This window comes from Mesorhizobium sp. M0954 (assembly GCF_040319155.1).
In the GTDB taxonomy this organism is placed as follows: domain Bacteria; phylum Pseudomonadota; class Alphaproteobacteria; order Rhizobiales; family Rhizobiaceae; genus Mesorhizobium.
In genome coordinates this window covers 1-57,671 of sequence record NZ_JAMYNR010000034.1, presented here as the reverse complement: position 1 = coordinate 57,671, position 57,671 = coordinate 1, and the positions used below count along the sequence as shown (strand labels likewise).

Here is a 57,671-nt window from a genome sequence, read left to right as displayed (position 1 = left end):
TCAGTCCACGACCTAGCAGGCTTCTCTGATTGGGCTCGTTGAGGTCAAGCTCCTCCTGATATGCGTGGCTGAAACGCGAAACGATTTGTCCGCATCAAACCCGCCGCTTCGCGGCGGCGGTCGCGCCATCGCCGACATCTGCCGAAAATTGAAATCCCCATAGCCACTTCGCATATCTTCCGATCGGTACTTATTTGACGGTCGAAAACTCAAAACGATCGAAACGGAAGACTGCCGTATACTCGTTGCGTCGCTCCGGCGTCCCGGCAGGATTGCGGAAGATCGCGCCGCAGGTTGTCTGATCTTTCGGAATGGCGTCGCACAGGAAGTTCTGCTGCACCCAACTAGTTCCTTTATCTATCCACGCGCCTCCCCCGCGCAGGTCACGACCAAGAATGAGCGACCTGATCTCCGAACCGGTAAGCCGGTCCTTCGCATCCCGATCGACCTCTTCCGGCAACTCCGGCAAACCGGCCTTGTCCAGGCCGTCCAGCAGACGCCCGATGTCAGCCGGGTTCTTGAACACAAAATACCGCTGCGTGACCAGCTGATTTGCCCCTCCATCCTTTCGCTCCAACATGACGTCCCTTAGCCTGTCACTATAGGCCGCGACCTGGTCACTGCGCCCGAGATGTGCGTAGGCCGAAACCAACACCTGCAGGCCGTAGAATTTCGGCCATGGATCAGGCGATTGGAGATCGATCTTTTCAAGGTAGTCGACAGCTTCCTCGAAACGACCCTGGCCAAATGCAGCCAGCCCAGCCTGGTAGTGCCGATGGTCATTGTCGCCTGGGTCGACACGGTTGGCCGCGACGAGATAGTCGCGCGCCTCGTTCGGCCTGCCATTGAAATTCAGGGCCTCCGCTAGCCCGACATAGTTCAGGGGATCGCTCGGGTCGAGCGCTACTGCCTTGAACATCACCGCGACTGCCTCGTCGGACCGATGCTCGCGAACCTGCAAACTGGCGACGAGCTGATAGTAGGGCGGCGAAGGATGCTTGGCCGCCTCCCCCAGGTACTTGTAGGCGTTATACAGCGCACCGATATCCGAAACGGTTAAAGCTTTGATCCGCGGCCCGTCCATGTCCCAATAGGCCCACGCGAGCGAGGCTGCCGCTGCGCCGAAATCGGGATCGAGTTCCAGCGCCTGCTGGAAAAAGCTCACCGCCTGCGCAAACTCGTCTGGAGTATTGCGACGATTGTAGATTTCCATGCCCTGGAGGTAAGCTTCGTAGGCTGCAGGATTGCGCGTGCCGCCCGCGACATCTGCCTTGCCTTGGACGCTCACGAGACGGAGCTTGAGCGCGCCTGCGATGCTGACTACGACCTTGTCCTGCAACGCAAATACATCCGTCCACTGGCCGTCGAAACGTTCTGCCCAGAGATGACCGGTGGTCGAGCCGTCGATCAGTTGCGCGTTGATACGCATGTCGTCGCCGACCCGGCGTATCGAGCCCTCCAGAATGTACCGGACACCCAGCGCTGCGGCGACCTCAGCGGGTTTGGTCTCCTTATGCTTGTAGGAGGAAGCCGCGTTTCGCGATACGACGAACAGGCCGGGCACGCGCGCAAGTTCTGTGGTCAGGTCCTCGGTGAAACCGTCAGCCAGATAACCTTGCGCCTTGTCGTCGCTGAGATTGTCAAACGGAAGCACGACGAGGGATGGCCGGGTGTCGGCTTTCGCATTGGCTGTCAGGGCGGCGGGCCGAAGCGGTGGCTCCCACGGTCGCCACCACGCTGCTGCAAGGCCGACTGCGACAACAAGGACCCCAATAGAGACGGCCAAATTACGCCTGAAACGTGCATATCGATTGTCAGCCATGGGCTTTCCCGACACCGCGGGATCGAGCAGCACCCGATATGCATGCACCGGTTCGGCGATATTCTTCAGCTTCTGTTCGCCCATCGGCTCAAAGCCGAAAGACAATTTGTTCTCAACCTCTTTTGCGACCTTTGCCGAGACACAGATGCCGCCAGGTTCCGCTAATTGTTGGAGTCTGGCAGCGACGTTGACGCCCTCGCCATATCGGTCCTCGCCCTCCACAATCACCTCGCCGAGATTGATCCCGATCCTGACGCGAATCCGATGATCCTCGGAAACGGCGGCGTTGCATTCCGCCAGGGTCTGCTGCAACGACACGGCACATTCGACCGCGTCCACGACGCTGCCGAATTCGGCCAGCAGTCCATCGCCCATCAGCTTGAAGATGCGGCCGTGCTGGCGGGCAATCTCAGGCTCGAACAGTTCCTTGCGTCGAGCACGAAGGCGCTCGAATGTGCCGGCCTCGTCGCGTTCCATCTGAGCGGAATAGCCCACAACATCGGCAGCGAGAATGGCGGAAAGCTTACGGTCCATCGATCTGGCCTGTCCCCCATGGAGTATAGACCGGGTCTCACCTAAATGAAACGACCGGCCTCTCCAGCGTCCGTCGTCGGTGTCTCGGGATCATCCTCAATGCTCAACACTCTGACCTCGCACACGCTCGGCGTCGGCATGCCGGCCGCCATCCAGTGGCAGGGCCACAAGGCGGTGGAGCGGCAGGATCTCGCCTTCTTCCACGATCTCTATGCCGGTCAGGTTGCCTCGCGCCTGCCAGCGCGCTGCGGCCCCATTTCGTCAAGGCGACAGTCAAGGTGCGCCGCTACCATGACCGAGCCTATGCAATCCTCCACGGGCCTCGTTGTCTGGGCCGCTACGACCACAATGGAATAGCCGTACATACACAAAAAGCCGCTTGAACCCGCTCGGCGGCCAGCAGAACAAACCAGAAGCAGCGGACAACTCGTGTGCTACCTAAACCGGACAACTTAATTCGCTATCGACAGGCAAAAAGACCTCGGGGTGATTAAGGACGAAGCCCATGTCCGATAGGCCCGCAGCGGGCTTCTCTTCAGAAGAGGTCATTTCGGTCATATCCTAGCGGGGCAGCAGATTGGTGGCGGCGAGATCGATCACCTCATCGCCGCGACCGCTCATCACGGCGCGGATCATCCACAGGCCGAAGCCCTTCATTTCGGCGCTGGTGATCGTGGGCGGCATGGACAGCTCCTGGGTGGCGCTGACGACATCAAGCAGGGCCGGTCCGTCATGGGCCAGAATGTCGGCGACTGCACCGGGCAACTCGCCCGAATCCTCGACGCGGATGGCATGGATGCCCATGGCCCGTGCCATGGCGGCAAAGTCGGGATTATCCAGCGACACACCGGTTTCGAGAAACCCGCCCGCTTTCATTTCCATGGCGACAAAGCCCAGTACGCCATTGTTGAGGATGATGATCTTGACCGGCAGATTCTGCTGGCGCAGCGTGATCAGGTCGCCCATCAGCATCGAGAAGCCACCGTCGCCGGCGAGCGCGACCACCTGGCGGCCGGGCTGCGCCGCCTGGATGCCGATGGCTTGCGGCATGGCATTGGCCATCGAACCATGTGCCAGCGAACCTACCAGCCGGCGCCGGCCATTCATCTCGAGATAGCGGGCCGCCCAGATGGTGGGCGTGCCGACGTCGAAGGTGAACACGGCATCCTCGGCTGCCAGGTCACTGACCACCTTGGTCAGATATTGCGGATGGATCGGCCCGCGCCCTGCGGTGCCCGCGGCCAGATCATCGAGCCCCTTGCGTGAAGCGGCGTAGCGCTTGAGCGATTTATCCAGATGGGCCCGGTCTGTGCGCGCCGGCACATGGGGCAAGAGCGCGGCAATCGTCAGCCCCACATCGCCGACCACGCCGACGTCGAGACGTACCCGGCGCCCCAGGTTCTCGGGTCGAATATCGACCTGGGCTATTTTGCATGTAGACGGCAGGAATTGCTTGTAGGGGAAGTCGGTCCCCAGCATGACCAGCAGGTCGCAATCGTGCATGGCCTCATAGCCCGAGGCAAAGCCGATGAACCCGGTCATTCCCACGTCATGGGGATTGTCGTATTCGACATATTCCTTGCCGCCCAGGGCATGGACGATTGGCGCTTTCAGGGCCTCGGCCAGCGCCATCAGCGGCGCATGGGCGCCGGCACAACCGCGACCGCCGAACAGTGTCACCTTGCGCGCCTCGCCGATCAGTTGCGCCAGCGCATCGATGTCGGCATCGGCGGGGTAAACCTGGGGCAGAGACGGCAGCAGACTTTGCCGGCTGGCGACAGCGCGAGCCGGGGCGTCGCGCAGGGCGACGTCGCCGGGAATGACCACGACGGCAACGCCGCGCATGCCCACGGCAGCGCGAATGGCATTTTCGAGCACATATGGCAGCTGGCTCGGATCAGACACCAGTTCGCAATAGTGGCTGCATTCGGCGAAAAGGTTCTGCGGATGTGTTTCCTGGAAATAGCCGCTACCGATTTCAGCGGTCGGAATCTGCGCCGCGATCGCGAGTACCGGCGTGCGGCTGCGATGGGCATCAAACAGACCATTGATCAGATGCAGATTGCCCGGGCCGCATGACCCCGCACACACTGCGAGTTCCCCGGTAACCTGGGACTCCCCTGCGGAGGCAAAGGCGGCAACCTCTTCATGCCGAACGTGGATCCATTCGATCTCGTCATGGGTCCGCAAGGCATCGGTAAACCCGTTCAGACTGTCGCCAACCACGCCATAGATCCGTTTCACGCCGGCGGCGGCCAGTGTCTCGACCATCAGTTCAGCAACATTCCTGCTCATGGCAAATCGTTCCGGCTCGGTGGCCGCGCATAGCGGCGGCGTGGTGAAAGGTCAGGCCCTCAAGGGGCAGTGGCGCCGGACTGGCCGGCACCACCGTGCAAAGTCAGGCGCGACGGTTGGATTCATAGAGGAACCACACGCGGCGCTCGGTTTCGTCGATCCAAACTTCGATCAGGCTGGTGGTCGCAACATCGTTGTACTCATCGGCAGCACCGTGGCAGGCCCGCAGGATCACGAGCAGCTGCTGGTTGTCGCTGGCCAGTTCGGCCAGCATGTCGCCGGGGGTAACGAAGGCGGCGTCATTGTCGGCAATACGCTGTGTGCGGGCAATCTGGCCGATCGAACGCAGGGTGGTGCCACCGAGCTTGCGGGCCCGCTCAGCGATCACATCGGTCATGGCAAAGATTTGGTCGCCCTGCTCGTCGAGCATCAGGTGATAATCGCGGAAATGTGGCCCAGACATATGCCAATGGAAGTTCTTGGTCTTGAGATAGAGCGCGAACGTATCGGCCAGCAGGCCCGTCAGGGCGGCCGAAATATCATGGCTGGCGTCATTGCCCAGGTCGGTGGGGGTAAGCAGGGGTGCGGTCAGGTTGCTCATGTTGAATTCCTTCTGGTTGGGTAGGCGTTTGAAAGGGGAACGGCGGCTAGATCACGGGGTCGATGGGATTGGTGCGCGGCACGAGGAGCGGGTCGATCTCGGTGAAGGGAAAATGCGGCAACTGGTCTTCCGCAATGCCAAAGGACTGCGCCAGCACGCTGCGCGGAAACACATTGATCAGCGACCGGTAGCCGACGTCCCCGGGCGATACCTGGTCAAAGAAGATCAGGGCGTGGAACGTGCCCGCTCCGATGTTTTCGATGTGGTGGGGATAGGCCGGCGGGATGAAATACACGTCGCCCTGCGTCACCGTGTAGGTATCGATCTTTCCATCCGGATCCAGAATGGTCATGCGGGCGGTGCCCGCCGCGACATAACCCATTTCGGCGGTCTCAGGATGCCAGTGCGGCTCGCGCGCGCCCCGATCGGTTATCCGTACCGAGAACATGGCAATGTCGCGCAGCGCTGGCCAGAGGGCGGCCTTGGTCGTGTGGGCGGTGCCGGCCGGGAAATCGATCTGCGGCGGCGTGGCCTCAACCCTATACTTGTAAGCATTGACATGGCGCGCCTGGCCCTCGACCAGGGTGTGGCCCTGCACAGCAACGATCTCAAGGTCAGCCTGCTGGCGATCAAAGTCCTCGAAGGCAGCGCTGGGCAGGTCATAGGTATTGCCCAGAACCGCATTGCTCATGGCGCCGAAGGCGGCCTTTAGGCCGAAGTCTTCGGGATGTTCATGGGAAAAAGCGAGGACGAACTCGGCAGGTTCGCTGCCGATGTTTTCGATACTGTGCATCGCCCCGCTGGGCACGAAGAACATCTCGCCCTGGCCAACCACAAAACTCTCACGCTGGGCGTGGTTGGCGGCGATGGTGATGAGTGCCTCGCCGCGCAGGCAATAACCCAATTCGTGCGCATTGGCGTGCCAGTGCGGCTCGCGCACCCCGTTTGGAGCCAGGCGCAACCCACGGATCGACAGGCCTCGCATGATCGGCAAATCGCCTGCATCTACATGGGTTATCGAACCCATCGGGCCGTCGAACCGTGGCTGGCCCGATAGTGTTGCAACGTGGCGGCTGGTGCTCTTGGTCATGGTCATCGTCTCATCCCCTGCTGGTTTCAAACCCGATGGCCACAAATTACGGCGGCCCCACTCAGCGCACTATCGGACGCTGGTTTGGCCGGCTCATACGTGCGTATAGGGCGACGGCTTGCGGTCGCTGCGGCTAGGTTCTGGCCAGCTATTTCCGAGCGGGGCGCTGCGCGCGCCCAGGAGCATGTTGATGCTGACCAAGAACGACGCCAGCGCTGCGCAACGCAGCGACACGGGACTATCGGTGATGCTGGCGCTCGTCGCCGGCTATGTCGATGTCTGCACCTTTCTGGCATTCGCGGGCTTCTTCGTCGCCCAGGTGACAGGCAGCTACGTCGTGGCTGGATCAGGCCTCTTCGGCGACGGTGACGGTCTGGGCGTCAAGGTTCTCGCCATCCCCGTTTTCCTCCTCGCTGGCATGGTGACCACCGCCATCGTTCGACTATCCGGACCGCGTCAGCACCTGGCGATGGTCGGCTCGCTCGGCCTTGAGGCCGCGCTCCTGTGCGGCCTCGCCATTGCGAGCCTGCACGACGGCGCGGACCCCATCACGGCCGGGCCGGCCCTGTTTGGTCTGGCGGCGATGGGCATCCAGAGCGCGACCGTGCGGCTGCTGCTCCCCAGATCGGCCTCTACCAATGTCATGACCAGCAATACCACCCAGATGGCGATTGAGCTTGTCGACAGCTGCCGCAGCCGCCGGCCCACAGTCAGGCTGCTGCAGACCGGCAGTGTGATGCTGGGGTTTCTCGCCGGCATCATCGCAGGCGCTCTCGCCCATCGCGTCGCTGGTCTCGCCTGCCTTGGCCTTGCGGCGCTGGCGCTCTGCGCGCTGGTGGCCCGCGAAATTCTTGTGGTCACCGCAAAAACGCGTCCCCACGCCGGAAGCCTATGATATGTCTCGGCCATATGTTCCGGCTGGGGGCACCATGTCACGCTATGCCTTTGTCGCGGCTATCGTTCTGGCCACAGGCATCTTCATCTTGGATACGCTGACACCGCTCAATATCGCCGTCGCCGTGCTCTATGTGGCCGTCGTCCTGCTGTCGCTCAACTTCACCAACCGGCGCGGTACCCTGCTGGTCGGAGCCGGCTGCATGGGCCTGACCATCCTCAGCTTTGCCATTACCCACAGTGCCGATTTCGAGGCCGGCGCCACAGCACGTGGGCTGTTCAGCCTGGCGGCCATCGGCGTCACAACCTTTCTGGCGCTGCGGCTGGCCTCGACCATCACGGTGATCGCCGACAGCGAACAGCGCTATCGCTCGATCTTCCGGGCGGCCGGCGTGGCCATTCTCGAGATGGACTTTTCGCCCCTCAAGGCGCGACTGGATGCCCTGCGGGCCGAAGGCTTCACCAGCGTCGCGGCCATCGCGCGCGAAAGGCCCGATCTAGTTGGCGAGGTCACTGGCCTGATGCGGCTGATCAATGCCAACGACCGGACGCTGACCATGTTCCGCGCCCCCACCCTGGCAGTATTTGCCCAGCGCCTGCCGTCGCTGATTCCGCCCGAGATAGCGCCATCGACCTGGCGATTTCTCGAGGCCATCTGGTCGGAACAATCCAGTTTCGAGACCGAAAGCGTGTTCGATGCCGTCGACGGCAAGCGGCTCAATGTTCTGTATACCGTAGCCATGCCAACAGACCGTCCGGCGCTCGACAGGGTATTGGTCAGCTTCATGGACGTCACAGCCAGGCATCAGGCCGAGAACGATCTGCACCAGGCGCAGGCCGAGCTGGCGCACGTGTCGCGCGTGGCGACCCTGGGCGAATTGACCGTTTCGATTGCCCATGAGGTGAACCAGCCGCTGGCGGGCGTGGTGACCAATGGCGAAGCCGGACTGCGCTGGCTGCGGCGGCCCGAGCCTGATCTTGCCGAGGTTTCCGCCGCCATCGAACGCATGATCGCCGATGCGCGCCGCGCCAGCGAAGTGATCAAGCGTCTGCGCGCGCTCGCCAGCAAAGCCGTGCCACAGGCCGCGCCGGTCGATGTCAACGAGCTGGTGCACGACACGCTGGGAGTGGTGCAGCGCGAGATCGCCGGCCACCAGGTCAGCCTCAAGTTGGCCTTGGCGGACGGGTTGCCACCGGCGTTGGGCGATCGCGTGCAATTGCAGCAGGTGCTGATCAACCTGATCGTCAACGCCATCCAGGCCATGGCCGCGACAGGCACCACCCAGCGCGATCTGACCATCCGTTCGAGACCCACGGACACTGGATTGTCCGTTGAAATCACCGACACCGGCCCGGGGTTCAGCAGCGATGCCGCCGCAAAGCTCTTCACGCCCTTTTTCACCACCAAGGACGAAGGCATGGGCATGGGCTTGCCGATCTGCCGCTCGATCGTGGAGGCCCATGGCGGCACCCTGCGGGCCCACTTGCTTGCAGAGGGCGGCGCTGCGTTCGAGTTCAATCTACCTGCACATACGGAGACACAACCATGACGGCTGTCGCACCCACGGTCTTCGTCGTTGATGATGACGCCTCGCTCCGCGATGCCCTCGATAGCCTGTTCCGCTCGGTGGGCATGCGGGTAGAGCAGTTTGCCTCGCCAAACGACTTCCTGGCACGGGGCCCGGTCATCTCGGAAAGCTGCCTGGTGCTCGATATCCGCCTGCCCGGCGTCAGTGGCCTCGAGTTCCAGACCCAGCTGGCCCAGATGGGCAACGCCATCCCTATCGTGTTCATGACCGGCCATGGCGACGTTCCCATGTCGGTCAAGGCAATGAAAGCGGGCGCCCTCGACTTCCTGACCAAGCCCTTCCGCGATCAGGACATGCTCGATGCAGTTTCGGCGGCCCTAGCGCTTGATCGTGAGCGCCGTGCCGGCGATGCCCAACTGGCCTCCCTCCGGGCGCGCCACGCCACCCTCACCCCGCGCGAGCGCGAGGTGATGGATCTGGTCACCACTGGCCTGATGAACAAGCAGGTCGCCGGCGAACTGGGCGTCAGCGAGATTACCGTCAAGATCCACCGGGGTCATGTCATGGAAAAGATGGCCGCGCGTTCGCTTGCCGAGCTGGTCAAGATGGGCGAGGCCCTGCGCCCGTCAGGGTAGCGCCGACGACACTAAACCTGTGTATGATTGAATTGGTGCCCCGGTGGGCGCATTTGGATGGCATTAGCGCAGCGCGCTCCAGTATGCTGCGCGAGGAATTTCAATGTCACACGTCAAGACCATTGCCATTGTCGACGATGACCCTTCGGTGCGTCAGGCGACATCCAGCCTGATCCGCTCGCTGGGCATGCACGCCACCACCTTTGCCTCGGCAGAGGACTATCTTGCCGCGCTCGGCACGTCCGATGTCAACTGCCTGATAACTGATGTCCAGATGGATGGGATCGGCGGCGTGGAACTATCCCAGATCCTGCGCGACCGGGGCAATGCAACGCCTGTCATCTTCATAACGGCCTTCCCCGACGAGCGTATCCGCGAACGGGTCATGGCCGCCGGCGCCATTGGCTTCCTGGGCAAGCCCTTCGAGGGCCAGATGCTGATCGACTGCATCGAAACCGCCCTTGCGGCGTGAGGTCGGCTTCCCTCTGACGCGTGTTCCACATGCAAAAATGGCCGCCCGACATGGGGCGACCCTTTCTGCGATACTGGCAGCACTTGCCTACCGCTGGCGCAGCGCCCAGGCCATGCCCAGCGCGCTGAGCCCTTGGAAGATCAGGTCCACACTCAGGATGGCGCCCAGAAGCCACAGGCTGACCCCGGGCCATGCCAGAAGGACCGCCAGACCAGCCAAGGCGGTCACCGTTCCCATGGCAGCGAGCGACCAGGAAGGACTGCCCTTGTGTTCAAGCGCGGCCGAGCCGATGCGGGATGCGCCGCCAATCACCAGCAACACGCCGATCAGCAACGTCAACCCGGCACTGGCCAGCAGCGGGTTGGTAAATGCCAAAACGCCCGCGACGGTGTAGAGCACGCCGCCAAACGTCCAAAGGATCTTGGCCTGCCAGCCCGGGGCGGTGAAGGCAAAGCCCACCTGCGCAAGACCGGCAATGATCATCATTGCGGCAATATAGATGATCGAAAAGACGGTTGCGAGCATCAGGCTTGCGCTGGCCAGCAGACCGGCGACGAGCAGGGCCAAGCCCAGCGTAGCCAGCCAGATCCGGCCGTTGCGGGGTTTGTCGGAAACAATGCTGCTGGCGGTTGAGGTGGATATGTCGTCCATTTCATCTCCTGTCTTCAAGGGTTGGAGGGACGGTCTGGTGCAATGCGTACCCGCGATCAGCCCGCGTCGGCGGCGATGAACTCCGCCCCGACATACCGTCCTCTCGATGACTACAAGGATCGCATGGGCACCATCGTGGGGTCTGTCATACGTGTAGGCGGCCCGGACGTGTCTTGGTTTGATTGCCCCATACGCAGGTATGGGTCGCCCGCCGTGGCAGGAGGGTCGCCAGGCCGCAAGGCCTGCCGAGCATCGGTTAGGCCGGACGGCTTTTGACCCATCAAGGGGCAGAAGAGCGGGCAGCCAGCGCGGCATGGATCTGGGCGATTACGGCAGCCCCTTCGCCGACCGCCGCAGCAATGCGCTTGGTGGAGCCTGCCCGCACGTCGCCTATGGCAAACACGCCCGACATGGAGGTCTCCAGCGGCAAACGACCGGCCGGCGGCGGGATGGCAGCCATACCCGCACCCGTCACAATGAACCCGTGGCTGTCCGTTTCGACACAGCCGTCCATCCAGCTAGTGTTGGGATCGGCGCCGATGAACAGGAACAGGTGTCGCAGCGCCAGCCTGCTGTCCTGCCCACTCTTCCGATGGCGCAGGACCACTGCATCGAGCCCGGCGACCTCATCGCCCTCCAGCCCCGACACCTCGGAGCTGGCATGCAGCACCACATTGGGCAGCGATGCGATGCGGTCGATCAGATAGCGCGACATGGTGGCCGTCAGATCGGGCCGGCGGATCACCAGATGCAGCTTTTTCACCCGCGGCGCCAGAAAGGCCACAGCCTGGCCAGCGGAATTGCCGCCGCCAACCAGCGCAATCTCCTCGCCCTCGCACAGCCTGGCTTCAATGGGGGACGCCCAGTAGGCGATGCCGCGCCCCTCAAAGGTCTTGAGATTGGCAAGCGGTGGATGGCGATAGCGCGCCCCGGAGGCCACCACCGTGGTCCGGGCCCGGATGACCGGCCCGTCAGACAACGTCAGGGCGGTCAGGCGCTCATCCGTCAGAGACTTCAGGGCGGTCACCGACTGCGCCAGCGCTATTTTCGTGCCAAATTTGAGCGCCTGGCTGAAGGCGCGCCCGGCCAGCGCCTGGCCGGAAATGCCACTGGGAAAGCCGAGATAGTTTTCGATTCGGGCCGATGCGCCGGCCTGCCCACCAATGGCATTGGCCTCCAGCACGACTACGCTGAGCCCTTCTGACGCGGCATAGACCGCCGCCGCCAGTCCCGAGGGACCAGCACCGATGATGGCTGTGTCATAGACGACGTCCGTGTCGATGGTCGGCGATATGCCGATGCAATGCGCCAGCGCAGCGTCGTCCGGACAGCGCAGCGTGCTGCCGTCGGCGCAGACCACCAGCGGCAGAGTGGCCCCGCCGGGCTGCATCTGCGCAACGAAGGCCCGAGCCCTCTCATCAACTGATACGTCCAGCACGACATGGGGAAAGCCATTGCGGGCCAGAAAGCCACGCAGGCGCACCATGTCCGGACTATTGGGATCACCGATGAGGATCGGTCCCCCGCTGCCGGCGTCGATCAGCGCAGCCCGCCGAAGCATGAACGCACGCATCACCGTTTCGCCAATATCGGCCGAACCGATCACCAGCTCCCGCACCTGCGCCGCCGTCAATAGCACCGCCTGACACCCCTGCGCACCGGCGCGGCCGCCGGCCAGCGTCGGCTGCCCCGTCAGCTGGTTGATTTCCCCGCTGAACTGCCCGGGGCCAAGCGTCTGGATCAGGCGCTCATCGTCGAGGCCCGCATGCGAAAAAATGTCCATCGTGCCGGCGACGATGAACCAGGCAGGCGCGTCTGTCGCGCCCACTGCATAGGCCAGGGCACCTGGCGTCAATGTTGCCGGGGCACCGCCGCTCCCCCGCTCGACCACAGCGAGTTGATCAGCCGTCAGGGTGGGAAAGCGTCGATCCTCAGTGGTCTCGCTGGTAGCCATGGCCCAAACCCTCTTGGCAATAATTCAGTAATAGCGGGGGATTGGCCCCAGCTGCGGCGTCTGGGAAGGCAGATCGATCATCATCTCGTCGACATAGCACCAGCCCCAGCCCTCGGGCGGGTCATAGCCTTCGATGATCGGGTGACCGGTATGGTGGAAATGGGCGGTGGCATGGCGTCCGGGCGACTGATCGCAGCAGCCGACATGGCCGCAGGTGCGACAGATGCGCAGGTGCAGCCAGCGCTGCCCGGTCCTAAGACACTCCTCGCAGCCGCGGCTACCGGGCGTCACCTCGCGTATGGTCTGTACATGCGTGCAATGGCTGGACATGGGAGTCTCTCCTGGGGCCGAAAGAAAGGGGCCACGCAGCGGCTGCGTGGCCCCGGGCGCTGATCAGGCCCTGATGAAGGCGAGCACGTCAGCATTGAATTTTTCGGCCTCGGTTTCGGCCAGACCATGCGGCGCGCCGGGATAGATCTTGAGCTCGGCGCCTTTGACGATCTTGGCCGTCTTGAGGCCGGCCGCTGCAATCGGCACGATCTGGTCAGCATCGCCGTGCACGACCAGCGTGGGCTTGTCGATCTTCTTGAGGTCCTCGGTGTAGTCGACCTCGGAGAATTCGCGGATGCAGTCATACTCGGCCTTGATGCTGCCCTGCATGCCCAGCCGCCAGAAGGTGTCGCGCAGACCCTGGTTGACCTTGGCGTCTTCCTTGTTGAAGCCGTAGAACGGCATCGACAGGTCCTTGAAGAACTGCGACCGGTCGGTGGCCGTTCCCTTGCGGAGTCCGTCGAACGCCTCAATCGGCGTACCCTCGGGATTGGCTTCGGTCTTGAGCATCAAGGGCGGCACGGCACCAACCAGCACCATCTTGGCGACCCGTGCCGTGCCGTGCCGGCCAACGTAATGGGCGATCTCGCCGCCGCCGGTCGAGTGCCCGACCATGATCATGTCCTTGAGATCGAGCGCCTCGATCAGCTCGGCCAGATCGTCGGCATACTGGTCCATGTTGTTGCCGGCCCATGGCTGGCCCGATTTGCCGTGGCCGCGGCGGTCATGGGCGATCACGCGGTAGCCCTGCGAAGCAAAGAACAGCATTTGCGGCGCCCACGCGTCGCCGGCCAGCGGCCAGCCATGCGAGAACAGGATCGGCTGACCCGTGCCCCAGTCGGTGTAGGAAATTGCCGTGCCGTCGGTGACCTGAAAAATGCTCATTTTGCTCTCCACTGTCGCGAACCCGCCGGTGCGGCCGGTTGATAGGGAGAGCATCGGCCAGACGATGATTTGGCACCATTCTACGAGTGGTTCGTGGCATCATACTTGTGTATGCCTGTTGATTTCCGCCGAGAAGTGACCCTGGCTTTCCACTGAGAAGTGACCCGCCTTTTAATTGTGTTCTTGGTCAAATGTGGTGGTCAAGGGTCTGGGTTTCTCCTTCGGTTTTGGCGGCGCATGGGCCGAGCTGTTCTTGAAGCGGAAGCTGTCGTTTCCGGTCTCGAGGATGTGGCAATGATGGGTGAGCCGGTCGAGCAGCGCCGTCGTCATCTTGGCATCGCTGAAGACGCTGGCCCATTCACTGAAGCTGAGATTGATGGTGATGACCACGCTGGTATGCTCGTAAAGCCTGCTGAGCAGGTGGAAGAGCAAGGCGCCGCCTGAGGCACTGAACGGCAGGTAGCCGAGCTCATCGAGGATGACCAGATCACAGTGAGCCAGGCGGCCGGCAATCTGACCAGCTCGCCCCTGCATTTTCTCCTGCTCGAGCGCATTGACCAGCTCGACGGTCGAGAAGAAGCGGACGCGTTTCTGATGATGCTCGATGGCCTGCACCCCGATGGCGGTGGCGACATGGGTCTTGCCGGTACCAGGGCCACCGACCAGAACGATGTCATTGGCTTCCTTGAGGAAGTCGCAGCGATGAAGCTGGCGCACCAGGGTCTCATTGATCTCGCTGCTGGAGAAGTCGAAGCCATTGAGGTCGCGATAGGTCGGGAAGCGGGCGGTCTTGAGCTGGTAGGCTGTCGATCGAACCTCACGCTCCGCCGTCTCGGCCTTGAGCAGTTGCGACAGGATCGGGATGGCAGCCTCGAAGGCCGGAGCACCTTGCTCGGTCAACTCGCCTACGGCCTGGGCCATGCCGTGCATCTTGAGGCTCTTGAGCATGATGATGATCGCGCCGGCGGCGGGGTTATGACGCATGGCGGGCCTCCGAGGCTTTGCGCAGAGCGTCATAGCGCTCGACATTGACCTTTGGCTCATTGGTCAGCATCAGGGCTTGGGGCGCATCGATGGTCGGCGGCGTGATGGCTTTGCCGTCAACCAGGCGGTGCAGCAGGTTCAACACGTGCGTCTTGGTTAGGACGCCTGGAGCGGCTCACTGGCGGAGTCGCCAATGAGGGTTGGAGCGTGCAAGTCGGTGGGTGGTTTGCAGCCGCCCGCCTTGGCACGCGGAGCGACGCTGATCTGGCTTTGGAGACCGGGCTCCTCCAGCACCTCGGAGTATTAACCCGTTGTGGTGCGCGGGATCGATCCGCGCTTGTCCACTGTCCCGGGACTGAGGACGAGACTCGAGGACTGCGGTTGCTAGCGGCATGCCGAGCGGTTGTGGAAACGGTCGACCCACCGCCGAGACCACCAGTTGCAGCCGTGATCGTTGACACTCAGTGTGTACGATGATTAGGTGTCCTCTGTCCGAGGACAGAGGACATGATGAAGAGCCAGGATGTTGTCGTTCTGCTCAAGCTGGCGAGCTTGGAGGACTACTCAAAGGATATCGGTGACGAATCTACGCCGCTCGGGCTAGCCGCGGGCGAGGATCCCTATTCTGTGCGCGGACTCGAGGCAGCCCTCGGAATCAGCAAGACGGAGATCGGCGCTTCGCTCAAGCGCAGCATGGCGGCGGGCCTCGCGATCAAGGACAGGAAGACAGACCGGCCGAAACCGAGCCGGCGCCTTCTCCGCGAGTTCATTGTCCACGGTGTGAAATTCGTCTTTCCGGCGAAACCAGGCGCCATGCAGCGCGGGTTGCCGACGGCATTCGCGGCCCCCGTGCTACGTGAATCCCTGCACAGCGCTGGCAATCTCATCTTCGTTTGGCCCTACGCGCATGCAAAAGAAATGGGTCAGTCGGTCGACCCGCTGTTCAAAAGCGTGCCGGAGGCCTGCGAGAAAGACAGGCGGCTCTACGCCTATCTGGCCCTCATCGACGCGATCCGCGTCGGCAATCAACGCGAAAGCAAGCTCGCCGCCGACCTGCTCGCGCAGAGGCTGGGATGACTGTCCAAGATCAGTTGAAGGCCATGTTGAAGGCCGTCGCCGAGGCACTCGGCGAGGAGTTGCGCGCGCGCCTGGTCTTCGTCGGCGGCTGCACGACCGCGCTCTACATTACTGACCCCATCGTTCTCGAAGGGGTGAGAGCGACCGATGATGTCGACCTTATCGTCGATCTCGCTGGTTTCGCAGAATGGGTCGAGCTGACGGAGCGTTTGCGCGCACGCGGCTTCACCGAGGCGGCTGACGATTCCGTCATCTGCCGTATGAAACTCGGCGAGCTCAAGGTCGACTTCATGCCGGATGACGAGGCGATCCTCGGGTTCAGCAATCGCTGGTACGCAGAGGGGATCGCGACGGCCGTACCAGAACAGCTGGAGGAGGCGCTCGAGATCCGGCGCCTCACGCCGCAGCTGTTTGTCGCGACCAAGTTGGAGGCATACCGCGGACGCGGCCAAGGCGATCTCATCGCCAGCCGCGATGCCGAGGACATTCTGCTTTTGGTCGACGGGCGGGAGGAGATCGTCGAGGAAATCGCAAACGGCGAGCCGGAGATCCGGGCCTACATCGCCGAACAGGTTACCATGCTGCTCGCTGATCCAAACTTCGACCATTTCCTGGAGGGAAACATTCGCGGACCAGTGGGCCGCACCGACATCGTCTACGACCGGCTGGTCGCGATCAGCACGCTGGATCTGGATATGCGCTGACAATTCCAGACTGCAGATTATCCGACACTCAAAACGGGTAGATTGCCCCATCACCACCGCCGAGTCCGACGTTGTCGGCGGCGAATGGAATGGCGAGGTCACGGACGACACAGGCTGCGGGAGGCCACACGGGACGTGATACACGACCTCCACTTTTTGTCACACCAACTAACCGTGCGCTATTCAAACTGACGCGACTGCGGTGTAATCTAGCGTCAATTCGCGGCAACCAAGCTTCAAAATAGAGGGCATATCGCTGCCAACGCTCAGCGCAGAGCGCAGCAGGAGAACCGCGATGAACCAGCAGGCGAACCTAGCCGATAATCTTAAAACTCTATGCGAGCAGCACGGCACCGTATCGGAAGCATGCCGAAAGTTGGGCATCAATCGTCAGCAATTCAATAAGTATCTCGCCGGAACTCACGCGCCGTCGCAGAAGAATCTCCGCTTGATCGCGAATTTCTTCGGATTGAGCGTCGATGTCATGACATACAATCCGCATGACTTTCAATCGCTTGTCGAGGGAAACCACTTCCATCTGTTCAAGCGGATACAAAAATCGCCTAAGATGATGATGTTTATCACGGAAATACTGTCCGCGAATGCGACAGACGCGGCAGATTTTCTTGGGGCCTACGAACGCTACCACTACTCCTCGATCTACAAAGGTCAGATACTCAGGTCAATATTTTATCTCTATTCGAAAGACGGGATATTGATGCATAGCTACGTTGAACGGTTCCCGAACCTCGATGGCTCTAATAAGATTGACTATATTTTCAAATACCACGGATTCAGTTTCTATATTTCCAATCGCCTGTTCTCAATCGATTTCGAGACCATCCAACGTAACGAGATGACATTCAGCAATCTCGCCTCAATCGACCGAAATTCGAAGAAGTTCATGTTCGGGGTAACCAGCGGAATCGCGGCGAGCATGGTGCGACAGCCGGTTGCGCAAAAGGTGGCCATGCATTTTGTGGGAGACCGGAAGACTCGGAAAGGCGACCTGCGCCGTGCCACGGTGCTTTCACCGAGCGACGCTTCGATACCCAAGGAAGTGATCACCTATCTTACATCCGGAACGTCGACGATAGACTCCATTTGAGATTGACCGTCACCGCTCAAGCGAAGTGCGTCAGAGTGCTCAAGTGTCATGCCGCCTGCGAAATTGCGCTGAGCGCTGCTTGCGGGTGAAGTCAGCTGCCGTCGATGCCTGTCAGCCGCGCGCGTCCACGCCAGTTGGTGGGTGCAGATGGTAAGCACCATCGCAGACGTGCCGGAGCCGCATATGTCGAGAACCGTCAATTCCTACATGATGCCGTTCTCGAACGTAGCGCATCTGTCTTTAACGGACAAATTCCGGGCGACGCAACTTGCCGGCTTCAAGGAGCTGTCGCTCATGCCGCGTGACGTCGAGAGACTGATCGAGGGCGGCAAACCGGCATCGGACATCGTCGCGGAGGCCGCGGATCATGGTGTGCGCATCACCCGGCTCGACCCGTTGAACACCTGGCCGCGGATCTGGCGCCCGGATAATATGGACGAGGCCTACATCGCCACAGTTAACACGCCACCGGACCAGTTTTTTCGCCTGACCGACGCGCTCGGCTGCACCCATGCGAGCCTGAACGCCACCTTTCCGTTGAATGCAATGTCGACAGACGAGATCACGGAGCACTATGTGGCGATCTGCGCCCGCGCGGCTGCGCATGGCCTGAAGTGTGATCTCGAATTCATCCCGCTGTGGGGCGTTCCAACGCTGGAAATGGCATGGAATGTCGTCCGTGATTCCGGCGCGTCGAATGGCGGGCTGGTGTTCGACGTGTGGCATTTCGTGCGCGGAGGCTCCGACATTGGGCTCCTCAAGACGATCCCCGGCGACATGATCCATTGCGTGCAGGTCAACGATGGCCCTCTGGCGCTGCCGAAGGGGGTGACGATCAAAGACAATTGCTACGACCGCCAGTTTCCTGGCGACGGTGAATTCCCGAATGCCGAAATCCTGCGAATCCTGGCGGACACAGGCGGCCTCAACCAGGTCGGACCCGAGGTGTTTTCGCCTACGCTCACGTCAATGAGCGTCGAGGACGTGGCGCGCAAGTCTGCGGAATCGACACGAAACGTGCTTCTGGCCGCAGGTCTGGCGGTCTGAGCTTGAGAAAAGGCTCGACGGGTTCGACCCGACGCCACGCCCCACTCACTGACTGGACGAGGTGTTTCGTTGAAACGGCAAGAGCGACCCAATCAGGCTCCAATCTGGCATTCCTTAACAGCGGTGCAAACGATGGCGACGAAAAACTCGGCCATTTGGAAGGAGGATTTGTGACAATTCAAATTTGCGTTGTAGGCCTGGGCAAGATCGCACAGGATCAGCATCTGCCGGTAGCTGCCAAGAACGCTGACTTCAACCTCGCAGCGGTAGTCAGTTCGCGCGGCTCTTACGGAAATGTGAAAACCTTCAAGACTTTTTCGGAACTCGTCGCAAGCGGGATCAAACTCGATGCCGTCACGCTGTGTATGCCTCCGAAACCGCGCTTCGATATCGCACACCGAGCAATCGACGCCGGATTTCACCTTCTTCTCGAGAGGCCGCCGACATCGACAATCGGTGAACTGGAGGCACTGCTGGCCCATGCTGCCGCCCACAAACGCATTGTCTTCACAGCATGGCATTCGCAACACAACGCGGCGGTCGACGAGGCAAAACGCCTCCTTGCTGGTTTGACGGTCCGCCGTCTGCATGTGTCGTGGAAGGAGGACGTCCGCTACTGGCACCCTGGTCAAGAATGGATCTGGGAGCCAGGCGGGTTCGGCGTGTTTGATCCTGGCATCAACGCATTCTCCATCATCTCGAAAATCATGCCGGTTCCGATCCTTGTAGCCGATGCGCTCCTGATGATCCCGTCGAACAAGGCAACACCCATTGCTGCCTCCATTCGCTTCAAGTCGCCCATTGGGATTGACGCCGATTTGACCGCCGAACTCGACTGGCAACAAACCGGTGAACCATCCTGGGACATAGACGTCGAAACCAACGAAGGCACGACTCTTCAGCTGAGCAACGGCGGGACGCAACTCCGTGTTAATGGCGAGGTTACTCTCGCCGGTTCATCGTCCCAGGAATACGAAGGCATCTATGCCCATTTCGCCGAGCTGTTGAAGTCCGGGAAATCGGATGTAGATTCAACGCCGCTACAACTGGTCTCCGACTGCTTCATGCTGGGGCGACGGGTCGACGCGGACCCGTTTGTCTGAAGGCGACACTTGCTCGGGTGCGCCCAATCCAAGCCATCTGACTGACTGAATCCGCGATTGGGTCGTGGAGTAGTTTGTGGACAAGTCGGAGGGCACTCGTCGCCGCCCAGTTCTTCTGCGCCCGCCCATCTGCACACACAAATGCGCCCCGCAGCCGGGCTGTCCGGACTACGGAGCGCACTTCGCCTTGGGAGGCAATCGAACCCGATTTGGATCGGGGTGGCGGATAGATAGCGGTGGACCTAGTGGCTAGATTGTGTCGGGTTCCACAGCCGCATTCCTGCATTTGCCTCATAGGCCTTGCCGGATGGATAGCTGATAAGTTCCATTTGAAGGCCCCATGGCGCTTCGAAATAGACCCACGACTCGCCCGCTCCGGGACCGTGTTTTTCGAACTCCGGTTTGTCGTAGACTTTAACCCCATGGCTGCGGAGATGTTCGCTGGCTGCGTTGATATCATCCACATAAAAGCACAGATGATAGCCGCCAATGTCGCTGTTTCGGGGGAATACTGTCTTTTGATCAGGGGCCTCGAAATCGAAAAGTTCAATGTTGCTCCCATTGCCACAGCGCATGAAGACGACCTCTTTCATGTGTGCGCGCGGGTGGATATTCATTTTGTCTTGCATGAAATTCCCGGTGTCGTCCTTCAACGATCCGCCGGAGTAGATGAATTCGCATCCGATGATGTCTCGAAAGAAGGCGATCGCCTCTTGCATGTTCGGCACCACCAAACCGGCGTGATCGATCCCTGCCAGTCCAGGGAGGCCCTTCGTCTGATTGTTCATGTCTGTCTCCTTTTTTGAATCCGAAAGATCAAGTTTCCCGGCGCGCCGCCTTCATGGAATGGTGGCAGAAAGGCGCAGCAACCGGCGTGTCAGGTCAATGAGCGCAAGATAAAGTCCGCCCCTCGTTCCCCGATCATTATTGTCGGAGCATTCGTGTTGCCCGACACCACGGACGGCATCGCTGAAGCGTCGATGACGCGCAGGCCGTCGAGGCCGCGGACGCGTAGTTCCGGATCCAGGACGGCGAGGTCGTCGGTCCCCATTCTGCAGGTGCCGCTGGGATGCAAGGACGACTGCGCATACTGCCGTATGTACTGCTCGTAATCGGCTTTCGTCATAAGTTGCTTGCCCGGCATATGCTCACGTTCGATGTATTTTGAGAGCGCCTTCTGGGACATGATCTCTTGGCCGCGTTGAACTGCCTCGACCAGGCAACCGAGATCGGAAGGCTCGGAAAGATAGTTGGGCACGATATGCGGAGGCTGCGCGGGGTCGGAACTTCGTAGCCCCAACCATCCTCTGGACTTCGGTCGGATGTGGGTCGCGTTCAAGGTGCAGCCGAACCCGCCAGGAACCGGGGCGCCGGATTCTATGCCGCTGCCGCACAGGAATATGTACTGAATATCCGGCCGATCGGTGGATTGGCTCGAGCTCCAGAACGCCCCCGAATCCATGACGTTCGACGTAACCGGCCCGCGTCGGAAAAGCAGATACTCCAGGCCTGCCCAAGACTGCCACAGAGGGCTTTTGTAGCGATCGTAGCTGTAGGGTCCCGACAGTTGATAGGTCATATAGATGTCGACATGATCACAGAGATTTTGTCCGACACCAGGCAAATCGTGCACCACGTCGACACCGCAGGATCGCAAATGCGCCGCGGGACCGACGCCGGAAAGCATCAGCAGGTGGGGTGAGTTGATCGCTCCCGCGGATATGATGACTTCACGATCGGCATAGATAGTCGACGTCCGTTGCCCGTCGGCTATCTCTACCCCTACGGCGCGTCCCTGTTTGAAGACGATGCGCAAGACGCGACAATCTGTTCGCACCTTCAGATTTGATCGCCTCTGCGCCGGCTTCAGAAAGGCAACGGCTGCACTCGAGCGCCGGGCGTTGCGAATTGTCAGCTGATAGAAACCACATCCAGCCTGCTCCCCGGAGTTGAAATCCGCATTGAAGGCAAGGCCAGCCTCCTGACAGGCTTTCAGCCATGAACGGCTCAGCGGGTGGACATAGCAGGGATCCGAGACGCCCAGCGGGCCGCCCTCACCATGAGCTTCGTTGGACAGCCGGTCATTGTCCTCGGAGCGTTTGAAAAACGGCAAGACCTCCTTGTAGGACCAACCCGTGGCCCCTTGCTCCACCCAGCGTTCGTAGTCGTCCGGCGCGCCTCGAATGTAGAGCATGGCATTGACGGAACTGCCTCCACCAAGAACCCTGGGCTGGACCATTGTTTGAGCGCCAAGATGCTTGTCCGCCTCGCTGCGGACCTGCTCAAAGCGCTGCAGCAGATTGCCCTGTGCGGTCTTGTAGTAGGTGACCGGCATATGGATGTAGGGGCTGTTGTCTCGGGGGCCTTGTTCAAGCAAGAGCACCGAAACATCGGGATTCTCGCTGAGCCTGGAAGCCACCACGCAACCGGCAGACCCTCCTCCAACCACGATGAAATCGACCATACTCCCTCCAAACAATAGTAGCGCCACGCGTGAGAACGGATTTCCTCTCCGAATTAGGCGTAGCGCCGGGCGCCGGTCCCATAGGGCAGATTCAAGCCGCCATAGCGCCGAAGACGGATGTTGGCCTGTTCCGCGTGACCAACGAAGCCTTCGAGCATGCACAGACGCGAGCAATAGGCTCCGACTTCCGCGGAAGCAGCGTCAGTGTCGATGCGCTGGAATGTGCAGGTCTTGAGGAACTTGCCCACCCACAGCCCACCAGTGTAGCGCGCCGCAAGCTTCGTAGGCAGCGTGTGGTTGGTGCCGATCACCTTGTCGCCATAGGCGACCGTCGTGCGCGGCCCGAGAAACAGCGCGCCATAGTTGGTGAGATTCTCCTGGAAGTAGCGGTCATCCCTTGTCATCACCTGCACGTGCTCACTGGCGATCCTGTCGGCCACCTGGAGCATTTCCACTGCGTCCTCGCACAGAATGACCTCCCCATGATTGGCCCACGCCTTGGCCGCGACCGCCGCCGTCGGCAGGATGGCCAGCAACCGATCGATCTCGTTGAGCGTGTCTCGAGCGAGTTTTTCGGAATTCGTGATCAGAATCGCCGGGGTATCGACGCCATGTTCGGCCTGGCCAAGCAGATCGGTCGCGCAAAGTTCGCCATCCACGGTTTCGTCGGCGATCAAAAGCGTCTCGGTCGGGCCTGCGAAGAGATCGATGCCGACCCGCCCGAAGAGTTGCCGCTTGGCCTCCGCGACAAAGGCGTTACCGGGGCCTACGATCATATCGACGGAGGCGATCGTCTCGGTGCCGAGGGCCATCGCCGCAACGGCTTGCACGCCACCCAGACAATAAATGACGTCGGCGCCCGCCAGATGCTGTGCGGCCACGATCGCCGGCGCCGGCTTGCCTCGAAAGGGCGGCGCGCAACTGATCACCCGCGGACATCCCGCCACCTTTGCCGTGATGATCGACATATGTGCGGAAGCAAGCAATGGGTAGCGGCCTCCCGGTACGTAGCAGCCAACATTCTCGACCGGTATGTTCTTGTGACCGAGGAAAACGCCCGGCAGCGTTTCGACCTCAAGGTCGAGCAGACACGCCCTTTGTTTCTCCGCAAAATTGCGCACCTGTGCTTGAGCAAAACGGATATCGCTGAGTTCACCCATCGAAAGCTGGGACAGGCAATCCTCGATCTCCTGCTCGCTCAGGCGAAAATCTTCACGGTCCCAGCTGTCGAATTTCGCCGAGAGCGCCCGCACCGCCGCGTCACCATGCTCTGCGACGTCGGTGATGATCGCCTCGACCGTCGCGCGCAGTTCGCCTTCGAACACAGCGGGGCGCAAGTTCTCGTCTGCTCGCTTCAAATGGCGTGCCATGGTCATCTCGTCTTTCCAGTTGGTATGAAGCGACGCCGCCGGTTTTCGCACGGCGGCGTCCGAGGGGCGTCAGAGGGAACCCAACCCTTCGACAAGCTTGTCGACTGCCTGCTGTGAGGTCATGTCGGGCGTATTTGCGAACTGTGTAATGACGTCCATATACGGCGCACGAATGTCACGCGGCAGCGCATTGTTTTCGACGAACGAGGGAATGAGCGTGCCGTCTTTCATGCCTTCCTCACGGTCAACAAAGGCCTGTTTGGAGCAGTCATTAAACCGGTCGCGCGGTACATCGAGTCGGGCCGGAATAGAGCCACCTTTGAGATTCAAGTTTTCCTGAACTTCGATCGACATCGCCGCGCTGGCGAGAATTTCCTGCTTCCTCTGCGCTTCGGGATTCGGCTGCTTGAACATGCCGAAGAAGTCGGTGAGAAAGACGTACGTGTGGCCGTGTCCGGGCGCCGCCGTGCAGAGATAGTCAACGCCAGGCTTCATGTTGACGGCGACGAACTCGCCATTTGCCCAGTCACCCTGGAACTGCATTGCGGCTTCGCCCTTGATCACCTTGCCCGTCTCGATCGCCCAGTCGGTGCCGGCGCGGTTGGGGTCGGCATAGGCGAGCACCTTGCGGAAGGTGTCGAACACCTTGACCATCGTGTCGCTCTTGATGGCTGCGTGGTCGGTCGCCATCACTGCCTTCTTGTAGAAGTCGACGCCGGCCTGGCCGATCAGGATGTCTGTCCAGATTTCGCCCTCCTGCCAGTCGTCACCACCCAGCGCCAGCGGTATTATCCCACCCGCCTTGATCTTCTCGGCAAGCGTCAGGAACTCGTCCCAGCTTTCCGGTACCTTTCCGCCGAACCGGTCGAGAACCTTCTTGTTGATCCAGAGCATGTTCTCGCGCCGCTGGTTGAGCGGCACCGCAACGATCTTTCCATCGACCTTCATGTAGTCGAGCAGAGCGGGAGCGACGAGCTTTTCCCATCCTTCCTTCTCAGCGGTTGCCGACAGATCGCCGAGAGAACCGGCTTGCGCATATTCCAAGACGAACTGACCTGGCATCTGCGATGCGGCGGGCGGATTGCCGGCCGCGAAGCGCGCCTGCAGCGCCTGTGTCATGTTCTTGCCGCCGGCGCCGGCGATCGGCGAGTCCACCCACTTGAGACCCTGCGCGTCGACAGCGTCCTTCAACACCTTCATTGCCGCAGCTTCGCCCGCGGCGGTCCATTGATGGACGACCTCGATTTCGTTTTCGGCGGAGTAGGCCGGTATGCTGATTGCCATTGACGCGACGGCCGCTGCACTCAGCAGAACTGGCCCGAAATATTTCCGCTTCCCCTTGATGCTCATTATGGTTGCTCCTTGTTCGGCAGACATTGGTGCACGAAGGCTCAGACGCGCCGAAACGTCTGCCGCCTTTTTCATTGTCGGTTGTGGCGTGTTGCCTCGAAGGCCCTGGATTGATCTACCCGGTCGCGAACCGCGTCACGTCGATCGGTGGCATGCCCGCGTCCTCTCCAGCCTGCTCGATGCGCATGCCTGTGTTGACGTCGAATATCTGGATGCCATCGATATCGACCAGGAAGGTTTCGCGGCCTGCCCTCAGCGCCGATTTCGGATGGCACCGCGCAATGACTTTGTTGCCGCCAAGGGTAAGCGTGACGAAAGTGTCGGAGCCCGTTGGCTCGACAAGGTCGACCACCGCATCGACTTTCTGGGTGTGTTCATGATTTTTCTCGTGCGGCAGAAAGATCGCCTCGGGGCGGATACCCGCAATGACCGCCGTCCCCTCTGGGGCGGCAGATGGATTGGCAGGACCCGAGATCGCAAGGTGGATCGGTTTGTCGCCAGCGCCCTCGATTTCAAGCAGCACACGGCCATCCTTTCGACGCATGCGAGCCGGGATCAGGTTCATTGGCGGCGAGCCAATGAACCCCGCGACGTAGGTGTTGGCGGGGCGGCCGTAGATTTCGTCGGGCGAGCCGATCTGCTGTATCACCCCCGATTTCATCACCACGATCTTGGTCGCAAGCGTCATCGCTTCGACCTGGTCGTGCGTCACGTAGACGATTGTCGCTGAGAGACGCTGGTAGAGTTTCTTGATCTCGGCGCGCATTTCGACGCGAAGCTTTGCGTCCAGATTCGATAGCGGCTCGTCAAACAGGAAGATCTTGGGCGAGCGCACGAGCGCGCGGCCCATTGCGACACGCTGCCGCTGACCACCCGACAGTTGACCCGGCTTCCGGTCAAGCAGAGCGCCGATCTGCAGCGTCTCCGCGACACGGGCGATCGCCTTGTCGCGCTCTGGCTTTGCCACGCCGCGCACTTTCATGCCGAAGGCGATATTATCGCGAACCGTCATCGTCGGATAAAGCGCATAGGATTGGAACACCATGGCGATGTCGCGATCCTTTGGCTCAAGTCTGGCGACCGAGCGCCCGTCAATCAGAATGTCGCCGCTGCTGATTGGTTCGAGGCCTGCGATGGCGCCGAGCAGGGTCGACTTGCCGCAACCCGACGGGCCGAGCAATACGAGGAATTCGCCGTCCCTTGCCTCGATGTCGATGTTCTCGAGCACCGGGAGGTTGCCGTAGGACTTGTGAAGACTGCGGATGTTGAGTTGTGCCACGGCCCTACCCCTTTACAGATCCGGCCATCAGACCGCGGACGAAATACTTTCCGGCGAACACATAGACGAGGAGCGTCGGCAACGCGGCGAGCATGGCCGAAGCCATGTCGACGTTGTACGGACGCTCTCCGGTGCTGCTCGAGACGATGTTGTTGAGCGCCACCATGATCGGGACATTTCGTCCCGAGGTGAAAGCCACGCCAAACAGGAAGTCGTTCCAGATGCTGGTGAACTGCCAGATGATCACCACCACCATGATCGGCAGCGACATCGGCAGCATCACGTGGCGAAATGTCTGAAAGAAACCCGCGCCGTCTATCCTGGCGGCCTTGGCGAGATCGCTTGGCACAGAGATGAAGAAGTTCCGGAAAAACATCGTCGTAAACGGCAGACCATAGACGACGTGTGCAAGGATCAGGCCGTTGATCGTGCCGGCGAGGCCGAGTTTGCCGAGTGTTTGAGCAAGCGGAATCAGAATTGCCTGGTAGGGCGCAAAGCAGCCAAACAAGATGATCGCATAGACGATGTTCTGCCCGCGAAAATTGACCTGCGTGAGGGCGTAGCCGTTGAGTGCGCCGATTGCCGTGGGAATGAGCGTTGCCGGAACGACCAGGTAGATGGTGTTGAGAAAGAATGGGCTGAGGCCGGTGCATTCGACTCCCACGCACGCGTTCGACCACGCATCGATCCAGGGCTGAATGGTTGGGTGGCGCGGGATGCCGACCAAAGTGCCGAGACGTATCTCCTCCATCGATTTCAACGACGTGGTGATCATCACGAACAATGGCCCGACAAAGAACAGAACGAAGATGAGAAGGGTGAAGTAGACCGCGGTCCATCCCAGGACTCGTGCGACATCGATACGCGCCGCCGAACGCGGCACCGGGCTAGCGAGCGTTGCGGCGTTCATGGCGTATTTCCGAATAGAGGTAAGGGACAATGATGGCGATCACCGTCATCGTGATCATCACCGCGCTTGCGGCGCCTTGAGCGAGCTGGCCACGTCCAAAAGTGTATTGGTACATGAAGGTCGTCGGCAGATCGCTGGAGAACCCCGGACCGCCATTCGTCAGAGACACGATGAGGTCGAACGAGCGTAGCGCCTGGTAGAGCAGGATGACGATGACGCTGAAGAAGACCGGGCGCAGCATCGGCAGAACGATCGACCAGTAGATTCTCGGTAGGCCAGCGCCGTCGATGCGAGCTGCCTTGAAGAGCTCCGCGTCGACACCTCTCAGGCCCGCCAGGAAAATCGCCATGACGAAACCACAGGACTGCCAGAAGGCGGCAAGCACTATGGTGTAGATGGCCATCTTCGGGTCGATCAGCCAGTCGAACTTGAAATCGACATAGCCCATATCGCGCACCAGTTTCTGGATGCCGAGGCCAGGGTTGAGTATCCATTTCCAGGCGATGCCGGTGACGATGAAGGAGATCGCCATCGGGTAGAGGTATATGCTGCGGATGACGTTCTCGAGCCGCACTTTCTGGTCAAGGAAGATCGCAAGCACCAGGCCGGCAACAACTGAAAGGCCGATGAAGAGCGATGCGAAGATCCAAAGATTGTCGACCGCGATCTGCCAGCGATCAGCCTTCCACAATTTTGCGTATTGCTCGATGCCGACGAAATCGTACTTGGGGAAGAAGCGCGACGAGGTCAGGGAAACGACGACCGTCCACAGGATGTAGCCGTAGACGACCAGCAACGTGACCAGCAAAGTCGGCAGCAACACCAGCCAGGATTTCGAGGGCCAGCCGGTCAAAATTTCTGTGATCGTTGCTCGGGGGCTATTCGTCGTCACGTGGCTCTTGCGCCTCTCAGGTTTGGTGGCGGTATTGTAGCTGCTGCCCTGACCATGCGGTCAAAGATGCTGCTCTTGCGCACGTTCTCGCCAATAGTCGTCCTGACCTTCGTCGTGATAGGCGGGGATCGGGAAGTCCCACCAGCCTGGGACGAAAGCGCCTGCCGCATCGCGCGCCGTCGGCACTTCGACGAGCGCTGGGCCGCCGCAGGAAAATGCAGCTTCGAGGGCCGGCTTCAGCTTGTCGGCGCTCTCGACGCGCCAGGAGTCGATGCCGAAGCTCTTGGCAATTTCAGCGAATTGCGGCGAGTAGGCGCCGCCATTGCCCATATTGAATTCGCTGGCGACATGGCGGCCGAGGATCTTGCGCTGTCCGCCGCGGATCGACATGTAGCCGGAATTGTTTTGTACGACGATGACGATCGGGATGTTGTGCATCGCTGCCACCGCCATCTCTTGCATCGACATCATGAAGTCGCCGTCACCGAGGATGACGCAGACCTTTTGGTCCGGGCAGGCGAGCTTGGCGCCGAGGGCAGCAGGCAGCGCCCAACCCATCGAGGAGTAGCTGCCGGAGGTGATGTGCGTGCGTGGCTCGTAAACCGGATAGGTCTGTTTGACGACGCCTTGCGTGTTGCCTGAGCCGACCAGAAGAATGTCCTCGCGACCCATGATTTCGCGAAGTTCCTTCAGCGGACGCTGCGTCGTGAAAGGGAACTGGTTGCTGTCGCGACGTACGGCGAGCTGCGTTTCCCAATCGGCCTTCTCACGAGCGACCGCATTGTGGAATGCTTCCCGCCGGGCAAGCGTCTTCTTTGACTGCTCGGACGAAATGGCATCGATGATATCGGCAAGCGCCATCTTGGCGTCGGCGACAAGCCCGACCGCAGTCGGGTAATTCTTGCCGATCTCCTGATGGTCGATGTCGATGTGGACAAGCTTCGCCGGCGGGATCGAGAAACTGACGCCTTTGCGCCAGCTGGACGCGGACCAATCGGTGAAGCGGCAGCCGACGGAAACAACGAGGTCCGCCCCGGCAGCGATATTGTTGCCGGCCGAAGTTCCCGTCTGGCCTACCGCTCCTGCGAAAAGCACATGATCTTCCGGGAAGGCACTCTTGCCGTTCCAGGTCGTGACAACCACGGCGCCGGTCTTTTCGGCCAACTTCCTCACTTCCGGTGCTGCTTCCGCCGTGATGGCACCGCCGCCAACCACGATCACCGGACGCTCTGCCGCAAGCAACGCCGCGGCGGCGGCCTCGACTGCCCGCTGGTCAGGTCGGGCGCGGCCCATCGCCATCCTGAGATCTAGGTCGTGGATGTCCACCTCGGCTGCCTGCGACTGGATATCCATCGGCACTTCGACATGCACCGGACCCGGACGACCGCTGAGCATGGCGTTGAAGGCGCGATGCATGATGAAGGGCAATTCATCGACGCGACCAGCTTCGAAAGATCGTTTGACGGCGCCGCTGGCGATCTGCGGGAAGAAATTGGTGCGGTGGCGATCGAGCTCCTGCATGACCCCGTGGCCGCGCATATGCGTCGCCGGCCCGCCGGTGAAGAGCGGCACCGCCGTCGAGTCGGCGTAGGCTGTCGCCAGGCCGATGATGGTGTTAGCGGCACCGGGTCCAATCGAAGTCATCGCCGCCATCGGCTTGCCCGAGGCGCGCCAGTATCCATCGGCCATGTGGACGGCGCATTGCTCATGCATCACCTGGATGACCGGGATTTCGCTGCCCTTCTGCAGGAAGGCATCGAGCATCGCCCAGCATCCATGCCCCGGGATGGCTGCCACGTATTTGATGCCGTACTTCTTCAATGCGGTCGCGATGACCTGGCCGCCAGTAAGCTTCATGTCTGCAGAACTCCCCTCGTCAGCGGTCGGCCGTCGCACGTCTTCGTGCGCCGGCATGCATTTGCTCCGCTCTTTTCTGGCTTGCCTCCGGTATGCACGACCACTCCTCTGGGAGGTCGGTCCGGATCGGCTGATTGTCCTGCGATATGACTTCGCCGACAGCCAACTCGCAATTTCTCAATGATGTCTAATGTGACGCAAGCTGAAGCTGCCAGTGCGTAAAATGCTGTCAGCTTATGCTGCCGCCCGTTCTGCGATGGCGCCGGGCTTGCGAAGCGAAACCAAATCGGCCGTTGAAATTTCGGCGCCAGACCCTCTGCCCGCTGTTGGATCGACGGCTCGACCATTGCCGCTGACAGGGCAATGCCAGCCAGTGACGCAGGCATTGCGTCAGATCGCGCTGATCGAAGGGCGTCTGCGAAATTGCTGAAGCCCGCCCTTTCTGTCCTTTTGATCGTCAGTCGATGTGACATGGCGACAGCGGTCGCAGGACGGCATCGCCCTACGGTCGCGATGGGTGGAGGAACGATATGAGTGTTCATCGGGGCACCGGCCTGCTGCAGCATCGATCTCTGAATTTCGCGGACGATTTCGTCGCCGCCGATTTCTTCGAAAATGGCGCCGGCCTGCACGTCGAAAGCAGCATCGTCGTCAACCTGTCGAGCGACCGGCTGATCATCGACGATGCGATCAAGACTTCAATTGCGCCGTGGCGCTCGGCTATGCTGTCGAAAGCGACGATCGAACAGAGCGGCCGGATCGCTGTCCTGAAAGTTTGCAAGACAGTCGACCTGGGCGGCGTCATGTTCCGCGGCTGGGACTGGCTCGGCAACCGCATCCGGTCTTTCCCGCGCCAGACCCCGCTCTTCATCTCGCCGCAGGACACGATCGGCGAAGTCGAGCTCGACCCGCTGTTCTTTACAGGCGAGGTCGCCGTGGAACGGCAAATGCAGCGCTTCGTGCTCAAACTGAACCTCTGGTGGTCACCTGCTGAAACCGACTGCTTCATTCACGACAAACCATCCCTTCCTGGAGATCCACACGCAGATATTCGGAACCGGCCGCATGCAGAAATTCCGGCAGAACGACCAGGCGACGCTTTATCAAGATGTCCTCATGGCGCCGGGCTTTACCCATGAGGCGTTTTGCCGGGTCAGCGGAACGAACCAGTGGAAATATCCATGGCATCGCTATTTCGCCGACACCGATGCGGTTTGGTTGGCCATAGAACTGCACCCGATCGGCTGAGTTGATCGTTGCGTGGTGAGCGACTGTGGGCGGTTTTTGCCGTAAGCTCGAACCGTCCAGTCAATGGTAGAAAATGTCCAACCGCGTCAGATCGTTCACTGACTCGGCAATGGCCCGCAGGATCGCCCCGCGCCTCCCCGACGCTCTGGCGGCGGCCCCTTTTGTAAGATCCGACGCACGGCCCGCCCCATGTTTGTCAACAAGGCGACGAGCAAAGTCGTGAACCCTGGCCAGATATCGCCACCTTTGAGATACGCATTCGGCGAGTGCGCCGAAGTCAAAATGCTGCAATGTCAAGCTGTGCAGTGCTCTTATTTGCATTTTCGATCTCCATCGATGGAATTTTCAGAATTGACCTGAAGTCTTCTTGCGCTTGCGGAAACATTCCTGCCTTTGTGATTTTTATCTGGCGGCTTTTATTGTTTTGGAGTAGGCGCCCGCGAGCGGGCTCGATCTAGGAGCGTTTCTGCCGATTCCGGTAGACATCAATGGTCACGGCCGTGACGATGATCAGGCCCTTGACGATTTCCTGGTAGTAGGCGTCGACCCGCAGAAACGTGAAGCCTGACGACATCACGCCCAGGATCACCACGCCGATTACGGTGCCCCCTATCCGGCCCACCCCGCCGGCAAGCGACGTTCCGCCGATCACGGCTGCGGCAATCGCATCGAGCTCATACATGTATCCCATGCCGGACTGAGCCGTCTGCGCGCGCGCCGCGGTGACGATGCCGGCGAGACCGGCAAGCATTCCGGCGATCGCGTAGACCTTAACCAGATGCCTTTCGACATCTATGCCGGAGACCCGCGCTGCCTGGACGTTCGCGCCGATGGCATAGGTGTACATGCCGTAGCGGGTGTAGCGAAGCGCAACATGGAAGATTATGGCGACGACTATGAAGACGAACACCGGCCATGCAGCCGAGCCAATGGCGGTGAATTGATCGGTCAGCCCCGAAATGGGCTGGCCTTTTGTATACCATTTCGAAATGCCCCGAGCTGAAACCATCATGCCGAGCGTTGCGATGAACGGCGGGATCCGGGCATAGGCGACAAAAACACCGTTGGTTATCCCTGCAATCAAACCGACCAGGACACCAACGCCGATCGGGACGATGGCCGGCAGATCGGTCAACGAAGGATAAAGCGCTTTCGACCATTCCGCGGATTGGGCAAACCCAGCCGCCAGCATCGCACTTGCCGCCACGACGGACCCCGAAGAAAGGTCGATGCCGCCGGTGATGATGACCTGCGTCACGCCGATTGCGATAATCCCGACCACGGACACCTGGAGGATGGTGATCGTGAGGCGCTGCGGATTCCAGACGAAACTCTGCCCGATCAACAGCCAGCCGCACACCTCGCAGAGGACAACGATCCCCACCAGGACCAGGAAGATATTGAGCTCCTGAGGTTTTCGCCAACCGCCAAGGCCGCCACGGTACTCAGGCATGGCGGCGGCTGTTGTGTCTTTTCCCATCGTACAGTTCCTCTTTCCTCGCCTACTTCGAAGCGAGTTCCATTATTTTGACCTGCGTCGCCTCATCGCGGTACAGAACGCCGGTGATCTTGCCTTCATGCATCACCATGATGCGGTCACTCATTCCGAGGATCTCCGGCATCTCCGAGGAAATCAGAATGACGCCGGCGCCCGCGCTGGCGAGCGCTGAGACCAGAGCGTGGATCTCGGCCTTGGCGGCAACGTCGATGCCGCGTGTCGGCTCGTCGAGGATGAGGATGCCCGGTCTGGTCAAAAGCCAGCGTCCGATCAGCACCTTCTGCTGGTTGCCGCCGGAGAGATTTTCGACCGTGGTGTGGATACCTGAGCTTTTGACGCGCAACGTCCTGCTCATCTCGCGGCATGCCGCGGCAATCGCCTTGCCGTGCACGAAACCGGCATTGACGAATTGGCTTTGAAGAGCGGCAATCTGCATGTTCTCGAGAATGTCCAGGACGAGAAAACAGCCGCTTTGTTTTCTGTCTTCTGTCAGGAAGGCCATTCCGTTGGCGATCGCATCGCGTGGCGATCTCAGATCGACGCGTTGCCCCCTTATCCGTATCTCGCCGCTGGTGGCGGGTGTCACCCCGAAGATGGTTTCGGCAACATTGGACCGCCCCGACCCAATCAGACCGGCGAGGCCCAATATCTCGCCCGCCCGCAGATCGAAAGAGACGCCCGAGAAGACGCCGCGCAAAGTCAGGTCCCGAACCGAAAGCAAGACATCATCGGTCGGCACGTTCTCTTTCGGAAACAGCGTCGAGATGTCTCTGCCGACCATCATGTGGATGATCTCGTCCCGGCTGGTGGCTGCTGCCGCATGGGTGCCGATATATTTGCCGTCACGAAAAACGGAGATCTCGTCCGATATTTCGAAGATCTCGTGCATCTTGTGCGAGATGTAGACGATGCCGATGCCCTGCTTTCTCAAATCCCCGATTATCTCGAAGAGATGGGCCGACTCGCGCTCTGTCAGTGCCGAGGTGGGCTCATCCATGATCAGGACACGCGAGCGATAGGAAACCGCCTTGGCGATTTCCACCATCTGCCTGCTGGCAATCGACAGATGGCGAACTTCCGCCTCCGGATCCAGGCTGATCTTCAGCTCCGCGAGAAGATCGCGCGATAGGCGATTCATGCGCCGATGATCGACGATCCCAAATCGATTGCGTGGCTCTCGGCCGATCCAGATGTTCTCCGCGACCGTCATCGAGGGCATCAGGTTCAATTCCTGATGGATCATCCCGACACCCTGTGTCAGCGCGTCGAGCGGGGTCTTGAACTGGGCGGAAATGCCGTCGAGGAAGATTTCTCCTGCATCGGGTTGGTATATCCCCGCCAGGATTTTCATCAGCGTGGATTTGCCGGCGCCGTTCTCGCCCATCAGCGCATGGACGGTACCCCGCCTGAGTTGAAAGCTCACGTCGTCGAGAGCCACCACGCCCGGAAACGACTTGCTGATTCCGGTCACGCTCAGCAGGCAGGGCTGACGCTTGTCCTCAAGACCAGGTGGGATTGGCGTAGCGGCGACTGTGGTCTGCATCGAAGTCGTCCCAAATCCAGATCGAACGGAACAGTCCGCGCGCCGATCAATGACCGGCGCGCGATGCTGGCGGTCAGTTCCTTTTCAGGTACTTGTCCATATTGTCCTTGGTGACGAGTTCGAGCGTGGTGAAGACCTTCTTGTCGGTCTTCTCGCCTCGGGCCAGCTTCAGAACCGTGTCGAGCGCGCCTTTTCCCTGGCTGATCGCGTCCTGGAAAACGGTCACCTTGAGGTCGCCTGACTTCATGGCTGTCAAGGCGTCCTGCGTTGCATCGATGCCGGCAACGACGTAGTCGCCGGTTGATCCGCCACTTGCCTTGATGGCCTGAAGCGCACCCAGCGCCATCTCGTCGTTGTTTGCGATGACGGCATTGAAGTTGAGACCCGCCGACAGCCAGTTTGTGGTCAGGTCGAGCGCCTGCGTGCGTGACCAGGTGGCCGTCTGCTCTTCGACGATCTCGATGCCCTTGCAGTCATCGGACTTGAAGACCTCGTGCACCGCCTCGGTGCGGCCACGCGCAACCAGGGTTCCGAGTTCGCCCATCAGAATGACGGCTTTGCCCTTGCCGCCCAGCAGGCGACACACCTCTTTCGCCTCCAGGCTGCCTGCCTGGATCTGGTCAGAGCCGACGAAAGCCTGCTTCTCCGGCAGCTGATCGACGTTGGAAGGCTGATTGTTGGCGAAGACCAGGGGAATTCCGGCCTTGTCGGCGGTCTTGGACATTGCGACGCCGGCATCGGCCTCTACCGGGATCACGATCATGCCGTCGACCTTGGCGGCAATGAAGTTTTCGATCTGGCTTTGCTGCCGGGCGATATCGCCCTGCGCATCCTCGATCAGCAACGTCACGTTCCCAAGGTCTTTGGCGTGCGCCTCCAGGCCACTGCGAAGAATCGCGAGAAAATTGTCGTCGAACCGCTGCATGCTGAAGCCGATTGTTTCGGCCTGAGCAGGGACGCCGAGCAACGTTAGACATGCGGCGGCCAGCAAAAACTTTTTCATGTTCCGTCTCCGTCGGTTTTTTGATGATGGAAAGCTTTGTATTGCCGACTTCGCCCCGGTACCCGTCGGACTAGCGGCAGCATCACAAGAAAACGATCGTGCAAGTTTCAGGCGTGGCGTTGCCCCAAGCGAGACGTGTTCAGCGCCGTTAAGCCTGCTGCGAAGCTCTTCGGCTTGCTACAGTTGGTAAAACGATACACCTGCTTTTTTTCACCTGTCAACTCCCATTTGACGTGTTTGCCTTCATCAGAGTCGAGCTATCTCGCCAAAACCCGGGATATCGACGACATGATAGGCGACGTCGCCAGATCGGCGATCGATTGACAGGGAGAATTTTTAGTGTACCGTTTTACCAACTTGCTCGACCGCACAACGGCGGAGCTGGACTCGCGACCATCGAGGTTTTGTTCTCCTGCGGGAGTTGTAGAATGAGGGTCTCTGGGACCTTGGGAGATTTGAACGACATGCCGCCGAAAAGTGGATCGCCCACAGATGCCGCGGACCGCGCCACCATTCAGGACGTCGCGAAAGCGGCGAGCGTATCCGTGAGCAGCGTCTCGAACTACATGAACAATCGATTCCACCGGCTCGGGACGGAGACCAGGACGCGCATTGCGACGGCAATTGCTGAGCTTGATTTCCGACCGAACCAGGCAGCGCGCCAATTAAAGACCGGTAAGGCCCGTGTAATCGCCCTTGTCGTGCCGAGCATCGTTAATCCCTTCAACGGGCAGATGGTGTTCTCGATCGAGCAGGCCGCAGTGAAGGCGGGTTACCGGGTTCACCTGTGCAACACCATGCGCGATCCGAAGCTCGAGAAGGAGTTTCTCGACAATCTGGCCGCCGTAGGCGTTGCGGACCTCATCACGATCGCGCCCCTGAACACCAGGCGGGGTTATTACTCGGCCTGGAGCGACCTCTCGATCGTGGCCGTGGACGCCAACAGGCTCGATTTGAAGCTTGCTCGGCTCGATACGGTCAATCTCGATCACGAGGCTGCAATCGGGATTGCCGTGGAACATCTGTTTGCTCTCGGTCATCGGCGGATTGCGTATGTCACGGATCCCCTCATCACCCACAGCCGGGTGATGAGGTTGTCCGGCTTCAAGAAAGCGATGAGAGATCACGAGCTCGATGACAGCCAGGCAGTGGTGCTCGAGCGTCACCAGAGCGCACTTGATGTCGCAGACGCCCAGATGGTCGAGGTCGGTCGCGATGCCGCTTCCGATGTGGCGGCGCTGTCGCCCAGGCCCACAGCCATTATCGCGTTCAACGACATGATCGCGCTGGGGTTGCTTGCGACTTTCCGTTCCGCCGGCATTGCCGTTCCAAAGGACATGTCGATTATTGGCGTGGACGATGCCTGGATCAGCCAGCTCTCATTTCCCGCACTGACGACCATACGTCAGCCTATCGAGGCGATGGCCAGCGCAGCCGTCGAGCGTGTTCTCAAACCGAATGCGGCGCCGGCCAACGCCGGCTCCGACACGGTCTTCCTGCCCGAACTCGTCATTCGAGACACATGTGCGCCGCCACAGGAAGATGCCGCCACGCGTGTCGGCAAACGACACTTGGAATAGCAGTCCCAAACAGCGCCCTTCTTCCAACAACCCCAGAATATCCGGCCGGATGCATCCGCGCCGGCACGAAAGAGGCTTGCCTTATGGATACCCACGCCACCGAGATCAAACCCAGCGCAAATCATATCAGGATGGCGTGCGACACCGGTGGTACTTTCACCGACCTCGTCGTTGAAGATGGCAACGAGATCAGGCTGTTCAAAGCGTCGACGACACCTGACGACCCGGTGCGCGGCGTGCTCGATGCCTTGGATCTCGCAGCTAGGCACTATCGACTAGGCCTCGGGGATTTCCTCAGCCGCGGCGCCATGTTCGTGCACGGCACCACCCGGGCCATCAATGCGATCATCACCGGCAAGACGGCGAAAACAGCCTTCATCACGACCAAAGGTCATCGCGATATCCTGGTCATGCGCGAGGGCGGGCGTATTGAACCGTTCAACTTCACGGTCGCCTACCCTGAGCCCTATGTGCCTCGGCGATATACGTTCGAAGTCAATGAGCGCGTCGATGCGCGCGGCAACATCGTCGAGGATTTGAACGAAGCCGACTTCATCACGACAATCAAAAAACTGGAGGCTCTGAAAATTGAAGCGGTTGGCGTTTGCCTTCTGTGGTCTGTCGTCAACTCGGCTCACGAGCGACGTATCGGAGACCTGCTGAAGGAGCATCTGCCTGACGTTCCATACACGCTCTCGCACCAGCTCAATCCAACCCTGCGCGAATATCGCCGAGCTTCCGCGACCGTCATCGATGCATCGCTGAAGCCGCTGATGTTCAAGTATCTCGATGGCTTGACCAACCGGCTGCAGGACGCCGGTTTCAACGGCCGGACACTGATGGTTACCTCAAGTGGCGGCATCATGGATGCCTCGGCAGTTGCACGCGCTCCAATCCACTCGATCAATTCTGGACCGGCGATGGCGCCCGTCGCCGGCCGCTACTACGCAGAGCGCGATTTTGGCAACGCCATCGCGATTGTCGCGGACACGGGTGGAACAACCTTTGACGTCAGCCTGGTGCGTGACGGGCGCATCCCCTGGAGCCGCGAAACATGGATTGGCCAGCGCACGCGCGGCCATATGACCGGCTTTCCATCTGTCGATATCAAGAGCATCGGCGCCGGAGGTGGCTCGATCGCATGGGTCGACAATGGCGGAATTCTGCAGGTCGGTCCGCAGAGCGCGGGCTCGACGCCGGGGCCGGTCGCTTACGGCCGCAGAGGAACCGAGCCCACCGTCACGGACTGCGCCTTGATCCTGGGCTATATCGACCCGGACTTCTTCCTGGGCGGCGCCATGGTCCTCGACCGGGAGGGCGCGACCCGGCAATTGCGTCTGAAAGTCGCCGAACCGCTCGGCATCAAGGTTGAGGAAGCCGCTGCCGCTGTATTGAGGCTTTCAACCGAAAAGATGGTCGGAGCGATCGAGGAGATCACGGTCAATCAGGGTATCGATCCCACCTCGGCCGTCATGATCGGCGGCGGCGGTGCCGCCGGACTTAATGCGGTCGCAGTTGCCAGGCGCCTTCAATGCGCTGGTGTCCTCATCCCCGAAGCAGGTGCGGTCATGAGCGCGGCCGGGGCCTTGATGTCGGAGCTTTCGTCGGACTATGCGCAACTGCAATTTACGACCAGCGACAGATTTGCGGGCGACAAGATCAACGAGGTTCTGGCAGAGCTGAGGAAGCGATGCCTTGAGTTCGCGGAAGGGCCCGGCGCCGGGGCTCTCGACTACCACATCGAGTATTCCGTAGAGGCGCGGTATCCGCATCAGATCTGGGAAATCGACGTTCCTCTCCCGCTTGATCAGGTGAAGAGCGACGGCGATTTGAAGCAGGTCTCGGATGCCTTCCATGACACCCACCAGCGTATTTTCGAGATCAGCGATCGCAATTCCAATGTCGAATTCGTGACATGGCGCGCCAAGGTCAGATGCAGACTGACCGATCGGGCCGCCGGCACGATCCCCCCCGAAGGCGATTTTGCCGGTGGTCGCGCAAGGCGACCGGTCTACTTCTCCGAACTCGGCTGGAGCGACGTCTCGGTTCATCGCTACGAAGCCATGCAGCCGGGCGAACCAGTTGCCGGCCCCGCCATCATCGAATCATCGTTCACGACCGTCGTGGTCGATCCGGGCACAGTCGCAGAACGCACGGCCAGCGGTGGCCTGCGTGTGACATTCTAAGGAGGCGCTTTCCCATGTCTGAGCAAATTTTGAAGAAGGCGCCGGACGGCGTTCAGATGGCGATGATTTCCAGCCGCATGGAAACCATCGCCCGCAAGATGCAGAACACTCTTTTCCGAACCGCCCGCTCCGGGATCCTCAACACGGCCCATGATTTCTCGTGTGTCGTTCTGACCGCCGACTGCAAGCTGCTGGCGGCGGCGGAGAGCTTGCCGAACCACACGCTCATCGGCCCTGATTTGATGTGCCAGGCGGTGCTCAAGCACCATCCGGTGCTCAAGCGCGGCGACTGCTTCCTCCACAACAGCCCGTATGAGGGAAACTCGCACGCGGCCGACCACTGCATGATCGTCCCGGTCATCGACGATGAGGGCATCCTGCGCTTCTTCGTCCTGGCCAAGGCACATCAGGCGGACTGCGGCAATTCCCGTCCATCCAGCTATCTCGCTGACGTCAAGGATTTGTACGAAGAGGGCGCGCTGATCTTTTCGGCGACGAAGATTCAGGAAGACTACGAGACCAACCACGACATCGTGCGCATGTGCCAGGCCCGTATCCGGGTCCCGGACCAATGGTGGGGTGATTTCCTTGCGAGCCTTGGATCCGTCCGCATCGGCGAGCGCGAACTGCTCAACCTTGGCCGCGAGATCGGCTGGCACATGCTTGAGGGCTACGCCGCCCGCTGGTTCGACTATTCCGAACAAAAGATGATCGAGGCAATCAGGAGGTTGTCTTCGGGACGTGTCGTCCTGGAGTCCGCTCACGACCCCTTCCCCGGCATCCCGCACGGCATTCCCGTCAAGGTGGACGTTGAAGTCGATACGGCCCAGGCCAGGATCATCGTCGATCTGCGCGACAATCCCGATTGCCAGCCCTGCGGCCTCAATCTCACGGAGGCAACCGCCAAGAGCGCGGCGATGATCGGGATTTTCAACGGCATACTCGATCATCATGTTACCGCCAATGCGGGCAGCTTTCGACGCATTGAGATTCGGGTTCGCGAAAATTGTTGTGTCGGCATACCGAGGCATCCGGCCTCGTGCTCGGTGGCGACCACCAATCTCGCCGACCACGTCACCAATCCGGTGCAGCGGGCGATCGCCGAGCTTTCGGCTGGCTTCGGGCAAGCAACGACCGGCCCGATCCAACCGCCAGGAATGGGCGTCATCTCCGGGCGCGATCCCTACAACAATGACGAGCCCTTCATCAATCAGGTCCATATCGGCATCAGTGGTGGCGCCGGCACGCCGGTCACCGACGGCTTCCTCACCATGATCCATGCCGGCAATGCGGGGATGTGCCATATCGACAGCGTTGAAGTCGACGAGCTCCATCATCCAATCATCATCCAGGATCGCCATATCCTCGGCGACACCGAGGGGGCAGGCACGTTTCGCGGCGCGCCGTCGGTCTATAGCGAGTACGGCCCGTGGGGCGGAAACTCCCTGACCGTCCTCTACACCGCCGATGGTACCATCACGCCTGCCGCAGGCGCCCGCGGCGGTGGCGCCGGCGGTGTGTCCAGGGCGGCAATGCGCAAGGCTGATGGTTCGGTCGTCGATCTTCCCCCCTGCTACGGGGTCACTCTGCAGCCGGGTGAGCGCATGGTCTCTCACTCCGCAGGCGGCGGTGGATATGGCTCGCCCCGGGAACGCGATGCGGCGCGGGTGCTACACGATCTCGCCGAAGGGTGGATCAGCGTGCAGCGCGCACGAGACATCTACGGAGTAGCCGTCAAGGGGTCTCCCGAAGACGACAATCTTGAATTGGACATCGTCCAAACACGCATCCTGCGCGCCGGCCGGAGCGAACTGGCGGTGGCCGTTTAGCCCGGATTTTTTTGTCAGGCTGCCCGACAGCGGGCACGATTCAGATCAAGGAGAACTACGATGACAGACGTCGATTGGTCCGCTGGCGCGGCCTACATTGATGGTGAATTCATGCCTCTCAAGGATGCCAAGCTCGGCATCACCGAGTGGGGTTACCGCCGGTCCGACGTTACCTATGATGTCGCGGGCGTCTACTACGGCGCATTCTTCCGGCTTGACGATCATGTCAAACGCTTTCGCACCTCGATGACGAAGTTGCGGATGAACCCGAAGGAAAGCGACGAAGAGATCAAGAATATTCTCGCCGAACTGGTGCGGCGCACCGGCTTGCGCGAGGCCTATGTGGCGATGGACTGTGTCCGCTCCCGCCCGCCGCGCGGCGTGCCCCTTCATCCCATAAACGGCCGCAGCTATTTGATTTGCCATGTCATGCCTTGGGTGTGGGTGTTCACCCCAGAGCAGCAGGAACGCGGCGTGCACGCAATGATCGCGTCGCCCCAACGGATTGCGCCGGAATCAGTCGACCCGACGATCAAGAATTTCCACTGGGGCGACCTGACACGCGGGAATTTCGAGGCGCACGATCAAGGCGCCGAGACCTGCATTTTACTGGATCGCGATGGAAACGTGACGGAAGGACCGGGCTTCAATGTCTTCGCCGTCATCGATGGCAAGGTCATCACGCCGAAACACGGTGCGCTCGAAGGCATCACTCGAAGAACAGTCCTGGAACTCTGCGACGAATTTGGAATTCGCTGTGAGGTCCGGGATATCTCGCGTAGCGAATTCGAAGCTGCCGACGAAATCTTTTTCTCGACAACCGCCGGCGGCATCATGCCGGTGAGCCGCCTGGGAAAAAGGATCCTGGGGAACGACCGGCCGGGTCCGATTTCCGCGCGGCTGAGAACAGCCTTTTGGGACAAGCGGAAGGACGGCTGGCACGCGACGCCAGTGTCTTACGCTTCCTAATCGAAATGCAGATGCGATGGCTTTTCGACCTCAACGGTAAGGTTGCCCTGATTACGGGCTCGGGCCAGGGCATTGGCCTGGCGCTTGCCCGTGGTCTGGCCGAGTGTGGTGCCCTGGTTGTCCTGAACGGTCGCCGTGAACAGCTGTTGAAGGAAGCCGCCACCGATCTGGTCAAAAAAGGTCTGTCGGTAGAGGTCGCAGCCTTCGACGTCACAGACGCCCTGTCGGCGCAACGAGGGGTCGAGTGGGTTGAGACCTCGATCGGTCCGATCGACATTCTTATCAACAATGCCGGTATGCAGCATCGATCAGCATTGGAGAATTTTCCGGAATACAAGTGGGACGATCTTCTTCGAACCAATCTTTCCAGCATTTTCTATATGAGCAAAGCCGTGGCCAAAGGCATGATTAGCCGCGGCCGCGGGAAGATCATCAACATCGGCTCTGTTCAGAGCGAATTGGCTCGTCCGGGCATCGCGCCCTACACGGCGACAAAAGGGGCGGTTAGAAATCTAACCAGAGGCATGTGTGCGGATTGGGCAAAGCATGGTTTGCAGGTCAATGCCATCGCGCCAGGCTATTTCAAGACGCCGCTCAACGAGGCACTCGTTCGGGACCGCGAGTTCTCCACGTGGCTGGAAGGGCGCACGCCGGCCGGTCGATGGGGTAATGTTGAAGAACTCATCGGGGCTGCAGTGTTTCTTGCCAGCGACGCCTCTTCATTCGTCAACGGCCACACGCTCTATGTGGACGGCGGCATCACAGTGACGGTGTGAACGCCTGGCGCTGCCCCAGCGAGAGCATGTTTTTTCCTTCGCTTCTCCATCATCCATGTGGACGCGGATTCCCATGCAGGAAACACTCTCGACGGAACTCAGTGTGCTATCCGTCGTGAGGGTCATTGTTATCACATGAGGCTGCTCTGGCGGCCTACAGCCGCGACGTTCAAAGCGGGCGTGTCGCAGCGACAGCAAGCACTTTCCAGGCTCCAGCGACGACGACTGGCGATCAATCAATCCCCTTGCCTATCATGCCATTGCCAAGGCAGAAAATTCACTCTCCCACCTCCAAACCCGAGCGACGTTGCCTTCAGGCGCCGAACCTGTCCACCGCAAAGGGAGCTATGCGCGCGAGATCGCCACGTCCGGCAATGAGGTCGGCGATCAGGCGCGCCGTGATCGGCGCCAGCGTCAGGCCGAGATGGCCGTGGCCGAAGGCATGAATCACTCTTGCGCTGCCGCGCGAGCGGCCGATGACCGGCCGCGAATCGGGGAGTGAGGGCCGGAAGCCGAGCCATTCGGAAGAAGGCTTGCCGAGTTGTGGAAAGAACTGCCTGACACCGCGATCAAGCAGCGCCAGCCGGCGCGGATTGGGCGGCGCGGCAAGGCCGCCGAGTTCGACGGTTCCGGCGACACGCAGCCGGCCGGCCATCGGCGTCATGTAGAAACCGAGATCGACGGGACAGACCGGCCGGTTGAGCAGCGGCGCATCGGTCGGGAATTCCAGGTGATAGCCGCGTTCGGTCTCGAGCGGAATCCTGTCACCGGCCTGCATGGCCAACGCCCGCGATTGCGCGCCCGCGGCGATAACCACCGTGTTCGCCTTGATCTGAAAACCCGAGCCACTGAGCCGAACACCGCCGGTCTCAACCTGCAGCCCGGTCACATCAGTTTGCCTCACCCAGGCACCCCGGGCGGTCGCGGCACCGAGCAGCCGCCGCATCACCGTTGCCGGATCGGTGACGTGAATCGAGTTTGGAAAATACAAGCCACACGTCCCGGTCGCCGCCAGGCCCGGCTCAAGTGCTGCTATCTCTTGCGGCGTCAGCACCTCCTGATGGACACCAAACCCGGCGCGCAGCGCCCTGCCTCCGGCGGCGGCGGCAAAATCGCTTTCGCCGCGATAGAGGTAGAGACAGCCATTCCGGCGCAGCAGGTCGGCCATGTCGGCTTCTTTTGCCATTTCCTCCCAGGCCGGCAAGGCGTCAGCCAGCAGTCCGGCCAGCGCCAGCGCATTGGCACGAGTGGCCGCCGGCAACGATTGTCTGACAAAGCTGACCAGCCACGGCGCCAACTGGAACAGGGCCGGCCAGCGCAGCGAAAACGGGCTGTCGGGATCGAGAAGCAGCTTTGGCAGTGCGCGCAGCAGAGCCGGATTGCCGACCGGCATGCAGGCATATTCGGCAATCGTTCCGGCATTGCCGAACGAGGCGCCGGAGCCCGGCTCGTTGGGGTCGATGAGCAGGACTTCGCAACCCTCAGCTGCGAGCCGGAGTGCAGTTGCCAGTCCGACAACGCCGGCACCGACGATGGCGATTTCGACCGTTTCCGACGCTGCCATCTTTAAATTCCTAGACGAAGCCAGGCAATTGAAGATGGCCGGCAGATAACAGTTCGGCCATCGAGTTCAGGGCCGTGCGCAGATCGTCGAGCGAGCGCGCGGCGCCGACATTGATACGCACGCCGTGCTGTACCGGCTCGCGCCCAACGGCGAAGGCATCACCCGGGAGTACGGCAACGCCACGTTCCAGGCAGGTGCGAGCGAAACCCGCACCCCGCCACGGCTCCGGAAGGCGCAGCCAGGCGTGGGTCGAGGTTGGGTGGTTCTGGACATCGTAGCGGCCGAGGATTTCAGTGAGGATGGCCTGGCGCTGGCGCAGCTCCTGCTTCTGCGTTTCTATGATGCGCGCCGCCAGGCCCTCTTCTATCAGCCGCGCGCCGATCAGCGCCGTCAAGGGACTGATGCTCCAGCAGTTGATGCGCAACGCCGCTGCGACCTGGCCGGCTACGGCGCGTGGCGCGATCACAAAACCGAGGCGCAGTCCTGGGGCAAGGCATTTCGACATGGCGCCGATATGGATCGTCAGTTCGGGCTCGAGGCTAGCAAGCGATGGCGGCGGATTGTCTGCCAGGGGGCGGTAGACGTCATCTTCTATGATGAGGACGTTGTGGCGGCGGGCGACAGCTACCAGCTCGTGCCGGCGCTCTTCGGATAGCGTGATGGTCGTCGGGTTGTGCAGGGTCGGCACCAGGAAGACCGCGCGTGGGCGGAGCTGCGCGCAGGCCGCATCGAACGCGTCGGCCCGCATGCCGCCACGGTCCATCGCCACGCCTCTGAGGTCGAGCCCATGCACACGGCACAGCGCGTTGATGCCCTGATAGGTCACTTCGTCGGCGAGCACGACCTCGCCCTGCCTGGTCACCGCGCCAAGCACGCAATCCAGCCCATGCTGGGCGCCCGCCGCCAGCACCACGCGGCCGGGATCGCCTTCTCCCGCCACCGGCCGCATCCATTCGGCGATTGCCATCCTCGCCCAAAGCGGCCCCTCGGGCGGATGATAGTCCTGAAGCGTGGCATAGTGCCGGTCCTTCGACAGGCGCGGCAGCAGCAGCCCAAGCGCATCGAGATAGGCCGAGGTCGCAGGTCTGTTGACGGAAAGATCGATGACGCCGGTGTCGTCGCTCGGCGCTGACACGAAACCTGGCCTTTCGCCGCCATTGCGGGCCGCGACCGTTGTGCCGCGTCCGGGCCGCGCTTCGAGCAGGCCGCGCTGCTGGAGCGTCGACAGTGCGCGCGTCACAGTGGTGACATTGATGCCCAGTGCGCGGGCAATCTCGCGCTGCGGCGGCAGCCGGTCTCCAACTGCAAGTGTGCCGGCCGTGATCCGTTCGGCAATAGCGTCCGCAAGACGCCGATAGACCGGGCCTTCATCCGAGGCGAGTTGCAGGTCCTGAAGCATGCGGATTGGCGGTTTCGGTGTGTTGACGCTCTGGCTATCGGCGCATCTAGCATAAGACAATGCTCCACACAATAGCACTTGTCCGGCAGGTATTTTCAAGATCCGGCCCGAAAAATCTCACACAATCCCGAAGAAAGCCGCTTGACGGGCAAAGTTGTCTGCATCTATGGTCCTTTAGCGATTGATTGTGTGAGCATACAAGTTTGGTTTGCCGCCATTGTGCGGCAGCGTCATGCGAGACCGACACATGCACGGCAAGCACCACCTCGTTTCGACATGCAGCTTCTGCCGCAGCTCGACGGACTTGCGTCCGTGATGGCCGAAGCGACAGCCCTGTCGCGTGACAGCGCCGGTCCTGCACGGGCAGCCGATGCCGACAGCCATGGATTTGTCGAATTCATCGATGTCGAGAAATCCTATGACGGCCGCACGTTCGCGGTATCGCGGCTGAACCTCGGCGTTGCGCGCGGCGAGTTCCTTACCCTTCTTGGACCCTCCGGTTCGGGCAAGACGACGACGCTCAACATGCTTGCAGGGTTCGAACGGCCGACCAGCGGCGTCATTGCGCTTGAAGGCCGGTCGGTCGACAGGCTGCCGCCCTACGAGCGCAACATCGGCATGGTGTTCCAGAATTACGCGCTGTTTCCGCACATGAGCGTCGAGGAGAACGTCGCCTTCCCGCTCTCCGTTCGCAAGATTACCAAGACGCAAGTCGCAGCCCGCGTCGGCCGCGCGCTCGACATGGTGCGGCTGCGGCAGTTCGGCGACCGGCGGCCGGCACAGCTTTCCGGCGGCCAGCAGCAGCGCGTCGCGCTTGCCCGCGCGCTGGTGTTCGAGCCGAGCCTGGTGCTGATGGACGAGCCGCTCGGTGCGCTCGACAAGAAGCTGCGCGAGCATATGCAGCTCGAGATCAAGCAACTTCACACGATGCTCGGTGTCACCATCGTCTATGTGACGCACGACCAGAGCGAGGCGCTGACCATGTCGGACCGCGTCGCCGTTTTCAACAATGGCGGGATTGCCCAGCTCGGTTCGCCGGATGATCTCTACAACGCGCCGCAAACTTCGTTCGTCGCGAGCTTCATCGGCGAGAACAACACCCTGCTCGGCAAGGTCGAGCGCGTCTCTGCCAAGGAGTGCCGCGTCGCGCTGGACGGCGGCGGTTCGGTCACGGCGCTCGCCATCGGTGTTGCGGAGGGCGCTGCCTGCCGTGTCGCTATCCGCCCGGAGCGGCTGAAGCTTGCGCCCGCCTCGATCGGAGCAAATCGGCTGGCCGCCACGGTTGAAGGCCGCATCTATCTCGGCGACCACCAGCGCCTTTTGGCCCGGCTGGAAAACGGACAGGTGCTGACCGTCAAGGTCGGCCCCAAAACGACCATGGGCAACGGGGGACCGGTCACGGTTTCCTGCGCGCCCAACGACTGCCGTGCCTTTCCGGCAGATGCCGGAACGGACGGTTCCATCTCGAAAACAGGGGAATAACAACAATGAAAATTACAAGAGCCCGGCTGTTCGCCTTTGCGGCAGCCACAGCATTCATCACCTCAGGACATGTCGCCTTCGCCGACGAGCTTTCGATCATGGCCAGCGGCGGCGCCTGGCAGGATGCCCAGCGCAAGGCATGGTTCGAGCCGTTCAGCAAGGAGACCGGTGCCAAGATCGTCGAGCAGGAATATCTCGGCGATCTCGGCAAGGTCAAAGCCATGGTCGACACCGGCAACGTGCCGATCGACCTGGTGACGGTCGAGACCGCGACCGTGCTGCAAGGTTGCGACGCCGGCATTCTCGAGCGCCTCGACTATTCCAAGATCGCGCCACGCGAAAAATTCCTCGAAGGCTCCGCGCTCGACTGCGGCGTCGGCCTCGACGCCTATGGCGACGTGCTCGCCTATGATCCCAACGTGCTGAAAGAGGCGCCGACCTCGGTGCTCGACATCTTCGACACGACCAAGTTTCCGGGCAAGCGCGCGATGCGCAAGTTCCCGGCGCAGAATCTGGAATGGGCGCTGATGGCCGATGGCGTCGCGCCGGCCGATGTCTACAAGGTGCTGGCCACGTCGGAAGGCGTCGACCGCGCCTTCAAGAAGCTCGACACCATCAAGAAAGACATCGTTTGGTGGGATGCCGGCGCGCAGCCGCCGCAGCTCCTGGCATCCAAGGAAGTGGTGATGACCACCGCCTGGAACGGCCGTATCCAGAATGCGATCGACAAGGACGGAGCGCCATTCAAGATCGTCTGGAACAACCAGATCCTCGAATACGACATGATCGCCATTCCGAAGGGCGCCAAGAATCCGGATCTGGCCTATAAATATCTTGCCTATGTCAGCCAGCCGGAAAACAACGCCAAGCTCGCCAGCTACATCACTTACGGGCCGGTGCGGTCCGATGCAGCTTCCTTTGTCGCGCCGGGCGCGCTGCCCAAATTGCCGAACGCGCCCGACCATATGAACGCTTACCTGGTCGCCGACACCGAATTCTGGGGCGATTACGGCGAGGATCTGGTCAAGCGCTTCAACGCCTGGCTCGCGCAGTAGGAAAAATGACGGCGCTTGAGCCCACGAAGCTGGACCGGCCGCGCATCGCGCGCGACCGGTCGGCCGCCGATGCCAAGGCGGCGAAATCGGTCACGGCAAAACTTCGGCGCGCCGAGTTCGGCGATCGGCTGCGGTCGCTGGCGCTGGCGGCGCCTTTGCTTGTGCTCCTGGCGCTGAGCTTCGGCATCCCAATCGTCTTGCTGCTATCGCGCGCCGTCTATGACCCGACGATTGCCGATGCCTTGCCGCAGACCAGCCAGGCGCTGCGCGGGTGGAACGGCGCGGGATTGCCAGGAGATGCCGCCTTCCTGGCCCTTGCCGCCGACCTCAGGGACAATCAGGCCATGGGCACGGCATATGAACTCGCCAAGAGCCTCAACGCCCGCCTGCCCGGTGCGCGCAGCCAGGTGCTCAAGACGGTACGCCAACTTGAGGCTGCCGACAGGCTGCCGCTGGAGGTGATGAAAGCCGTGCCGTTCTGGTCGGCGCCCGGCACGTGGCCGGTCATCGAGAGCGGCACCCATAGCGTGACGTCGTTCTACCTGCTCAGCGCGCTTGATCTGCGTTGGAACGCCAATGGAGGCATTGAAAGAGTGCCGCCGCAACAGGCGATCTTCCTGCAGGTGTTCATGCGCACATTCTTCGTCGCTGCGGCGGTGACGCTGGCCACGCTGATACTGGGCTTCCCACTCGCCTATCTCATCGCCTCGGTACCCAAGGGCCTCGCCGCCATCCTCATCGTCGCGGTGCTGCTGCCATTCTGGACGTCGATCCTGGTGCGAACCGCGGCCTGGACCGTGCTCCTGCAGAAATTCGGCTTGGTCAACGACCTGCTTTTGTGGGTCGGCATTGCCGACGACCGGCTTGACCTGATGTACAGCCGCATCGGCCTGATCATCGCCATGACCCATATCCAGCTGCCGTTCACGCTGCTGCCGATCTATAGCGTCATGCGCACGATCCCGGCCTCGCAGATGAAGGCCGCCTATTCGCTCGGCGCAAAACCCTTCACCGCATTCCGCCGCGTCTATCTTCCACAGGTTTTTCCGGGCGTCATGGCCGGTTGCCTGCTCACCTTCATTCTGTGCCTCGGCTACTACATCACGCCGGCGCTCATCGGCGGCGCAAGCGACCAGCTGATCAGCAATTTCATCGCCAACTACGTCAATGTCGAGCTGAACTGGGAGATGGCGGCAGCGCTGAGCTTCATCCTGCTCCTCTTCACCCTGACGCTGTTCGGTATCTTTGCCCGCATCCTCGGCCTCGACCGTCTCAAGCTGGTGTAGCCATGCTGCTGTCTCCCTATCCGACGCCAGGCGAAAGAATCCGCATCACCCTGCTCTGGCTGTGGTGCGGCATGGTGATCCTGTTCCTCCTCGTGCCAATCCTCGTTCCCGTCTCCTTGTCGTTCAACAGCGGCGCCTTCTTCATCTTTCCGCTGGAGGGGATTTCGACGCGCTGGTACGCGGTCGTGCTCGGCACCCAACGCTGGCAATCGGCGATCGGCAACAGCCTGATCGTTGCGTTCGGGACGACGCTGATCGCGACGATACTCGGCACGTTGACAGCGATTGCGCTTTCCGACGAAAAGTTTCCCGGCCGCCGCATCGTCATGCCGCTGCTGTTGTCGCCGCTGATCGCGCCGGTGGTGATCACCGCCGTCGGCTCTTATCTGTTCTATGCCCGCGTCGGCCTGGCCAGCACCTATGCCGGCATCATCCTGGCGCACACGGCGCTCGCCAGCCCGTTCGTCGTCGTCACGGTGGGCGCGAGCCTCACCGGCTTCGACCGTAATCTGATGCGCGCTGCAGCCATCTCCGGAGCAAGGCCCATCACATCATTCTTCAGGGTGATGCTGCCACTGATCCTGCCCGGCGTGCTGTCAGGCGCCGCTTTCGCCTTCGTCACCTCGTTCGACGAGGTCGTCGTTGTGCAGTTCCTGGCCAGCGCCAACCAACGCACCATGCCGCTCGAAATGTTCATCGGCTTGCGCGAAAAACTGAGCCCGGCCATCACCGCTGCCGCGACCCTGATGATGGCGCTGTCTATAGTGCTCCTGGTCGTCGCCAACCTTCTGACGCGGCACAGCCAGCGTCGGCCAAGCGCGAGCGAGTAACTCATGGCCTTGCCGCTCGAATGTTCCCGCAGTTTATGGAAGTGTTCCCCGGTCCCTGATCGGCGATCGTCGGAAGAGACGGGATGGGCACGACGCGGTCATTGAAAGGTCCGTTCGGGATCTTCGCCTTTGCAGTTGAGACTTCAATTCCACCTGCTTGAATGTCTGCCATCGCTTTGGGATGCCAGAAGCTGCGCGTGCCGACGTTCTCTCCAAGTCGCAGAAGATGCAGTCGGAACGCAAGGTGCGACAACACGATGGCGACTGACACGTTGGGTGATGGCGCCGTTGGGGGCAGAACAACGACGAATTCGATTGAGCCCGGTGCGGTCGCTGGTGCGCGGTCCATCAACTGACCGATCGCGGACTGGTGGCCCGAAGGGTGCGCAAGACAACAATGATCGTCGTACTCGCCCGCAAGCTGCTCATCGCGCTTTGGCGCATGGTCACCATCGGCGAAATCCCGGCGGGCGTCGCGCTGCGGCAGACGATCTGAATACGCGACATGGTCGTCCCGCGACGGATCGACTGTCGCGACGAGTCGACGCGTAGCGATTCGAGGTGGCGGTGACCCGAACAACTCCATGGCTCCAATGCCGTCGGCAGAATGGGCCCGCCCCTCGGAGCCTTGCTGCCGAAGCCATTGACTGCTTCATGGTCGGGATCCCCTGCGGATCCAACCGAATACAAGGTCGCGGCGCGATGCTTTGCGCCCCAAGGCAGGCTCCCCTCGAATTGCTCGCCCTGTTCCCGCTCCGGGTTCACGCCCGCCTCACTCTCGTGGTCGACCGCCCGCTTTTTGGCCTAGGCGCCGGCTGTCGAGAAACTCAAGGAAAAGATTGCTGAGAGCCGCACTAAGGACTTGACAGAAAAATCCCCATACAAGGAGTTGTAGGCGATGCGCCACTGGCCGCAGTCCTCGCAGGCCTCCACGTGACCGCCAAGGGCCGCAGTGCGGCAGTGCTCGATCGACGACATGACCTTGAGCTGCTGCAGTGTCAGATGCCCTGCATGGGCGACCCGGTAGGCGGGCCCGGCAGTGCGGAAGACGTCGGCAACCTCGATCGAGGCGCGCACCTCAGCCGTCGGGTGAGATCTCTTCCGGCTTGAACAGGCCAAGCTTGTCGAGCGGGCTCCTGACGGTGCGCACCGTGCGGGTTGCAACCTTGGTATAGAAGGCGGTGCTATTTAGCTTGGCATGCCCGAGCAGGACCTGGTTGATCCGGATGTCGGTGCCGTCCTCCAGCAGGTGGGTGGCGAAGCTGTGACGCAGCGTGTGCGGCCCGACCCGCTTGGCGATGTCGGCGGCCTGCGCTGCCTCGACGACCACCCGATAGAGCTGCCGCGTGCTGATCGGCTTCATCGCATGCTGCCCCGGAAACAGCCAGCCGTCGCGATGCATCACCCCCTGCTGCCGCCCGACCTCCACCACTGGCGCAGCAACAAGAGCAGGTCTTCCGACAACATGGCGTTGCGGTATCGCCCGCCCTTGCCGCGCGCGACGCGCAACAGCATGCGCTCGCTGTCGACGTCGGCGACCTTCAGCGTCGACACCTCCGCCACGCGCAGGCCCGCGCCATAGGCGACCGACAGCGCGGCCTGGTGCTTGAGGCAGGTGGTGGCGTTGAGCAGCCGGGCGACCTCGTGGCGGCTCAGCACCACCGGCAGCCTGCGCGGGTGCGCCAGCCGTGACCGTATACGTGATGAAGAAGCGCGGCGCCGACACGATGCTGTTCATCGTCGGCACGGGAACGCCGTCGTCCTGCTGCTCGATCTGGAACCGGCGCAGGTCGTCGGTGGTCGCTGTGTCTGGTGAACGCCCAAGGAACGTCGCCAGGCGTCCGATGTCGCGGAGATAGTTGCGCTGCGTCTCCCGTGAGAAACGCCGCATGTTCATGTCGTCGATCAGCCGCTGACGAAGTGGACTGATAGTGCATCAAGAACAGGATAAGGCATGGTCAGGCTCCTTGTTGAAGAAGCCTGTTATGCTCTGCCCCTGCCGAACCCCGCTCAACGCAGGCGCAACGATCGGTTCTTGATCTCTACCTCAACCGCGGGCGCCCATCCCGCGCAGCGGGTTCGTTCATCGGCCCTATGCTGCCGAGTAGCAATGCGCCTCTAAGCCGACATTCGCAGTGAATGCGGCATGCTAGCAGTCAAGAGTCCCGGTATCAGTCGGGGAGCTTTGTCATTTCGACTTGTTATAGCCAACCGCCCGAAAAACCGGCTCGGTGCAGTCCCGCGATGATGGCCGGCACGCGGCGCATCAGGCGCCACAGGAAGCCCGAGCGGTAGTTCTCTATCATCAGAGTGATCGGCCCCTGATTGATGCCGACATGGTCCGGCGATACCCAACCGCATGGCCGGCCGTCGGCGGCTGCTATTGTCGGATTGAAGCTTGCGGTGAAGCCGTAAGGGTTGCCCTCTTGCAGGTCGATCTCGTGGAAATGGCGCAGTGCCGGCAAAACGATCTCTGGCGCAAAGGGCAATGAGGTAATCGCTGCCCACGGCGACAACGTCCCATCATCAGGGCCGAATGGCGCACCGCGCGCCAGATAGCCGAAGAAGCGGCGGCCACCGACCGTCATTTGGCGTTTTGTCGGGCTTGGGCCGTCGCTGGCGGTGATGCCCCAGCAATTCTCGCCATAACCGCTGAAGCCCTTCGGATTGCGAATGGCGTAGTCGCGTTGCAGGTAGGTTGCCTCGCGGCTGTTCTCGAAATAGTCGCAGTCGTGGTTGCGCATGGAAGCATCGCGGATGCCGCGAAAATCGATCCAGATATGCGAGAGCTGGTGGACGAAAAGTGGACCAGCGTAAACCAGTTCCCGGCCATAGATCTTTTTCCACTTGTAGGTGGATAGCCAGGCCGCATAGCTCTCGGGCGGCAACGGATGGGTTGGCGAACCGAGGCCCAATACATATAGGATCACCGCTTCGTCGTAGCCTTGCCAGCGATAGCGCAGGAAGCCTTTTCCAGGCCGCCAGCCATGGGTGACGGTGGCGCCGCCGTTCTGCGCCCATCGCCAGTCGGCGCGCCGGTAGAGCGCATCGGCAAGCCGCCGGATTTCCAGTTCGGATTCATCGTCCTCGCCAAAATAGACGCCGGCGGCCAGCACGCCAGCAAGCAGAAGCGCCGTATCGACCGTGGACAGCTCACACTTCCAGACGCGGCGGCCGGTCTCAATGTCGAGGAAATGGTAGTAGAAGCCCTTGTGGCCCGTTGCGTCGGCTTCGGGCCCTTGCGGCGCGTTCCAGAAGAAGCGAAGCGTGGCGAGCGTCCGTTCAGCGGCGGCGGCGCGCGTCATGAAACCGCGCTCGACACCGACGGGATAGGCCGACAGGGCGAGCCCGACGGCAGCGATGCTGGCCGGTGACCCCGGGGTGTTGCGGTCGGCGATCAGGCCATTCGCCGGGTTGGCCTCGTTGAGAAAATAGTCGAAGGACAGGCGCTGGATGTCCGAGAGAAGCTCGTCGTTCTGCACGTGGTCGCTCGATGCATCCATGGCTGTCGATATAGAGGGGTTTGGCTGCGCTTCCCACCTTTTTGGTCGTCTTATCGCCTATGCGCCAGTTGCGAAACGCGTGCTCCCCTTCGTTCTGCGACCCCTTTCCGGACGTTGATGGACACAGATAAATGACCGAGCATTCGTCAAAATCATGATCGAGCTGGCGTCGGGCGGCCGAACTGCGTTTGATATTCCTTTGGGCTGATACCCGTGCGTTTGCGGAAGTGATGTCGCAGCGTATCCGCTGAACTCATGCCCACGGCGGCGGCGATCTCTTCGATGCTGTGATGGCGACCAATCAGGAGCTGCTTCGCCTCCTCAAAGCGCTCGGATACCAGCCATTCGCCTGGAGGCGATCCCGTCGCTTGGGTGAAGCGTCGTATAAAGGTCCGCAAGCTCATGTGGCATTCCGATGCCATTCGCTCCAGCGTCCAGACGCCGCCGAGTTCAGCCCTCATCTTGTCCAGCAGTGGCGCAACTTCTGACCCACGCCGTGTCGGAACAGGTCGTTCAAGGAATTGCGCCTGCCCACCGGTACGGTGCGCCGGCATTACAAGCCTTCGAGCCACGGAGTTGGCCGCATCAGCTCCAAAGTCCTGGCGAACGATCTCGATCAGAAGGTCAATGCCGGCGGCACTCCCGGCGGACGTGAACACGCGGCCATGCGAGCGGTAGAGCGAGGCATGGTCCACGGCCAACTTTGGATACTGGCTGCGCAGTGCATCAGCGTAGCGCCAATGCGTCGTCGCCGTTCCGCCATCGAGAAGGCCCGTAGCGGCCAGCACGAATGCACCCGAGCAGATCGACGCCAATCTTGCCCCTCTGTCATGGGCGTGACGCAACCGCTGAACGAGAGTTTGAGGTACAGGTTCGTCGACCCCTTTCCATCCTGGAACGACGATAATATCGCCCTCATCGATTAATCCGATGCCATGATCCGGCGTCAGCAAGAAGCCACCATTCGCACGAAGGGGGCCTTCCTCGATGGCGCAGCTTGCGAACCGGTACCAGCTTTCACCCATTTCAGGTCGCGCCAAACCGAAGACTTCGGCGACTATGCCGAACTCAAAGGTGCAAAGACCATCGTAGAGAAGCGCGACAACGAGGGGGCCGTTCGTGTTTGGCATGATATACCCGTAGTATGTCATTCATGCCAATTGCAAGGTGATATCTGAGTCAGCCACATGGAGAGCGAACAAGAACAAAAAGGAGATCACCCTGTCCTCCGCCGTCACAACCGTTCCCGCTGCTCCGAGCGAAATCGCACGCGAACCCTTCTCAGCCGAATTTACCTTCGAAACGGACTGTTGGGATGTTCATGATGCGCTGTCGCGCGAATCCGATTTCGTCCTCCTCGATGTCCGCAGTCCTTCGATGTTCGCCCAAGGTCATGTCCCCGGGGCCATCAACTTGCCCCATGGCAAGATTGTCCGCTCAAAGCTCGAGCGCTGGTCCGACCAAACCGTATTCGTCACCTACTGCGCCGGCCCTCACTGCAACGGTGCCGCCCGTGGGGCGCTTCGCCTTGCGGAGCTCGGTCGCCCGGTGAAGATCATGGCTGGCGGCGTTACGGGTTGGCTCGATGAAGGCTTCGAGTTGGCGAAAGGTTCAGACACGTGACCATTGCGATCCGAGTTGCATCGCCAGGCGATGCCGCTCAGCTTCATGAACTGATCGTGGAGCATGCAACGTTCGAACGGAGCGCCGCATCTTGCACTGTCCGAACTGGAGAACCTTCTTCGAGCCCAGCCCAGCCGGTCAAACTCCCCGTTGCCGAGCGCGACAAACGATTATCGGGCTATTCCGCCATTAGTCATCGATCAAAGGGCTCTAACTTCGGCGACGCGCTTGATTGCGTAATCATTTTCCAACAAACAGCGGCTTCCCAAGCGGCTGACGCCTGAGCGGCAATGTCATGAGCGGCTTCTTCGAGACCAGCCGCATTGTTAGGTCGCCATGAACAACACATGTCCTGTGCCCGACGAGCCGCGACCACGCTGCCCTACATCGGGCAACGCCGTCGGGCGGCATCGCGGCAAGGTCGATCCTGGTTCCGGTCTCGGCTTGCAGGAGGTCGATTGACGAACGCCAGCCTGGTCGTACGCGGAGTTCGTGAGAAAGCTTAACGTCAGCGACATCGACATCGACATCGAAAATGCGATCACCGAGCGAAAGGTGCAAATGTCGCTCCGCTGACGCTTCAAAGCCAAGCCCGCGCACGTCACCGATAAGAGCTTAGCTATCGGGTTGGCGGCATCGTCGCGGCGCCTCCGGAACGTCGAATAGGCCCACCCGCGGCGCTCGCACTTGATCTCGGCGCGGGTTTTCCCTTGTCTCATCGCGCTGTCAGCGCCTTGCAGATGAACGAAACCAAGCTGTCGCGCGCTCGCTTGTGGAGTGCGCCTTTCGGCCGCCATGCAAGGAATCATCACACTCATCCAATCAACGGGTTTGTGTCGGCGCCTGGCGGACTGAATTGGACATACAGATGCAGTTCGTCAGGCACAAAGACGACTTTCCACGACCCCTTGATATCATTGGCAAGGTCGTAGGCGAGGACGGTCAGGGCGGGGCACTCCTTTCGCCGTGGAGCGTGCCTATCTCACGGGAAAATTCCATCACCAGAAGTCAGTATTGACGCTCGCGCTTTCTCAGAAATCCAACGTCCGCGTGATGCCGAAAGGTGCAGCTAACTTTTTGTGTATCTCGATTGGGAACACGGGACCGCCGCGAAAGTTCGGTGCACGCAGCAAATCCTCCCCTCCAGGTATTGCTGCAGATCGGTATCCCGATCGGCCCGCGCTCCCCGCAAGGCGCGGGCCTCGGCCTGTGGTGCTCATGCCATCTACTTCGATCCGCAAGATGGAATAGGATCTGGATAGAAGGACCCTCTCGGTGTGGTTCGTCGCCAGCGGCAAGCGGTACGAGTTTGAGGGGGTACCGCCGGAAACCTTTGCCGCGTTCCCGGCCGCGTTCGCCAAGGGCCGCTATTTCAACGACCACATCCGCAACAATTTCCGCTACCATCTGGTTGCGAGCGATAGCGACGCGGGATGACCTGACCTGCCGGCGGCTCAATCGTCCTGTCGCTCCAACCGGCGGTTGGTGGACGCGTTGCCGCTGTTGCGCTTAGGGTTGGTTACGGTCCGCGGTCACTTGGCAAGCCCAACCCCTCGCATCCCCCCGCCCCGCCGTTCTGGAGTGCGACGGGACTTTTTTGCGGTCCAGGTGGAACACCGGCGCGCGGGGAAGGCGCGGTGCACGCAGCACCCTTTCTCATCCAACGTACGTGGGTGGCGCGCTGAAGGGTCTCAACGTCGGTCTGCCGCCGGAGCTCAGCTAGCTGGACTATTGCTCGACCGGAAGCGGCTCGTGCTGCGGCTCACCTGTCCAAGATCGCGCGCGTCGAACGTTTGGCCGCAGACTGGGCAGCAGACAAAGTGCTTCGACTCGTCCTCTACCGGCCCGTCATGCGGCCTGCCCTCATAGCCTGTCGCGATGTTGTCGGTTCTAATCCGGGGCATCGACAAGTGCCTTTCGTCGTTTTGGCGGCCGATATTTCTCTAGCCAGACCTTGTCACGGTCGACCGTGACCAGCGGCCCGAGGTCGATCGTCACGGTGTCCTCGTCGATGCGAGTGACCTCGCCTTTCAGGTCGATTTGCTGGCCTCGGTTCACCTTGGTGTGGTCGGTGCTGGAATGTGGGAAGTCGTAACCTCGGATAGAGACGCTTACGCGGTCCTCTGTTATCCGCCTTCGAACCGTGGCAGTAATCGGCACCTGGTCACCAATGCTTATTCCCCGAGCCATGCCATGGATTCTGGTGCGGGCAGCGTCTTCTTCAAGAGACTTCTAATATTCGCCGGCCATCCTAAGGCTGACCTACGACCAGAGTTACAAAAGTTGAACTTCATCGGGGAACACTCCTTCTGTCTGCCTGTTCAATTTGCCAGGCGCATTCAGACAGGAGAAAGAAAATGAAACGCATCCTTTTGGCTTCGGCCGTGCTGGCGGTGTCGGCCGGGCTTTCCTTTGCCCAGACGACGAGCGGAACTTCGAGCGGAACCTCGACCACGACAA

Annotated in this window: 47 protein-coding genes and 5 pseudogenes; 23 read left to right on the top strand and 29 right to left on the bottom strand. The window is 61.0% G+C overall.

Features of this window, described 5'->3' with window-relative positions; genetic code table 11:
* Positions 1 to 190: 190 nt before the first annotated feature.
* A complete protein-coding gene (locus NKH93_RS29570; protein WP_352974467.1) occupies positions 191 to 2,356 on the bottom strand; it encodes an adenylate/guanylate cyclase domain-containing protein in 2,166 nt (721 codons plus the stop codon).
* Positions 2,357 to 2,455: 99 nt separating this feature from the next.
* Here NKH93_RS29570 and NKH93_RS29565 point away from each other — a divergent pair, with 99 nt between their 5' ends.
* Positions 2,456 to 2,713, top strand: coding sequence for a hypothetical protein (locus NKH93_RS29565; RefSeq protein WP_352974510.1), 258 nt, complete (start codon positions 2,456 to 2,458; stop codon positions 2,711 to 2,713).
* Positions 2,714 to 2,917: 204 nt separating this feature from the next.
* On the opposite strand, the gene poxB is transcribed toward NKH93_RS29565, so the two are convergent.
* The 3 genes from poxB to NKH93_RS29550 all read right to left on the bottom strand — a co-directional run bounded on the left by poxB (position 2,918) and on the right by NKH93_RS29550 (position 6,348).
* Positions 2,918 to 4,651, bottom strand: a complete 1,734-nt coding sequence (gene poxB / locus NKH93_RS29560) for a ubiquinone-dependent pyruvate dehydrogenase (RefSeq protein WP_352974463.1) — start codon at positions 4,649 to 4,651, stop codon at positions 2,918 to 2,920.
* 103 nt (positions 4,652 to 4,754) lie between these two features.
* Positions 4,755 to 5,252 (bottom strand): Dps family protein, encoded by a 498-nt coding sequence (locus tag NKH93_RS29555; protein WP_352718684.1) that lies wholly within the window; start codon positions 5,250 to 5,252, stop codon positions 4,755 to 4,757.
* A gap of 46 nt (positions 5,253 to 5,298) precedes the next feature.
* A complete protein-coding gene (locus tag NKH93_RS29550) occupies positions 5,299 to 6,348 on the bottom strand; it encodes a cupin domain-containing protein (protein ID WP_352974457.1) in 1,050 nt (349 codons plus the stop codon).
* A gap of 184 nt (positions 6,349 to 6,532) precedes the next feature.
* Here NKH93_RS29550 and NKH93_RS29545 point away from each other — a divergent pair, with 184 nt between their 5' ends.
* The 4 genes from NKH93_RS29545 to NKH93_RS29530 all read left to right on the top strand — a co-directional run bounded on the left by NKH93_RS29545 (position 6,533) and on the right by NKH93_RS29530 (position 9,872).
* Positions 6,533 to 7,237 (top strand): YoaK family protein, encoded by a 705-nt coding sequence (locus tag NKH93_RS29545; protein ID WP_352974452.1) that lies wholly within the window; start codon positions 6,533 to 6,535, stop codon positions 7,235 to 7,237.
* Between the two features lie 34 nt (positions 7,238 to 7,271).
* Positions 7,272 to 8,786, top strand: coding sequence for a sensor histidine kinase (locus tag NKH93_RS29540; protein WP_352974448.1), 1,515 nt, complete (start codon positions 7,272 to 7,274; stop codon positions 8,784 to 8,786).
* The gene (locus tag NKH93_RS29535) at positions 8,783 to 9,400 is read left to right on the top strand and encodes a response regulator transcription factor (protein ID WP_352502293.1); all 618 of its coding nucleotides are present in this window, start codon (positions 8,783 to 8,785) and stop codon (positions 9,398 to 9,400) included. Before NKH93_RS29540 ends, NKH93_RS29535 begins: the two co-directional genes overlap by 4 nt.
* 103 nt (positions 9,401 to 9,503) lie before the next feature.
* Entirely contained in the window at positions 9,504 to 9,872 is a 369-nt protein-coding gene (locus tag NKH93_RS29530) for a response regulator transcription factor (protein ID WP_352502292.1), read from the top strand.
* Between the two features lie 87 nt (positions 9,873 to 9,959).
* Here NKH93_RS29530 and NKH93_RS29525 read toward each other — a convergent pair whose 3' ends face one another.
* The 6 genes and pseudogenes from NKH93_RS29525 to NKH93_RS29500 all read right to left on the bottom strand — a co-directional run.
* Positions 9,960 to 10,523, bottom strand: coding sequence for an HdeD family acid-resistance protein (locus NKH93_RS29525; protein WP_352502291.1), 564 nt, complete (start codon positions 10,521 to 10,523; stop codon positions 9,960 to 9,962).
* A gap of 280 nt (positions 10,524 to 10,803) precedes the next feature.
* A complete protein-coding gene (locus NKH93_RS29520) occupies positions 10,804 to 12,477 on the bottom strand; it encodes an FAD-dependent oxidoreductase (RefSeq protein ID WP_352974440.1) in 1,674 nt (557 codons plus the stop codon).
* Positions 12,478 to 12,501: 24 nt separating this feature from the next.
* Positions 12,502 to 12,807, bottom strand: coding sequence for a UBP-type zinc finger domain-containing protein (locus tag NKH93_RS29515; protein WP_352928564.1), 306 nt, complete (start codon positions 12,805 to 12,807; stop codon positions 12,502 to 12,504).
* 63 nt (positions 12,808 to 12,870) lie between these two features.
* Positions 12,871 to 13,692, bottom strand: coding sequence for an alpha/beta fold hydrolase (locus tag NKH93_RS29510; protein WP_352502288.1), 822 nt, complete (start codon positions 13,690 to 13,692; stop codon positions 12,871 to 12,873).
* Positions 13,693 to 13,863: 171 nt separating this feature from the next.
* A complete protein-coding gene (gene istB, locus NKH93_RS29505; RefSeq protein ID WP_352974434.1) occupies positions 13,864 to 14,676 on the bottom strand; it encodes an IS21-like element helper ATPase IstB in 813 nt (270 codons plus the stop codon).
* Positions 14,666 to 14,842 (bottom strand): annotated as a pseudogene (locus NKH93_RS29500) (IS21 family transposase); the annotation flags it as partial. The pseudogene NKH93_RS29500 and the gene istB, both read right to left, overlap by 11 nt.
* Between NKH93_RS29500 and NKH93_RS29495 the strand changes: the two are divergent.
* From NKH93_RS29495 to NKH93_RS29470, 6 genes and pseudogenes are all read left to right on the top strand, one after another.
* A pseudogene (locus NKH93_RS29495) lies at positions 14,842 to 14,973 on the top strand (aminoglycoside phosphotransferase); the annotation flags it as partial. The pseudogenes NKH93_RS29500 and NKH93_RS29495 overlap by 1 nt on opposite strands.
* Positions 14,974 to 15,186: 213 nt before the next feature.
* Complete coding sequence (locus NKH93_RS29490; RefSeq protein WP_352974507.1) at positions 15,187 to 15,753, top strand: hypothetical protein; 567 nt, start codon at positions 15,187 to 15,189, stop codon at positions 15,751 to 15,753.
* Between the two features lie 23 nt (positions 15,754 to 15,776).
* Positions 15,777 to 16,457, top strand: coding sequence for a hypothetical protein (locus tag NKH93_RS29485; RefSeq protein ID WP_352974503.1), 681 nt, complete (start codon positions 15,777 to 15,779; stop codon positions 16,455 to 16,457).
* Positions 16,458 to 16,752: 295 nt separating this feature from the next.
* Entirely contained in the window at positions 16,753 to 17,565 is an 813-nt protein-coding gene (locus NKH93_RS29480; protein WP_352502287.1) for a helix-turn-helix domain-containing protein, read from the top strand.
* A gap of 147 nt (positions 17,566 to 17,712) precedes the next feature.
* Positions 17,713 to 18,612, top strand: coding sequence for a sugar phosphate isomerase/epimerase family protein (locus tag NKH93_RS29475; RefSeq protein ID WP_352502286.1), 900 nt, complete (start codon positions 17,713 to 17,715; stop codon positions 18,610 to 18,612).
* 2 nt (positions 18,613 to 18,614) lie between these two features.
* Entirely contained in the window at positions 18,615 to 19,715 is a 1,101-nt protein-coding gene (locus tag NKH93_RS29470; RefSeq protein WP_352974430.1) for a Gfo/Idh/MocA family protein, read from the top strand.
* Positions 19,716 to 19,957: 242 nt separating this feature from the next.
* On the opposite strand, the gene NKH93_RS29465 is transcribed toward NKH93_RS29470, so the two are convergent.
* The 8 genes from NKH93_RS29465 to NKH93_RS29430 all read right to left on the bottom strand — a co-directional run bounded on the left by NKH93_RS29465 (position 19,958) and on the right by NKH93_RS29430 (position 29,894).
* Positions 19,958 to 20,503: a VOC family protein gene (locus NKH93_RS29465; RefSeq protein WP_352502284.1), complete on the bottom strand. Its 546-nt coding sequence runs from the start codon at positions 20,501 to 20,503 to the stop codon at positions 19,958 to 19,960.
* 89 nt (positions 20,504 to 20,592) lie between these two features.
* Entirely contained in the window at positions 20,593 to 22,179 is a 1,587-nt protein-coding gene (locus NKH93_RS29460) for a GMC family oxidoreductase (RefSeq protein WP_352901182.1), read from the bottom strand.
* Positions 22,180 to 22,232: 53 nt separating this feature from the next.
* Complete coding sequence (gene hisD, locus NKH93_RS29455) at positions 22,233 to 23,549, bottom strand: histidinol dehydrogenase (RefSeq protein ID WP_352502282.1); 1,317 nt, start codon at positions 23,547 to 23,549, stop codon at positions 22,233 to 22,235.
* Positions 23,550 to 23,618: 69 nt separating this feature from the next.
* A complete protein-coding gene (locus tag NKH93_RS29450; RefSeq protein WP_352974417.1) occupies positions 23,619 to 24,899 on the bottom strand; it encodes an ABC transporter substrate-binding protein in 1,281 nt (426 codons plus the stop codon).
* Between the two features lie 115 nt (positions 24,900 to 25,014).
* The gene (locus NKH93_RS29445) at positions 25,015 to 26,178 is read right to left on the bottom strand and encodes an ABC transporter ATP-binding protein (RefSeq protein WP_352718709.1); all 1,164 of its coding nucleotides are present in this window, start codon (positions 26,176 to 26,178) and stop codon (positions 25,015 to 25,017) included.
* Positions 26,179 to 26,182: 4 nt separating this feature from the next.
* The gene (locus tag NKH93_RS29440) at positions 26,183 to 27,088 is read right to left on the bottom strand and encodes a carbohydrate ABC transporter permease (protein ID WP_352974407.1); all 906 of its coding nucleotides are present in this window, start codon (positions 27,086 to 27,088) and stop codon (positions 26,183 to 26,185) included.
* The gene (locus NKH93_RS29435) at positions 27,066 to 27,941 is read right to left on the bottom strand and encodes a carbohydrate ABC transporter permease (protein WP_352901173.1); all 876 of its coding nucleotides are present in this window, start codon (positions 27,939 to 27,941) and stop codon (positions 27,066 to 27,068) included. The genes NKH93_RS29440 and NKH93_RS29435 overlap by 23 nt, the downstream gene beginning before the upstream one ends.
* 99 nt (positions 27,942 to 28,040) lie before the next feature.
* Complete coding sequence (locus NKH93_RS29430; protein ID WP_352718713.1) at positions 28,041 to 29,894, bottom strand: thiamine pyrophosphate-binding protein; 1,854 nt, start codon at positions 29,892 to 29,894, stop codon at positions 28,041 to 28,043.
* A gap of 473 nt (positions 29,895 to 30,367) precedes the next feature.
* On the opposite strand from NKH93_RS29430, the gene NKH93_RS29425 reads away from it, so the two are divergent.
* Entirely contained in the window at positions 30,368 to 30,976 is a 609-nt protein-coding gene (locus NKH93_RS29425; protein WP_352974401.1) for a hypothetical protein, read from the top strand.
* 563 nt (positions 30,977 to 31,539) lie between these two features.
* Here NKH93_RS29425 and NKH93_RS29420 read toward each other — a convergent pair.
* The 3 genes from NKH93_RS29420 to NKH93_RS29410 form a co-directional block, all read right to left on the bottom strand.
* A complete protein-coding gene (locus tag NKH93_RS29420) occupies positions 31,540 to 32,538 on the bottom strand; it encodes an ABC transporter permease (protein WP_352974498.1) in 999 nt (332 codons plus the stop codon).
* Between the two features lie 49 nt (positions 32,539 to 32,587).
* On the bottom strand, positions 32,588 to 34,126 hold the full coding sequence (locus NKH93_RS29415; RefSeq protein ID WP_352974399.1) for a sugar ABC transporter ATP-binding protein: 1,539 nt from the start codon (positions 34,124 to 34,126) through the stop codon (positions 32,588 to 32,590).
* A 73-nt stretch (positions 34,127 to 34,199) separates the two neighbouring features.
* Positions 34,200 to 35,129: a sugar ABC transporter substrate-binding protein gene (locus NKH93_RS29410; RefSeq protein WP_352901159.1), complete on the bottom strand. Its 930-nt coding sequence runs from the start codon at positions 35,127 to 35,129 to the stop codon at positions 34,200 to 34,202.
* Positions 35,130 to 35,593: 464 nt separating this feature from the next.
* Here NKH93_RS29410 and NKH93_RS29405 point away from each other — a divergent pair, with 464 nt between their 5' ends.
* The 5 genes from NKH93_RS29405 to NKH93_RS29385 all read left to right on the top strand — a co-directional run bounded on the left by NKH93_RS29405 (position 35,594) and on the right by NKH93_RS29385 (position 42,469).
* Positions 35,594 to 36,709 carry a LacI family DNA-binding transcriptional regulator gene (locus tag NKH93_RS29405; protein WP_352824800.1) on the top strand — a complete coding sequence of 372 codons (1,116 nt, stop codon included), beginning with the start codon at positions 35,594 to 35,596 and terminating at the stop codon, positions 36,707 to 36,709.
* 83 nt (positions 36,710 to 36,792) lie between these two features.
* Positions 36,793 to 38,895 carry a hydantoinase/oxoprolinase family protein gene (locus NKH93_RS29400; RefSeq protein ID WP_352718720.1) on the top strand — a complete coding sequence of 701 codons (2,103 nt, stop codon included), beginning with the start codon at positions 36,793 to 36,795 and terminating at the stop codon, positions 38,893 to 38,895.
* 14 nt (positions 38,896 to 38,909) lie between these two features.
* The gene (locus NKH93_RS29395) at positions 38,910 to 40,724 is read left to right on the top strand and encodes a hydantoinase B/oxoprolinase family protein (RefSeq protein ID WP_352974392.1); all 1,815 of its coding nucleotides are present in this window, start codon (positions 38,910 to 38,912) and stop codon (positions 40,722 to 40,724) included.
* Between the two features lie 60 nt (positions 40,725 to 40,784).
* Positions 40,785 to 41,693: an aminotransferase class IV gene (locus NKH93_RS29390; protein ID WP_352974389.1), complete on the top strand. Its 909-nt coding sequence runs from the start codon at positions 40,785 to 40,787 to the stop codon at positions 41,691 to 41,693.
* Between the two features lie 11 nt (positions 41,694 to 41,704).
* Positions 41,705 to 42,469, top strand: coding sequence for an SDR family oxidoreductase (locus NKH93_RS29385; RefSeq protein ID WP_352974385.1), 765 nt, complete (start codon positions 41,705 to 41,707; stop codon positions 42,467 to 42,469).
* Positions 42,470 to 42,782: 313 nt separating this feature from the next.
* On the opposite strand, the gene NKH93_RS29380 is transcribed toward NKH93_RS29385, so the two are convergent.
* Both NKH93_RS29380 and NKH93_RS29375 read right to left on the bottom strand, forming a co-directional pair.
* Positions 42,783 to 44,033 (bottom strand): NAD(P)/FAD-dependent oxidoreductase, encoded by a 1,251-nt coding sequence (locus NKH93_RS29380; RefSeq protein WP_352974379.1) that lies wholly within the window; start codon positions 44,031 to 44,033, stop codon positions 42,783 to 42,785.
* A gap of 10 nt (positions 44,034 to 44,043) precedes the next feature.
* Positions 44,044 to 45,432, bottom strand: a complete 1,389-nt coding sequence (locus NKH93_RS29375) for an aminotransferase-like domain-containing protein (protein ID WP_352974375.1) — start codon at positions 45,430 to 45,432, stop codon at positions 44,044 to 44,046.
* Positions 45,433 to 45,747: 315 nt separating this feature from the next.
* On the opposite strand from NKH93_RS29375, the gene NKH93_RS29370 reads away from it, so the two are divergent.
* The 4 genes from NKH93_RS29370 to NKH93_RS29355 are packed head-to-tail and all read left to right on the top strand — an operon-like array spanning position 45,748 to position 50,085.
* Entirely contained in the window at positions 45,748 to 46,914 is a 1,167-nt protein-coding gene (locus NKH93_RS29370; RefSeq protein ID WP_352974486.1) for an ABC transporter ATP-binding protein, read from the top strand.
* Between the two features lie 5 nt (positions 46,915 to 46,919).
* On the top strand, positions 46,920 to 47,969 hold the full coding sequence (locus NKH93_RS29365; RefSeq protein ID WP_352974369.1) for an ABC transporter substrate-binding protein: 1,050 nt from the start codon (positions 46,920 to 46,922) through the stop codon (positions 47,967 to 47,969).
* Between the two features lie 5 nt (positions 47,970 to 47,974).
* A complete protein-coding gene (locus tag NKH93_RS29360) occupies positions 47,975 to 49,255 on the top strand; it encodes an ABC transporter permease (protein ID WP_352974364.1) in 1,281 nt (426 codons plus the stop codon).
* 2 nt (positions 49,256 to 49,257) lie between these two features.
* Complete coding sequence (locus tag NKH93_RS29355; protein ID WP_352974360.1) at positions 49,258 to 50,085, top strand: ABC transporter permease; 828 nt, start codon at positions 49,258 to 49,260, stop codon at positions 50,083 to 50,085.
* Positions 50,086 to 50,970: 885 nt separating this feature from the next.
* Here the strand turns inward: NKH93_RS29355 and NKH93_RS29350 are convergent.
* From NKH93_RS29350 to ftrA, 4 genes and pseudogenes are all read right to left on the bottom strand, one after another.
* A pseudogene (locus NKH93_RS29350) lies at positions 50,971 to 51,162 on the bottom strand (transposase zinc-binding domain-containing protein); the annotation flags it as partial.
* Between the two features lies 1 nt (position 51,163).
* Positions 51,164 to 52,041, bottom strand: a pseudogene (locus NKH93_RS29345) (tyrosine-type recombinase/integrase).
* Positions 52,042 to 52,286: 245 nt separating this feature from the next.
* Positions 52,287 to 53,588 (bottom strand): glucoamylase family protein, encoded by a 1,302-nt coding sequence (locus NKH93_RS29340; protein WP_352974356.1) that lies wholly within the window; start codon positions 53,586 to 53,588, stop codon positions 52,287 to 52,289.
* A gap of 152 nt (positions 53,589 to 53,740) precedes the next feature.
* Positions 53,741 to 54,718: a transcriptional regulator FtrA gene (ftrA, locus tag NKH93_RS29335; RefSeq protein ID WP_352974353.1), complete on the bottom strand. Its 978-nt coding sequence runs from the start codon at positions 54,716 to 54,718 to the stop codon at positions 53,741 to 53,743.
* Between the two features lie 91 nt (positions 54,719 to 54,809).
* Between ftrA and NKH93_RS29330 the strand changes: the two genes are divergently transcribed.
* The gene (locus NKH93_RS29330; protein ID WP_352974480.1) at positions 54,810 to 55,211 is read left to right on the top strand and encodes a rhodanese-like domain-containing protein; all 402 of its coding nucleotides are present in this window, start codon (positions 54,810 to 54,812) and stop codon (positions 55,209 to 55,211) included.
* Between the two features lie 200 nt (positions 55,212 to 55,411).
* On the opposite strand, the pseudogene NKH93_RS29325 reads toward NKH93_RS29330, so the two are convergent.
* Positions 55,412 to 55,691: pseudogene (locus tag NKH93_RS29325) on the bottom strand (aminoglycoside phosphotransferase); the annotation flags it as partial.
* Positions 55,692 to 56,465: 774 nt separating this feature from the next.
* On the opposite strand from NKH93_RS29325, the gene NKH93_RS29320 reads away from it, so the two are divergent.
* A complete protein-coding gene (locus NKH93_RS29320; RefSeq protein WP_352974476.1) occupies positions 56,466 to 56,648 on the top strand; it encodes a KTSC domain-containing protein in 183 nt (60 codons plus the stop codon).
* Positions 56,649 to 57,101: 453 nt separating this feature from the next.
* On the opposite strand, the gene NKH93_RS29315 is transcribed toward NKH93_RS29320, so the two are convergent.
* Positions 57,102 to 57,401, bottom strand: coding sequence for a hypothetical protein (locus NKH93_RS29315; RefSeq protein WP_352974348.1), 300 nt, complete (start codon positions 57,399 to 57,401; stop codon positions 57,102 to 57,104).
* Positions 57,402 to 57,671 lie beyond the last annotated feature (270 nt).

Bases quoted from the DNA above. Each gene is read 5' to 3' on its own strand.
- NKH93_RS29450 (WP_352974417.1), bottom strand. From the start codon at position 24,899: ATGAGCATCAAGGGGAAGCGGAAATATTTCGGGCCAGTTCTGCTGAGT.
- NKH93_RS29515 (WP_352928564.1), bottom strand. From the start codon at position 12,807: ATGTCCAGCCATTGCACGCATGTACAGACCATACGCGAGGTGACGCCC.
- NKH93_RS29360 (WP_352974364.1), top strand. From the start codon at position 47,975: ATGACGGCGCTTGAGCCCACGAAGCTGGACCGGCCGCGCATCGCGCGC.
- NKH93_RS29370 (WP_352974486.1), top strand. From the start codon at position 45,748: ATGGCCGAAGCGACAGCCCTGTCGCGTGACAGCGCCGGTCCTGCACGG.
- NKH93_RS29415 (WP_352974399.1), bottom strand. From the start codon at position 34,126: ATGCAGACCACAGTCGCCGCTACGCCAATCCCACCTGGTCTTGAGGAC.
- NKH93_RS29540 (WP_352974448.1), top strand. From the start codon at position 7,272: ATGTCACGCTATGCCTTTGTCGCGGCTATCGTTCTGGCCACAGGCATC.
- NKH93_RS29510 (WP_352502288.1), bottom strand. From the start codon at position 13,692: ATGAGCATTTTTCAGGTCACCGACGGCACGGCAATTTCCTACACCGAC.
- istB (WP_352974434.1), bottom strand. From the start codon at position 14,676: ATGCGTCATAACCCCGCCGCCGGCGCGATCATCATCATGCTCAAGAGC.
- NKH93_RS29550 (WP_352974457.1), bottom strand. From the start codon at position 6,348: ATGACCATGACCAAGAGCACCAGCCGCCACGTTGCAACACTATCGGGC.
- NKH93_RS29485 (WP_352974503.1), top strand. From the start codon at position 15,777: ATGTTGAAGGCCGTCGCCGAGGCACTCGGCGAGGAGTTGCGCGCGCGC.
- NKH93_RS29395 (WP_352974392.1), top strand. From the start codon at position 38,910: ATGTCTGAGCAAATTTTGAAGAAGGCGCCGGACGGCGTTCAGATGGCG.
- NKH93_RS29400 (WP_352718720.1), top strand. From the start codon at position 36,793: ATGGATACCCACGCCACCGAGATCAAACCCAGCGCAAATCATATCAGG.
- ftrA (WP_352974353.1), bottom strand. From the start codon at position 54,718: ATGCCAAACACGAACGGCCCCCTCGTTGTCGCGCTTCTCTACGATGGT.
- NKH93_RS29460 (WP_352901182.1), bottom strand. From the start codon at position 22,179: ATGGTCGATTTCATCGTGGTTGGAGGAGGGTCTGCCGGTTGCGTGGTG.
- NKH93_RS29490 (WP_352974507.1), top strand. From the start codon at position 15,187: ATGAAGAGCCAGGATGTTGTCGTTCTGCTCAAGCTGGCGAGCTTGGAG.
- NKH93_RS29405 (WP_352824800.1), top strand. From the start codon at position 35,594: ATGCCGCCGAAAAGTGGATCGCCCACAGATGCCGCGGACCGCGCCACC.
- NKH93_RS29555 (WP_352718684.1), bottom strand. From the start codon at position 5,252: ATGAGCAACCTGACCGCACCCCTGCTTACCCCCACCGACCTGGGCAAT.
- NKH93_RS29465 (WP_352502284.1), bottom strand. From the start codon at position 20,503: ATGAACAATCAGACGAAGGGCCTCCCTGGACTGGCAGGGATCGATCAC.
- hisD (WP_352502282.1), bottom strand. From the start codon at position 23,549: ATGGCACGCCATTTGAAGCGAGCAGACGAGAACTTGCGCCCCGCTGTG.
- NKH93_RS29365 (WP_352974369.1), top strand. From the start codon at position 46,920: ATGAAAATTACAAGAGCCCGGCTGTTCGCCTTTGCGGCAGCCACAGCA.
- NKH93_RS29530 (WP_352502292.1), top strand. From the start codon at position 9,504: ATGTCACACGTCAAGACCATTGCCATTGTCGACGATGACCCTTCGGTG.
- poxB (WP_352974463.1), bottom strand. From the start codon at position 4,651: ATGAGCAGGAATGTTGCTGAACTGATGGTCGAGACACTGGCCGCCGCC.
- NKH93_RS29380 (WP_352974379.1), bottom strand. From the start codon at position 44,033: ATGGCAGCGTCGGAAACGGTCGAAATCGCCATCGTCGGTGCCGGCGTT.
- NKH93_RS29355 (WP_352974360.1), top strand. From the start codon at position 49,258: ATGCTGCTGTCTCCCTATCCGACGCCAGGCGAAAGAATCCGCATCACC.
- NKH93_RS29520 (WP_352974440.1), bottom strand. From the start codon at position 12,477: ATGGCTACCAGCGAGACCACTGAGGATCGACGCTTTCCCACCCTGACG.
- NKH93_RS29425 (WP_352974401.1), top strand. From the start codon at position 30,368: ATGAGTGTTCATCGGGGCACCGGCCTGCTGCAGCATCGATCTCTGAAT.
- NKH93_RS29475 (WP_352502286.1), top strand. From the start codon at position 17,713: ATGGTAAGCACCATCGCAGACGTGCCGGAGCCGCATATGTCGAGAACC.
- NKH93_RS29430 (WP_352718713.1), bottom strand. From the start codon at position 29,894: ATGCCGGCGCACGAAGACGTGCGACGGCCGACCGCTGACGAGGGGAGT.
- NKH93_RS29340 (WP_352974356.1), bottom strand. From the start codon at position 53,588: ATGGATGCATCGAGCGACCACGTGCAGAACGACGAGCTTCTCTCGGAC.
- NKH93_RS29315 (WP_352974348.1), bottom strand. From the start codon at position 57,401: ATGGCTCGGGGAATAAGCATTGGTGACCAGGTGCCGATTACTGCCACG.
- NKH93_RS29535 (WP_352502293.1), top strand. From the start codon at position 8,783: ATGACGGCTGTCGCACCCACGGTCTTCGTCGTTGATGATGACGCCTCG.
- NKH93_RS29375 (WP_352974375.1), bottom strand. From the start codon at position 45,432: ATGCTTCAGGACCTGCAACTCGCCTCGGATGAAGGCCCGGTCTATCGG.
- NKH93_RS29525 (WP_352502291.1), bottom strand. From the start codon at position 10,523: ATGGACGACATATCCACCTCAACCGCCAGCAGCATTGTTTCCGACAAA.
- NKH93_RS29385 (WP_352974385.1), top strand. From the start codon at position 41,705: ATGCGATGGCTTTTCGACCTCAACGGTAAGGTTGCCCTGATTACGGGC.
- NKH93_RS29420 (WP_352974498.1), bottom strand. From the start codon at position 32,538: ATGCCTGAGTACCGTGGCGGCCTTGGCGGTTGGCGAAAACCTCAGGAG.
- NKH93_RS29390 (WP_352974389.1), top strand. From the start codon at position 40,785: ATGACAGACGTCGATTGGTCCGCTGGCGCGGCCTACATTGATGGTGAA.
- NKH93_RS29565 (WP_352974510.1), top strand. From the start codon at position 2,456: ATGCTCAACACTCTGACCTCGCACACGCTCGGCGTCGGCATGCCGGCC.
- NKH93_RS29545 (WP_352974452.1), top strand. From the start codon at position 6,533: ATGCTGACCAAGAACGACGCCAGCGCTGCGCAACGCAGCGACACGGGA.
- NKH93_RS29440 (WP_352974407.1), bottom strand. From the start codon at position 27,088: ATGAACGCCGCAACGCTCGCTAGCCCGGTGCCGCGTTCGGCGGCGCGT.
- NKH93_RS29570 (WP_352974467.1), bottom strand. From the start codon at position 2,356: ATGGACCGTAAGCTTTCCGCCATTCTCGCTGCCGATGTTGTGGGCTAT.
- NKH93_RS29410 (WP_352901159.1), bottom strand. From the start codon at position 35,129: ATGAAAAAGTTTTTGCTGGCCGCCGCATGTCTAACGTTGCTCGGCGTC.
- NKH93_RS29480 (WP_352502287.1), top strand. From the start codon at position 16,753: ATGAACCAGCAGGCGAACCTAGCCGATAATCTTAAAACTCTATGCGAG.